The 57671-nt window shown below is 56.3% G+C and carries 52 protein-coding genes (2 of these 52 running past the window's edge); 35 read left to right on the top strand and 17 right to left on the bottom strand.

The annotated features are described in order from the left end of the window. The 4 genes from xylF to PYR66_00800 form a co-directional block, all read left to right on the top strand. Positions 1–468 carry the 3' portion of a D-xylose ABC transporter substrate-binding protein gene (xylF, locus tag PYR66_00815; protein ID WEF28313.1) on the top strand. 528 nt of this gene lie to the left of the window's left edge, so only the last 468 of its 996 coding nucleotides appear in the window; the start codon falls outside the window, past its left edge; it ends in the stop codon at positions 466–468. 64 nt (positions 469–532) lie between these two features. Beyond that, the gene (locus tag PYR66_00810; GenBank protein ID WEF28312.1) at positions 533–2074 is read left to right on the top strand and encodes a xylose ABC transporter ATP-binding protein; all 1542 of its coding nucleotides are present in this window, start codon (positions 533–535) and stop codon (positions 2072–2074) included. Further along, positions 2052–3233 (top strand): sugar ABC transporter permease, encoded by a 1182-nt coding sequence (gguB, locus tag PYR66_00805; protein WEF28311.1) that lies wholly within the window; start codon positions 2052–2054, stop codon positions 3231–3233. Before PYR66_00810 ends, gguB begins: the two co-directional genes overlap by 23 nt. A 123-nt stretch (positions 3234–3356) precedes the next feature. After that, complete coding sequence (locus PYR66_00800) at positions 3357–4535, top strand: XylR family transcriptional regulator (GenBank protein WEF28310.1); 1179 nt, start codon at positions 3357–3359, stop codon at positions 4533–4535. Positions 4536–4579: 44 nt separating this feature from the next. Here PYR66_00800 and PYR66_00795 read toward each other — a convergent pair whose 3' ends face one another. Further along, on the bottom strand, positions 4580–5407 hold the full coding sequence (locus PYR66_00795) for a protein bax (protein WEF28309.1): 828 nt from the start codon (positions 5405–5407) through the stop codon (positions 4580–4582). Positions 5408–5720: 313 nt separating this feature from the next. Here PYR66_00795 and PYR66_00790 point away from each other — a divergent pair, with 313 nt between their 5' ends. Together PYR66_00790 and avtA are read left to right on the top strand one after the other, a co-directional pair. Further along, positions 5721–7751 carry an alpha-amylase gene (locus tag PYR66_00790; GenBank protein WEF28308.1) on the top strand — a complete coding sequence of 677 codons (2031 nt, stop codon included), beginning with the start codon at positions 5721–5723 and terminating at the stop codon, positions 7749–7751. Positions 7752–7925: 174 nt separating this feature from the next. Continuing rightward, positions 7926–9182 carry a valine--pyruvate transaminase gene (gene avtA, locus PYR66_00785; protein WEF28307.1) on the top strand — a complete coding sequence of 419 codons (1257 nt, stop codon included), beginning with the start codon at positions 7926–7928 and terminating at the stop codon, positions 9180–9182. A gap of 101 nt (positions 9183–9283) precedes the next feature. On the opposite strand, the gene yiaJ is transcribed toward avtA, so the two are convergent. Then, a complete protein-coding gene (gene yiaJ / locus PYR66_00780) occupies positions 9284–10102 on the bottom strand; it encodes an IclR family transcriptional regulator YiaJ (protein ID WEF28306.1) in 819 nt (272 codons plus the stop codon). Between the two features lie 217 nt (positions 10103–10319). Between yiaJ and yiaK the strand changes: the two genes are divergently transcribed. From yiaK to araD, 8 genes are read left to right on the top strand one after another with little or no spacing between them, the layout of a single operon-like run. Then, a complete protein-coding gene (gene yiaK, locus PYR66_00775; protein ID WEF28305.1) occupies positions 10320–11318 on the top strand; it encodes a 3-dehydro-L-gulonate 2-dehydrogenase in 999 nt (332 codons plus the stop codon). An 11-nt stretch (positions 11319–11329) separates the two neighbouring features. Beyond that, positions 11330–11794 carry a YhcH/YjgK/YiaL family protein gene (locus PYR66_00770; GenBank protein ID WEF28304.1) on the top strand — a complete coding sequence of 155 codons (465 nt, stop codon included), beginning with the start codon at positions 11330–11332 and terminating at the stop codon, positions 11792–11794. Between the two features lie 34 nt (positions 11795–11828). After that, positions 11829–12758: a DUF4862 family protein gene (locus tag PYR66_00765; protein WEF28303.1), complete on the top strand. Its 930-nt coding sequence runs from the start codon at positions 11829–11831 to the stop codon at positions 12756–12758. Positions 12759–12802: 44 nt separating this feature from the next. Beyond that, positions 12803–14122 (top strand): MFS transporter, encoded by a 1320-nt coding sequence (locus PYR66_00760; protein WEF28302.1) that lies wholly within the window; start codon positions 12803–12805, stop codon positions 14120–14122. Between the two features lie 49 nt (positions 14123–14171). Continuing rightward, positions 14172–15674, top strand: a complete 1503-nt coding sequence (locus PYR66_00755) for a carbohydrate kinase (GenBank protein WEF28301.1) — start codon at positions 14172–14174, stop codon at positions 15672–15674. After that, complete coding sequence (gene ulaD / locus PYR66_00750) at positions 15674–16336, top strand: 3-keto-L-gulonate-6-phosphate decarboxylase UlaD (GenBank protein WEF28300.1); 663 nt, start codon at positions 15674–15676, stop codon at positions 16334–16336. Before PYR66_00755 ends, ulaD begins: the two co-directional genes overlap by 1 nt. Beyond that, the gene (locus PYR66_00745; protein ID WEF28299.1) at positions 16329–17189 is read left to right on the top strand and encodes an L-ribulose-5-phosphate 3-epimerase; all 861 of its coding nucleotides are present in this window, start codon (positions 16329–16331) and stop codon (positions 17187–17189) included. The genes ulaD and PYR66_00745 overlap by 8 nt, the downstream gene beginning before the upstream one ends. Next, positions 17183–17881, top strand: coding sequence for an L-ribulose-5-phosphate 4-epimerase (araD, locus tag PYR66_00740; protein WEF28298.1), 699 nt, complete (start codon positions 17183–17185; stop codon positions 17879–17881). The genes PYR66_00745 and araD overlap by 7 nt, the downstream gene beginning before the upstream one ends. A 119-nt stretch (positions 17882–18000) precedes the next feature. Here araD and PYR66_00735 read toward each other — a convergent pair whose 3' ends face one another. Next, positions 18001–18816 carry an AraC family transcriptional regulator gene (locus PYR66_00735; GenBank protein WEF28297.1) on the bottom strand — a complete coding sequence of 272 codons (816 nt, stop codon included), beginning with the start codon at positions 18814–18816 and terminating at the stop codon, positions 18001–18003. A 251-nt stretch (positions 18817–19067) separates the two neighbouring features. On the opposite strand from PYR66_00735, the gene PYR66_00730 reads away from it, so the two are divergent. Then, positions 19068–20468, top strand: a complete 1401-nt coding sequence (locus tag PYR66_00730; GenBank protein WEF28296.1) for an MFS transporter — start codon at positions 19068–19070, stop codon at positions 20466–20468. A gap of 10 nt (positions 20469–20478) precedes the next feature. Then, a complete protein-coding gene (locus PYR66_00725) occupies positions 20479–22437 on the top strand; it encodes a glycoside hydrolase family 127 protein (GenBank protein ID WEF28295.1) in 1959 nt (652 codons plus the stop codon). 44 nt (positions 22438–22481) lie between these two features. On the opposite strand, the gene yiaY is transcribed toward PYR66_00725, so the two are convergent. The 4 genes from yiaY to PYR66_00705 form a co-directional block, all read right to left on the bottom strand. Further along, the gene (gene yiaY / locus PYR66_00720; protein WEF28294.1) at positions 22482–23633 is read right to left on the bottom strand and encodes an L-threonine dehydrogenase; all 1152 of its coding nucleotides are present in this window, start codon (positions 23631–23633) and stop codon (positions 22482–22484) included. Positions 23634–23802: 169 nt separating this feature from the next. Beyond that, on the bottom strand, positions 23803–25662 hold the full coding sequence (gene selB / locus PYR66_00715; GenBank protein WEF28293.1) for a selenocysteine-specific translation elongation factor: 1860 nt from the start codon (positions 25660–25662) through the stop codon (positions 23803–23805). Next, complete coding sequence (gene selA / locus PYR66_00710; protein ID WEF28292.1) at positions 25659–27047, bottom strand: L-seryl-tRNA(Sec) selenium transferase; 1389 nt, start codon at positions 27045–27047, stop codon at positions 25659–25661. The genes selB and selA overlap by 4 nt, the downstream gene beginning before the upstream one ends. Positions 27048–27152: 105 nt before the next feature. After that, positions 27153–27761 (bottom strand): glutathione S-transferase, encoded by a 609-nt coding sequence (locus PYR66_00705; GenBank protein ID WEF28291.1) that lies wholly within the window; start codon positions 27759–27761, stop codon positions 27153–27155. A gap of 565 nt (positions 27762–28326) precedes the next feature. Here PYR66_00705 and mtlA point away from each other — a divergent pair. From mtlA to mtlR, 3 genes are all read left to right on the top strand, one after another. Further along, positions 28327–30237, top strand: a complete 1911-nt coding sequence (mtlA, locus tag PYR66_00700) for a PTS mannitol transporter subunit IICBA (GenBank protein ID WEF28290.1) — start codon at positions 28327–28329, stop codon at positions 30235–30237. Positions 30238–30370: 133 nt separating this feature from the next. Further along, entirely contained in the window at positions 30371–31519 is a 1149-nt protein-coding gene (mtlD, locus tag PYR66_00695) for a mannitol-1-phosphate 5-dehydrogenase (protein ID WEF28289.1), read from the top strand. Next, a complete protein-coding gene (mtlR, locus tag PYR66_00690; protein WEF30544.1) occupies positions 31519–32115 on the top strand; it encodes a mannitol operon repressor MtlR in 597 nt (198 codons plus the stop codon). The genes mtlD and mtlR overlap by 1 nt, the downstream gene beginning before the upstream one ends. On the opposite strand, the gene PYR66_00685 is transcribed toward mtlR, so the two are convergent. Further along, positions 32104–32328: a hypothetical protein gene (locus PYR66_00685; GenBank protein WEF28288.1), complete on the bottom strand. Its 225-nt coding sequence runs from the start codon at positions 32326–32328 to the stop codon at positions 32104–32106. The genes mtlR and PYR66_00685 overlap by 12 nt on opposite strands. 276 nt (positions 32329–32604) lie before the next feature. On the opposite strand from PYR66_00685, the gene PYR66_00680 reads away from it, so the two are divergent. The 5 genes from PYR66_00680 (at position 32605) to trmL (ending at position 37444) form a co-directional block, all read left to right on the top strand. After that, positions 32605–32967: a YibL family ribosome-associated protein gene (locus PYR66_00680; protein ID WEF28287.1), complete on the top strand. Its 363-nt coding sequence runs from the start codon at positions 32605–32607 to the stop codon at positions 32965–32967. Between the two features lie 301 nt (positions 32968–33268). After that, positions 33269–34924 (top strand): L-lactate permease, encoded by a 1656-nt coding sequence (gene lldP / locus PYR66_00675; protein ID WEF28286.1) that lies wholly within the window; start codon positions 33269–33271, stop codon positions 34922–34924. After that, positions 34921–35694, top strand: coding sequence for a transcriptional regulator LldR (gene lldR, locus PYR66_00670; protein WEF28285.1), 774 nt, complete (start codon positions 34921–34923; stop codon positions 35692–35694). Before lldP ends, lldR begins: the two co-directional genes overlap by 4 nt. Then, complete coding sequence (gene lldD / locus PYR66_00665; GenBank protein WEF30543.1) at positions 35694–36878, top strand: FMN-dependent L-lactate dehydrogenase LldD; 1185 nt, start codon at positions 35694–35696, stop codon at positions 36876–36878. The genes lldR and lldD overlap by 1 nt, the downstream gene beginning before the upstream one ends. A gap of 92 nt (positions 36879–36970) precedes the next feature. Then, a complete protein-coding gene (trmL, locus tag PYR66_00660) occupies positions 36971–37444 on the top strand; it encodes a tRNA (uridine(34)/cytosine(34)/5-carboxymethylaminomethyluridine(34)-2'-O)-methyltransferase TrmL (protein WEF28284.1) in 474 nt (157 codons plus the stop codon). A gap of 81 nt (positions 37445–37525) precedes the next feature. Here the strand turns inward: trmL and cysE are convergent, their stop codons facing one another. The 5 genes from cysE to PYR66_00635 all read right to left on the bottom strand — a co-directional run bounded on the left by cysE (position 37526) and on the right by PYR66_00635 (position 40763). Then, the gene (gene cysE / locus PYR66_00655; protein ID WEF28283.1) at positions 37526–38347 is read right to left on the bottom strand and encodes a serine O-acetyltransferase; all 822 of its coding nucleotides are present in this window, start codon (positions 38345–38347) and stop codon (positions 37526–37528) included. 80 nt (positions 38348–38427) lie between these two features. Then, positions 38428–39447, bottom strand: a complete 1020-nt coding sequence (gpsA, locus tag PYR66_00650; protein WEF28282.1) for an NAD(P)H-dependent glycerol-3-phosphate dehydrogenase — start codon at positions 39445–39447, stop codon at positions 38428–38430. After that, positions 39447–39914 carry a protein-export chaperone SecB gene (gene secB, locus PYR66_00645; protein WEF28281.1) on the bottom strand — a complete coding sequence of 156 codons (468 nt, stop codon included), beginning with the start codon at positions 39912–39914 and terminating at the stop codon, positions 39447–39449. The genes gpsA and secB overlap by 1 nt, the downstream gene beginning before the upstream one ends. Positions 39915–39974: 60 nt before the next feature. After that, complete coding sequence (grxC, locus tag PYR66_00640; GenBank protein ID WEF28280.1) at positions 39975–40226, bottom strand: glutaredoxin 3; 252 nt, start codon at positions 40224–40226, stop codon at positions 39975–39977. A gap of 105 nt (positions 40227–40331) precedes the next feature. Next, on the bottom strand, positions 40332–40763 hold the full coding sequence (locus PYR66_00635) for a rhodanese-like domain-containing protein (GenBank protein WEF28279.1): 432 nt from the start codon (positions 40761–40763) through the stop codon (positions 40332–40334). Between the two features lie 246 nt (positions 40764–41009). Here PYR66_00635 and gpmM point away from each other — a divergent pair, with 246 nt between their 5' ends. The 3 genes from gpmM to PYR66_00620 are packed head-to-tail and all read left to right on the top strand — an operon-like array spanning position 41010 to position 44792. Next, a complete protein-coding gene (gene gpmM, locus PYR66_00630) occupies positions 41010–42554 on the top strand; it encodes a 2,3-bisphosphoglycerate-independent phosphoglycerate mutase (GenBank protein ID WEF28278.1) in 1545 nt (514 codons plus the stop codon). Positions 42555–42563: 9 nt separating this feature from the next. Next, on the top strand, positions 42564–43835 hold the full coding sequence (envC, locus tag PYR66_00625) for a murein hydrolase activator EnvC (protein ID WEF28277.1): 1272 nt from the start codon (positions 42564–42566) through the stop codon (positions 43833–43835). Positions 43836–43838: 3 nt separating this feature from the next. Continuing rightward, complete coding sequence (locus PYR66_00620) at positions 43839–44792, top strand: divergent polysaccharide deacetylase family protein (GenBank protein WEF28276.1); 954 nt, start codon at positions 43839–43841, stop codon at positions 44790–44792. 6 nt (positions 44793–44798) lie between these two features. Here the strand turns inward: PYR66_00620 and PYR66_00615 are convergent, their stop codons facing one another. From PYR66_00615 to kbl, 3 genes are all read right to left on the bottom strand, one after another. Beyond that, positions 44799–45590, bottom strand: a complete 792-nt coding sequence (locus tag PYR66_00615) for a glycosyltransferase family 2 protein (GenBank protein WEF28275.1) — start codon at positions 45588–45590, stop codon at positions 44799–44801. Between the two features lie 168 nt (positions 45591–45758). After that, entirely contained in the window at positions 45759–46784 is a 1026-nt protein-coding gene (tdh, locus tag PYR66_00610) for an L-threonine 3-dehydrogenase (protein ID WEF28274.1), read from the bottom strand. A 12-nt stretch (positions 46785–46796) separates the two neighbouring features. Continuing rightward, the gene (gene kbl, locus PYR66_00605; protein ID WEF28273.1) at positions 46797–47990 is read right to left on the bottom strand and encodes a glycine C-acetyltransferase; all 1194 of its coding nucleotides are present in this window, start codon (positions 47988–47990) and stop codon (positions 46797–46799) included. 212 nt (positions 47991–48202) lie between these two features. Here kbl and rfaD point away from each other — a divergent pair, with 212 nt between their 5' ends. The 5 genes from rfaD to PYR66_00580 are packed head-to-tail and all read left to right on the top strand — an operon-like array spanning position 48203 to position 53248. Beyond that, the gene (gene rfaD, locus PYR66_00600) at positions 48203–49135 is read left to right on the top strand and encodes an ADP-glyceromanno-heptose 6-epimerase (protein WEF28272.1); all 933 of its coding nucleotides are present in this window, start codon (positions 48203–48205) and stop codon (positions 49133–49135) included. Between the two features lie 9 nt (positions 49136–49144). Then, the gene (gene rfaF, locus PYR66_00595; protein ID WEF28271.1) at positions 49145–50203 is read left to right on the top strand and encodes an ADP-heptose--LPS heptosyltransferase RfaF; all 1059 of its coding nucleotides are present in this window, start codon (positions 49145–49147) and stop codon (positions 50201–50203) included. A gap of 3 nt (positions 50204–50206) precedes the next feature. Continuing rightward, positions 50207–51178 (top strand): lipopolysaccharide heptosyltransferase RfaC, encoded by a 972-nt coding sequence (gene rfaC / locus PYR66_00590; protein ID WEF28270.1) that lies wholly within the window; start codon positions 50207–50209, stop codon positions 51176–51178. Further along, positions 51178–52086: a sugar glycosyltransferase gene (locus PYR66_00585; GenBank protein ID WEF28269.1), complete on the top strand. Its 909-nt coding sequence runs from the start codon at positions 51178–51180 to the stop codon at positions 52084–52086. The genes rfaC and PYR66_00585 overlap by 1 nt, the downstream gene beginning before the upstream one ends. Continuing rightward, positions 52064–53248 (top strand): O-antigen ligase family protein, encoded by a 1185-nt coding sequence (locus tag PYR66_00580; protein ID WEF28268.1) that lies wholly within the window; start codon positions 52064–52066, stop codon positions 53246–53248. Before PYR66_00585 ends, PYR66_00580 begins: the two co-directional genes overlap by 23 nt. 68 nt (positions 53249–53316) lie before the next feature. On the opposite strand, the gene PYR66_00575 is transcribed toward PYR66_00580, so the two are convergent. After that, the gene (locus PYR66_00575; protein WEF28267.1) at positions 53317–54276 is read right to left on the bottom strand and encodes a polysaccharide deacetylase family protein; all 960 of its coding nucleotides are present in this window, start codon (positions 54274–54276) and stop codon (positions 53317–53319) included. Positions 54277–54387: 111 nt separating this feature from the next. On the opposite strand from PYR66_00575, the gene rfaQ reads away from it, so the two are divergent. The 3 genes in view from rfaQ to PYR66_00560 are tightly spaced (at most 2 nt apart) and all read left to right on the top strand, a layout consistent with a single transcriptional unit that may run on beyond the window. Further along, entirely contained in the window at positions 54388–55464 is a 1077-nt protein-coding gene (gene rfaQ, locus PYR66_00570; GenBank protein ID WEF28266.1) for a putative lipopolysaccharide heptosyltransferase III, read from the top strand. Then, positions 55461–56588 carry a glycosyltransferase family 4 protein gene (locus PYR66_00565; protein ID WEF28265.1) on the top strand — a complete coding sequence of 376 codons (1128 nt, stop codon included), beginning with the start codon at positions 55461–55463 and terminating at the stop codon, positions 56586–56588. Before rfaQ ends, PYR66_00565 begins: the two co-directional genes overlap by 4 nt. A 2-nt stretch (positions 56589–56590) precedes the next feature. Continuing rightward, on the top strand, positions 56591–57671 hold the 5' portion of the coding sequence (locus tag PYR66_00560; protein WEF28264.1) for a glycosyltransferase. Its footprint extends 14 nt past the window's final position; only the first 1081 of its 1095 coding nucleotides appear in the window; the start codon lies at positions 56591–56593; its stop codon lies beyond the right edge, outside the window.

Genomic DNA, 57671 nt, shown 5'->3' with positions numbered 1-57671 from the left:
GTTGATGATGGTAAAATTAAGATCGTCGGCGATCAGTGGGTTGATGGCTGGCTGCCGGAAAACGCGCTAAAAATAATGGAAAACGCGCTGACGGCGAATAACAACAAAATCGATGCGGTGGTTGCCTCCAACGATGCGACCGCTGGCGGCGCAATCCAGGCCTTAAGCGCTCAGGGGCTGGCCGGCAAAGTGGCGATTTCCGGTCAGGATGCCGATCTGGCAGGAGTGAAGCGCATTATTTCCGGCACCCAGACCATGACCGTCTATAAGCCCATTACCACGCTTGCCACCAACGCCGCGGAAATCGCCGTTGAACTGGGCAACGACCAGCAACCGAAAGCCGACGCCACGCTCAATAACGGGCTAAAAGACGTTCCCTCGCGCCTGCTAACGCCCATTGAAGTCAATAAAGAGAATATCGACGCCACGGTCATTAAAGACGGTTTCCACAAGAAGAGTGAACTGTAATGGCTGACGCCCCGTATCGGGGCGTCGTTTTCATCCCGCCGGATATCGCTTTTGCGGAGCCTCTATGTCCTGGTTACTCGAAATGAAGAACATAACTAAAACCTTCGGTGCCGTTAAAGCCGTGGATAACGTCAGTCTGCGGCTTAATGCCGGAGAAGTCGTGTCATTGTGCGGCGAAAATGGTTCGGGGAAATCGACGCTAATGAAAGTGCTGTGCGGCATCTATTCGTACGGCAGCTATGACGGCGAGATTATTTTTGCGGGCGAATCACTGCAGGCCAGCCATATTCGCGATACTGAGCGTAAAGGCATCGCGATTATTCACCAGGAGCTGGCGCTGGTGAAACACCTGACAGTACTGGAAAATATCTTTCTCGGCGCGGAGATCTCACGCCACGGTCTGTTGGATTACGAAACCATGACCCTGCGCTGCCAGAAGCTACTGGCGCAGGTTAATTTATCGATCTCGCCCGATACCCGCGTCGGTGAGTTAGGCCTTGGTCAACAGCAGTTGGTTGAAATCGCTAAGGCGCTGAATAAACAGGTTCGGCTGCTTATTCTCGATGAACCTACCGCCTCATTAACCGAACAAGAGACAGCGACGCTGCTGGCGATTATTCGCGATCTGCAACATCACGGCATTGCCTGTATTTATATTTCGCACAAGCTGAATGAAGTCAAAGCAATATCCGACACCATCTGCGTCATTCGCGACGGCCAGCATATCGGCACCCGCGACGCCAGCGGCATGAACGAAGATGACATTATCACCATGATGGTCGGGCGCGAGCTTACCGCGCTTTATCCTAACGAGCCGCACAGTCACGGCGATGAGATCCTGCGGATCGAACATTTAACCGCCTGGCATCCGGTGAACCGCCATATCAAACGCGTCAACGATATCTCATTCTCCCTGCGCCGCGGAGAAATCCTCGGTATCGCCGGACTGGTCGGCGCCGGGCGCACCGAGGCGGTGCAGTGTCTGTTTGGCGTCTGGCCGGGGCGCTGGCAGGGAAGTATTTTCATCGATGGCCAGCCGGTAACGATTAACAACTGTCAGCAGGCTATCGCCCATGGCATTGCCATGGTGCCGGAAGACCGCAAAAAAGACGGCATCGTCCCGGTGATGGCGGTCGGCAAGAATATTACTCTCGCGGCGTTAAACCAGTTCACTGGCCCGGCGAGCAGCCTCGACGACGCCGCAGAGCAGCACTGCATCCAGCAGTCTATTCAACAGCTGAAAATCAAAACCTCCTCGCCAGACCTGGCGATAGGTCGCCTGAGCGGCGGTAATCAACAAAAGGCGATTCTGGCCCGCTGTCTGTTGCTCAATCCGCGTATTTTGATCCTTGATGAGCCGACTCGCGGCATCGACATCGGTGCGAAATACGAAATTTATAAGTTAATCAACCAACTGGTGCAGAAAGGTATCGCCGTCATTGTGATCTCATCTGAGTTGCCCGAAGTGCTCGGGCTCAGCGATCGGGTGCTGGTGATGCACGAAGGCAAGCTAAAAGCCGATTTAGTTAATCAAGGTCTGACCCAGGAACAGGTGATGGAAGCCGCACTGAGGAGCGAACGCCATGTCGAAAAACACGTCGTCTGAAATCAAACTTACCCCGCCCGCTCCCGCCGCTTTCCCGGCGCTTAAAGGGCTTAATCTCCAGGTCTTCGTGATGATTGCCGCCATTATCGCCATCATGCTGTTCTTTACCTGGGCCACCGATGGCGCTTATCTGAGCGCGCGTAATATCTCCAATCTACTGCGGCAGACGGCGATCACCGGGATCCTCGCTGTCGGTATGGTATTCGTGATTATTTCTGCGGAGATCGATCTTTCGGTCGGATCGATGATGGGGCTACTCGGCGGTGCGGCGGCAATTTTTGACGTCTGGTTCGGCTGGCCGCTGCCGCTCACGATCCTCGTCACACTGCTCCTGGGGTTGCTGCTCGGCGCCTGGAACGGATGGTGGGTCGCCTATCGTAAAGTCCCTTCTTTTATCGTCACCCTTGCCGGGATGCTGGCATTTCGCGGTATTCTGATCGGCATTACCAACGGGACCACCGTCTCGCCGACCACACCAGCGATGTCGCAAATCGGGCAAAGCTATCTGCCGGACGGTATTGGCTTTGGTATCGGCGTCATCGGTATGGCGGCATTTATCATCTGGCAATGGCGCGGGCGGATGCGCCGCCAGGCGCTAGGGCTGCCGACTGCCGGCCCCACTACCGCCGTTGGCCGCCAGACCATTGCTGCGGTGATTGTGCTGGGTGCTATCTGGCTACTCAATGACTATCGCGGTGTGCCAACGCCGGTGCTGATCCTCTCCGCCCTGCTGTTGGCGGGCATGTTTATGGCTACCCGCACCGCCTTCGGTCGCCGCATCTACGCCATCGGCGGCAACCTTGAGGCCGCCCGCCTGTCCGGGATTAACGTCGAGCGAACCAAACTTGCGGTATTCGCGATTAATGGCCTGATGGTCGCCATCGCCGGGTTAATCCTCAGCTCGCGTCTCGGCGCAGGTTCGCCTTCCGCAGGTAACATCGCCGAACTGGACGCCATCGCCGCCTGCGTCATTGGCGGTACCAGCCTGGCGGGCGGCGTCGGCAGCGTCGCGGGGGCGGTAATGGGGGCGTTTATTATGTCAGCGCTCGATAACGGCATGAGCATGATGGACGTCGCCACCTTCTGGCAATACATCGTCAAAGGGGCCATTTTGCTGCTGGCAGTATGGATGGATTCGGCCACCAAACGGCGAACATAACGGTATCAAAATTAAAAATGCCCGAATAATTTGCGCCACCGCCAAACTTCGCGACAAGAAGCTTGAAATCGTTCGGGCATTCGCCGGTATTGTATTGCTGGCATGAAAGCAGGAACACAGTCCATGTTTGAAAAGCGTCACCGCATTACACTGTTATTTAACGCGAACAAAGCTTACGACCGCCAGGTTGTCGAAGGTGTTGGCGAGTATCTACAAGCAGCGCAACTGGAATGGGATATTTTTATCGAAGAGGATTTTCGCGCACGCATCGAGAACATCAAGGAGTGGCTAGGCGATGGCGTTATCGCCGACTACGACGACCCCGAAATTGAAAAACTGCTGGCGGACGTTAACGTGCCCATTATCGGCGTCGGCGGTTCTTATCATCAGCCAGAGCGCTATCCGCCGGTCCACTACATCGCCACCGATAACGCCGCGCTGGTTGAAAGCGCCTTCCTGCATCTGAAAGAAAAAGGGGTGCACCGCTTCGCTTTTTACGGCCTGCCCACCTCAAGCGGCAAACGCTGGGCAGTGGAGCGCGAACATGCATTCTGCCAGTTGGTCGCCAAAGAGAAGTACCGTGGAGTGGTCTATCAAGGACTGGAGACCGCGCCGGAGAACTGGCAGCATGCGCAAAACCGGCTCGCCGACTGGTTGCAAACCCTCCCCCCGCAAACCGGCATCATCGCCGTCACCGACGCTCGCGCCCGCCATGTTCTGCAGGCCTGTGAGCGGCTGCATATTCCGGTGCCGGAAAAACTCTGCGTCATCGGCATCGATAACGAGGAGCTCACTCGCTATCTCTCCCGCGTCGCGCTCTCTTCCGTCGCGCAAGGTACCCGGCAGATGGGCCACCAGGCAGCGAAACTACTGCACCGTTTACTGGAAAACGAAGCGCTGCCGCTACAGCGCCAACTGGTGCCGCCAATGCGCGTCATCGCGCGGCGCTCCACCGATTACCGCTCGCTCACCGACCCTGCCGTGATTCAGGCGATGCACTATATCCGCAATAACGCCTGCAAAGGCATTAAGGTTGAGCAGGTACTTGATGCTGTCGGTATTTCCCGTTCCAACCTGGAGAAACGCTTTAAAGAAGAGGTTAACGAGACCATTCACACGGTGATCCATAGCGAGAAGTTGGAAAAAGCCCGCAGCCTATTGGTCTCCACGACCCTGTCGATTAATGAGATTTCACAGATGTGCGGCTACCCGTCGCTGCAGTATTTCTATTCGGTATTTAAAAAAGAGTATGACGTCACGCCGAAGGAGTACCGCGACCGGCACAGTGAAGTGATGATGTAGCACGCAAAGAAAAATGCCCGGGCTAGCGCGCCGGGCATTGAGCATTACATATGAGCGGCAATTAAGCGCTGATTGTCCTGATACATCGCGAAGAGGTAGTTGTTATAGCTCGACCCTCGGGTCGAATAGCCCTTCAGCTTATGAATCATGGTGCTGGCGGTCACTTCCTGGTCCGTCTTACGCAGCTGCGCACGGGACTTACGGAAGGACGAATAGGCCGGATGCGTGTTCAGGTTTCTAACATAGGCCTGAACAGACTGCTCCACAGATTCAAACTGAGAGTAGCCTTTCATCGCGCCGCGGCAGTTACCGCCGCCGCACTTCATACCAAACAGATTGTTGTTTTCACGCGCCAGCTTCGAAGTACCCCAACCGCTTTCCGCAGCAGCCATCGTCGCCACCATGCTGTTAGGAATAATGTCGACGCGCTCAAGCAGCGGGTTCCATGGTATATGGCGAGTATTGCCAGACCACTTCACCTTGTAGCGTGAGGCGATATCTTTCAGACGCGCCTGCTCGCTCGGCGACCAACGGCCGTCGTACTGTTTGGATACCAGCCAGTTGCGGTCGGCTGTAATCGCCTGATTTTGCTTTGTAATGTAAGGCATAACCGTCCGGAGAAACGCTTTTTTCCTTGGTGTTCCGGAAGGGTATTTTCGCAAATCAGGAAGTGAACTGCTCTTTACACTATTGCGAGAATACTCTTGTTTACTGCTAACCTTGATACTACTGGGCTTATGAACTTTCTTAACTACTGAGGCTTTATGACTCTTTGTTGCTGTGTGTGTTGTCGCCAGCACACTACCTGAAAAAATACAGGTAAGTAACATGAGTATCGCAGCCCCATATCGTCGCATGGGAATCGATATCATTAGGTCTCCTGGTCGGATTTAATCATTCCAACACCTTGTTTTTCGCAAAAAATCGATAGTTGAATCGCGAATAGTATCAAAAATACCCAGAGAGAGCATCAAGAGAAATAGTCCAATTCCTAATTGCTGTCATCTGAAATCGGTTTCTGCGCCGCCGCGAAGGCGCAGAAATGCTAGCTCCGTCTCATTTATAGCTCATTTTTTGAACTAAATCACTCACCCCTGTTTATCCTCCCCACAAAACGGCAGGCAGGATGAGTTCAACCATCTGGCGTGCGGGCACACTGTCATAAACCGCTTAAAGGAATTGGGTATGAAACTCGCTGCACTCGCCTCGTTACTGCTACCCGGGGTGGCCTTTGCCGCCTGGACAACCGCAGATTTCCCCGCTTTCACCGAACAGGGCTCAGGCCGCTTCGCGACGCAAAATGAGGTGACGAAGGGTATTCGCCCCTTGCAAATAAGTTTTGACCAACAGTGCTGGCAGCCCGCAGGGGCGATAAAACTCAATCAGATGCTGTCGCTGGAACCCTGTCGCGGCACGCCGCCGCAGTGGCGGGTTTTCCGCGACGGGCGCTATACGCTGGAAGTCGATACCCGATCCGGTACGCCAACGTTGATGCTGTCGCTGGCGGAACAGGAAGCCGCCAGCATACAGCCGCAGCTGCGCCAGTGCCCAAAATGGGATGGTAAACCGCTGACGCTCAACGTCGCTCAGACCTTCGCCGAAGGCAGCCAGGTCCGCGATTTTTATAGCGGCGACATTGCTACGGTCAGCAATGGGAAAATCTCCCTGCAACCCGCCGCCGACAGCAACGGGCTCCTCCTGCTTGAAGCGGTAGAAAGCGCCGCGAGCGCGCCATTTAACTGGCATAACGCTACGGTTTATTTTGTTCTGACCGATCGCTTCGTCAACGGCAATCCGGCTAACGACAACAGCTACGGCCGCCATAAAGATGGCATGCAGGAGATTGGCACCTTCCACGGCGGCGACCTGCAAGGGCTGACCAGCAAGCTGGACTATCTCCAGCAACTTGGCGTCAATGCGCTATGGATTAGCTCACCGCTGGAACAAATTCACGGCTGGGTCGGCGGCGGAACCAAAGGCGATTTCCCCCACTATGCCTATCACGGTTACTACACTCAGGACTGGACTCGTCTGGACGCCAATATGGGTGACGAGACCGACCTCCGACGCCTGGTCGACGAAGCTCACCAGCGCGGTATTCGCGTGCTATTCGATATCGTGATGAACCACACCGGTTACGCCACGCTTGCCGATATGCAGGAATTTCAGTTCGGCTCGCTGTACCTTCAAGGCGATGAGCTGAAAAAAACGCTCGGCGAACGCTGGACCAACTGGAAGCCCGCACCGGGGCAAAGTTGGCACAGCTTTAACGATTACATCAACTTCAGCGATAAAGCGGGTTGGGAAAAATGGTGGGGGAAAAAATGGATCCGCACCGATATCGGCGATTACGACAACCCCGGTTTCGACGATCTCACCATGTCGCTGGCTTTTCTACCGGATCTGAAAACCGAATCACTAACCCCTTCCGGGCTGCCTAACTTCTATCGCCACAAGCCAGATACCGCTGCCAAAGAGATAGCCGGTTACACTCCACGAGACTATCTCACCCACTGGCTCAGCCAATGGGTACGCGACTATGGTATTGACGGCTTCCGCGTCGATACCGCCAAACACGTCGAGCTGGACGCCTGGCAGCAGCTCAAAACGCAGGCGACAGCGGCGCTGGAAGCGTGGAAAAAGGCCAATCCGCAGAAAGCGCTGGATAATACGCCGTTCTGGATGACCGGCGAGGCCTGGGGTCACGGCGTGATGCAGAGCGACTACTATCGCCACGGCTTTGACGCGATGATTAACTTTGATTACCAGGATCAGGCGGCAAAAGCAGCGGACTGCCTGGCGAACATGGACGCGACCTGGCAGCAGATGGCGGAAAAACTGCAGGATTTCAACGTACTGAGCTATCTCTCCTCGCACGATACGCGCCTGTTCCGCGAAGGCGGCAGCCGTGCGGCGGAGCTGTTATTACTCGCGCCGGGGGCCGTGCAAATCTTCTATGGTGATGAGTCTTCGCGCCCATTCGGCCCCACTGGTTCCGATCCGCTGCAAGGCACCCGTTCGGATATGAACTGGCAGGATGTTGCCGACAACGCGTCCGCGAGCGTCGCGCACTGGCAAAAAATCGCCCGCTTCCGCGCCCGCCACCCGGCAATTGGCAGCGGTAAACAAAATACGCTGACGCTCGCGCAAGGCTACGGCTTCGTGCGCGAAAGCGGTAAGGATAAAGTGATGGTTATCTGGGCTGGCCAGCAATAGCAGACGCTTACCGGGCGCCTCGCCGCTGACGAGGTGCCTTTTTAGCATAAACCGCTAATAAATCCACCATCAGCAGAACAAAGCGACAATCACGTTCTCCCGCACCGATTTGCACCGCGCTGACGCTGGCGTTATGGTTATTCCCTTTCCAGAAAGACCAACAGAATATCCGCAATGACATTTTCACTTTTCGGCGACAAATTCACCCGTCATTCAGGCATCACCCGCTTGATGGAAGACCTTAATGACGGCCTGCGCACACCGGGCGCGATCATGCTGGGCGGCGGTAACCCCGCACAAATCCCAGAGATGAATGAGTACTTCAATAGCCTACTGGCCGATATGCTGGATAACGGCAAAGCCCTTGATGCGCTTTGCAATTATGATGGTCCGCAGGGGAAAAGCGAGCTTCTGACCCTGTTGGCGCAAATGCTGCGCGAAGAATTAGGTTGGGAGATCGAACCACAGAATATTGCACTGACAAATGGCAGTCAGAGCGCGTTTTTCTACTTGTTTAACCTGTTTGCCGGCCGCCGCGCCGATGGCACCACCCGCAAGGTGCTGTTCCCGCTGACCCCGGAATATATCGGTTACGCGGATGCCGGGCTGGAAGAGGATCTGTTCGTCGCCACCCGTCCCAATATTGAACTGCTGCCGGAAGGCCAGTTTAAGTACCATGTGGACTTCGAACACCTGCAGGTTACCGACGAGACGGGGATGATCTGCGTCTCCCGGCCAACCAACCCGACCGGCAACGTCATTACCGACGAAGAACTCATCAAGCTGGACGCCCTTGCCAACCAGCACGGCGTGCCGTTGGTGATCGATAACGCCTACGGTGTGCCTTTCCCGGGAATTATCTTTAGCGAAGCGCGTCCGCTGTGGAACCCCAACATCGTGCTGTGCATGAGCTTGTCCAAGCTCGGTCTGCCGGGCACCCGCTGCGGGATTATCATCGCCAACGAGAAAATCATCACCGCCATCAGCAATATGAACGGCATCATCAGCCTCGCCCCTGGCGGCATTGGGCCAGCGATGATGTGCGAAATGATTAAACGCAAAGACCTGCTGCGCCTGTCAGAGACAGTGATCAAACCGTTCTATTATCAGCGCGTTCACGAGACAATTGCCACCATTCGCCGCTATTTGCCGGAAGAACGCTGCCTGATTCACAAGCCGGAAGGCGCCATTTTCCTGTGGCTGTGGTTTAAAGATCTGCCGATTTCCACCGAACTGCTGTATCAGCGTCTGAAGAAACGCGGCGTGCTGATGGTGCCGGGCGACTACTTCTTCCCGGGATTAGACAAACCCTGGCCGCATACACATCAGTGCATGCGTATGAACTACGTGCCGGACCCGGAGAAAATCGAGGCGGGAGTCAAAATTCTTGCCGAAGAGATTGAACGCGCCTGGCAGGAACAAGACGCCTGATTGCGTTTCCCGGCCAAACCTGTCCGGGAATACGTTACATTGCCTGCGCCGCCCAGCGGCGGCGCTTCAGGCAAATATCCAGCAAAATTTCACCCGCTGCCTTAACTTTCACGAACCACAAAACCCAGTTCGCGGGAAATCGCCTCTGCCGTGTCGCGCAATGGCTTAAGGAGGTTTTTCTCGCCAACCTGTTTCAGGCGCGAAGTCGATAGTGAGATAGAGATGGCATAAGGCACGCGGCCGTGAATATCGAATACCGGCACTGCCAGGCAGGAGACGCCGAGTTCGTTCTCTTCACGGTCCATCGCCATATTACGCTCACGGATCTGCGCCAGTTCATCGTTCATCGCCGGGAGGCCCGTGATGGTATTACGGGTCAGCGGCTGAATAATATCCTGGTGACTCTCCCAATAGCTGGCCACGTAGTCAGGATGGCCGAATGCCATGTAAAGCTTCCCCATCGCGGAGCAATACAACGGCATATGCTGGCCAATATAAGCACGGGTACGCAACATGCCGGTGGTTGGTTCCAGCTTATAAATCAGAATCGCATGGTCGTCTTCACGACTGGAGAAGTTCACCGTTTCGCCGGTGGTAATGTTTAAAGCTTCAAGATGCGGCGCAGCGACATGAATAATATTCAGCGATGACAGCGCTTTTTGGCCAACGGCAATAAATTTGGTGGTCAGCCGGTAACTCCCGGCGGCAGGCGCTGGCGTCACGTACCCGCAGGATTGCAAACCCTGTAGCAACCGATGCACGGTGCTTTTATTCAACCCCGCCAATTCAGACAAATGCGCCAACGGACAGCCGTTTGGATAGTTGCTGAGGATCTCAATCAGCATTAACCCGCGGAACAGGCTCTGACTTCCGGCTGGCCTCTCTTTCTCTTGCGTCATTTCACTCTCTTTTGTGCCCATCGCTTCGGCTTCCTTTTTTATCGCGCTCTGATGGTAGCGCAAAGTGTGGTTCAGTTCACGATCTGAACCGAAAAAACACAACATGCTGATTTTAATGATTTTTAAAAATAGCACTTGCCGTTGATCTGTCAAAACTTGATCGTTATATTTGGAACCAGATTTCATAATGTGAAATGTAAAGATAAAAAATCGTTCATGACTTAAGGAGAGAACGGGGATGAAAGTAACTTTTGCGCAGCTGAAAGAGGCGTTCAATCGGGTATTAATCTCACGTGGCGTCGCGGCGGATACCGCCGATGCCTGTGCAGAAATGTTTGCCCGTACCACGGAATCCGGCGTCTATTCCCATGGCGTCAATCGGTTTCCTCGCTTTATTCAGCAGTTAGACAACGGCGATATCATTCCGCAGGCTAAACCCCAGCGCGTCACCAGCCTCGGCGCTATTGAGCAGTGGGATGCCCGGCGTTCAATAGGCAATCTGACGGCGAAAAAGATGATGGATCGCGCCATTGAATTAGCTTCCGATCACGGCATTGGCCTGGTGGCTTTACGCAATGCCAACCACTGGATGCGCGGCGGCAGCTACGGCTGGCAGGCGGCGGAAAAAGGCTACATCGGTATCTGCTGGACCAACTCCATCGCCGTGATGCCGCCATGGGGTTCCAAAGAATGTCGAATCGGCACCAACCCGCTGATCGTGGCGATCCCATCAACGCCCATCACCATGGTTGATATGTCGATGTCGATGTTCTCCTACGGCATGCTGGAAGTTAACCGTCTGGCAGGCCGCACGCTGCCGGTGGATGGCGGGTTTGACGATGAAGGTCATTTGACGAAAGAACCGGGCGTCATCGAGCAGAACCGCCGCATCCTGCCGATGGGCTACTGGAAGGGCTCCGGTTTGTCGATTGTGCTGGATATGATAGCCACCCTGCTGTCCAACGGATCCTCCGTTGCTGAAGTCACCCAGGACAACAGCGATGAGTATGGGGTATCGCAGATTTTTATCGCCATTGAGGTAGATAAGTTGATTGATGGCAAGACTCGCGATGCCAAGCTGCAGCGGATCATGGACTTTATCACCACTGCCGAACGCGCCGATGAAAACGTCGCAGTCCGCCTGCCGGGTCACGAATTCACGCGACTCCTGGACGAAAACCGCCGTAACGGGATCACCGTTGACGACAGCGTATGGGCCAAAATTCAGGCACTGTAGGGAGAACGACTATGATCCTCGGCCATATTTCACAACCTAACCCCTGCCGCCTACCGGCAGCGATTGAAAAGGCTCTCGACTTTCTACGCACCACCGATTTTCGCCACCAGCAGCCTGGCGTCGTCGAAATCGACGGGAAGCATATTTTTGCGCAGATTATCGATTTAACCACCCGCGAGGCGGCAGAAAACCGCCCGGAGGTCCATCGTCGTTATTTAGATATCCAGTTTCTCGCCTCCGGTGAAGAAAAAATAGGGATCGCCATTGACCATGGGAATAACCAGGTCAGCGAATCATTATTAGCTCAGCGCGACATTATTTTTTATCACGATAGTGAACATGAATCCTTTATTGAAATGATACCGGGCAGCTATGCCATATTCTTTCCACAAGATGTGCATCGCCCTGGATGTATTAAAACCACCGCCACCCCTATTAGAAAAATCGTCGTTAAGGTAGCCATCAGCGTTTTATAAAAAAGACAGTCTCATTCATTAGCAGGAGCACAAAATGAAAACCACTACCGGTTATATTATCGGTGCGTATCCCTGTGCACCCTCATTTCACCAAAAGAGTGAAGAGGAAGAGAAGGAATTCTGGCGACAACTCGCCGATACCCCAGATATCCGGGGAATAGAGCAGCCATGTCTTGAGCATATTCATCCTCTGGGCGATGAATGGCTGTTACGCCATACGCCGGATAGCTGGCAATTTGTGGTTACCGCCATTATGGAAACCATGCGCCGCCGCAGTGAAAACGCAGGATTCGGCCTGGCGTCCAGCGATGAACAGCAGCGGCTGGCCTGCGTTGATTACTACCGCCATCTTCATCGCAAAATTAACAAAATCAATGGTATTCACGCAGGAAAAGTGAGCGCGCTTGAGTTACACGCCGCGCCGCTGGCGGGCAACCCAGATATCGTCCAGGCAACGGACGCTTTTGCCCGTTCATTAAAAGAAATCGCCGGCTGGGACTGGCCCTGCGATCTGGTGCTTGAGCACTGTGACGCGATGAACGGCCCGGCGCCGCGCAAGGGGTTCTTACCGCTGAATAACGTGCTGGAGGTGATTGCCGATTATGAGGTGAGCGTCTGCGTTAACTGGGCGCGTTCGGCCATTGAAGGGCGCGATATCGCGTTGCCATTGGCGCATGCGCAGCAGGTTAAAAAGGCGGGGAAACTGGGGGCGCTGATGTTTTCCGGCACCACTCTGGAAGGTGAGTACGGCGAATGGCAAGATTTACATGCGCCATTCGCCCCCTTCTGTCCGCAAAGCCTGATGACCGTGCAGCATGCCAAAGATATTTTCGCCTGTGCCGCCGGAAAACCGCTGCAATTTGCCGGTATTAAATTACTGGAAATAAATGCTGATGCCGATGTTAACCATCGCGTAGCCATATTGCGTGACGGTATCTCTGCATTACATGATGCAAAACAATAATAACACTTTCATTGTCATAATATTTACTCCATGAGAATATTAATATGAACATGACCTCTCGCCCTACAGCAAATGATATCCCGCGTCAGCGCTGGCTGAGAATTATCCCGCCGATTCTCATTGCCTGTATTATTTCTTATATGGACCGCGTTAATATCGCGTTCGCGATGCCGGGCGGTATGGATGCCGAATTAGGTATTTCCGCCACCATGGCCGGACTCGCTGGCGGTATTTTCTTTATTGGCTATTTATTTTTACAAGTTCCCGGCGGAAAAATTGCCGTTCACGGCAGCGGCAAGAAATTTATCGGCTGGTCACTGGTCGCCTGGGCCATTATTTCCGTACTGACCGGCTTAATCACCAATCAGTATCAACTGTTGGTGCTGCGCTTCTTATTGGGGGTCGCGGAAGGTGGCATGCTGCCGGTGGTGCTAACGATGATCAGCAACTGGTTCCCGGATGCGGAACGCGGTCGCGCCAACGCGATTGTCATTATGTTTGTGCCGATTGCCGGGATCATCACCGCCCCGCTATCAGGATGGATTATTACCGTACTCGACTGGCGCTGGCTGTTCATTATTGAAGGTCTGCTATCGGTGGTGGTGCTGGCGCTGTGGGCGTATACCGTCTACGACCGCCCGCAGGAAGCGCGCTGGATATCGGAAGCGGAAAAAACCTATCTGGTTGAGACGCTGGCGGCGGAGCAACAGGCCATTGCCGGCACCGAGGTCAAAAACGCCTCGCTCGGCGCGGTACTCTCAGACAAAACAATGTGGCAGCTCATCGCCCTTAACTTCTTCTATCAAACCGGGATTTACGGCTACACCCTGTGGCTGCCCACCATTCTTAAAGAGCTGACCCACAGCAGCATGGGGCAAGTCGGCATGCTCGCCATATTGCCCTACGTCGGCGCAATCGCCGGAATGTTCCTTTTCTCCTCGCTATCCGACCGTACCGGCAAGCGCAAACTATTCGTCTGCCTGCCGCTGATCGGTTTCGCGCTATGCATGTTCCTCTCCGTGGCGCTTAAAGGCCAGATCTGGCTGGCCTATGCCGCGCTGGTCGGCTGCGGATTCTTCCTGCAATCCGCCGCTGGCGTGTTTTGGACCATCCCGGCGCGCCTGTTTAGCGCCGAAATGGCTGGCGGCGCCCGTGGGGTCATCAACGCCCTTGGTAATCTCGGCGGTTTCTGCGGCCCTTACGCCGTCGGCGTGCTGATCACCCTCTACAGCAAAGATGCCGGCGTCTATTGCCTGGCTATTTCACTGGCGTTGGCAGCCCTGATGGCGGTGCTGCTGCCAGCGAAATGCGATGCTGGCGCGGCGCCCGCAAAGACCATGAATCCACGTAAACACGCAGCCTAAAAACCGTGCCGGATGGCGTCGCGTCATCCGGCAAAACTGGAATACAAAGATGAGTGAAAAAGAGACCTTCTGGTTGGGTATCGATTGTGGCGGTACTTATCTAAAAGCCGGTTTATATAACCACCAGGGCGAAGAGCGCCGCGTCGAACGCTGTCCTTTACGCACCCTTAGCACGCAACCGGGGTACGCCGAACGGGACATGGATCGGCTCTGGCAGTGCTGCCATGAAACGATTGCCACATTACTCAAAGCCGCTGGCGTCAACGGTAAGCAAATCAAAGGCATCGCCATCTCTGCTCAGGGGAAGGGGCTGTTTCTGCTCGATAAACAGGACCATCCCTTGGGTCACGCCATGCTCTCTTCTGACCGCCGGGCGTTAGACATCGTCCAGCGCTGGCAACAGGATGGGATCCCCGAACGGCTTTATCCTCTCACCCGCCAGACGCTGTGGACCGGGCACCCCGCTTCCCTGCTGTGTTGGCTGAAAGAGAATGAACCGCAACGCTATGCGCAAATCGGCTGCGTGATGATGGCCCACGATTATCTACGCTGGCGTTTAACCGGCGTAAAAGGCTGCGAAGAGAGCAACATTTCCGAGTCCAATCTCTACAACATGACCAGCGGGCAATTTGACCCGCGTCTGACGCAGTGGCTGGGCATTAGCGAAATTGACGAGGCGTTGCCGCCGATCGTCGGTTCAGCAGAAATATGCGGGGAAATCACCGCTCAGGCGGCCGCCATCACCGGTCTGGTAGCGGGAACACCCGTCGTCGGCGGCCTGTTTGATGTGGTTTCCACCGCGCTCTGCGCGGGCCTCAACGATGAATCCGTGCTCAATGCGGTGATGGGAACCTGGGCGGTGACCAGCGGGATCACTCACGGATTACGCCAGCATGAAGCCCACCCTTACGTCTATGGCCGCTTCGTCAATGACGGCGAATACATCGTTCACGAAGCCAGCCCCACCTCTTCCGGCAATCTCGAATGGTTTACCGCCCAGTGGGGCGAGACCTCGTTTACGGAGATTAATCAGGCCGTCGCCAGCCTGCCAAAAGCCGGTAGCGAACTCTTCTTTTTACCGTTTCTCTACGGCAGCAACGCGGGGCTGGAGATGACCTGCGGTTTTTACGGCATGCAGGCAATGCACACCCGCGCGCATCTGCTACAGGCGGTGTATGAAGGCGTGATCTTCAGCCACATGACACACCTCAACCGCATGCGCGAGCGTTTCACCGCGGTGCAAACTCTGCGCGTCACCGGCGGCCCGGCGCACTCCGATGTGTGGATGCAAATGCTGGCGGACGTCAGCGGCCTGCGCGTCGAACTGCCGCAGATTGAGGAGACCGGCTGTTTTGGCGCCGCGCTTGCCGCCCGCGTCGGCACCGGCGTCTATCGCAACTTCAGTGAAGCCTTACGCACCTTGCAGCACCCCGTGCGAACCCTGCTGCCCGATATGGCCGCACACCGCCTTTATCAGCGCAAATACCGCCAATACCAGGAATTAATTACCGCATTACAGGGCTACCACGCCCGTATTAAGGAGTACGCATAATGAGCCGACCACTACTGCAACTGGCGCTCGACCATACCGGCCTTGAAGCCGCCCAGCGCGATGTCGCCCTGTTGCGCCATCACGTTGATATCGTGGAGGCAGGCACCATTCTGTGCCTTACCGAAGGCCTGAGCGTAGTGAAAGCCCTACGCGCCCAGTGTCCGGATAAAATTATCGTCGCCGACTGGAAAGTCGCCGATGCTGGAGAAACCCTCGCTCAGCAAGCCTTTGCCGCAGGCGCAAACTGGATGACTATCATCTGCGCCGCGCCGCTGGCCACCGTTGAAAAAGGCCATGCCGTTGCGCAATCCTGCGGCGGCGATATTCAGATCGAGCTCTTCGGTAACTGGACGCTGAATGACGCGCGCGACTGGTACCGTATCGGCGTTCGTCAGGCGATTTATCATCGCGGCCGCGATGCGCAGGCCAGCGGCCAACAGTGGGGCGCTGCGGATCTGGCGCGAATGAAAGCGCTGTCGGACATCGGTCTGCAGCTATCGATTACCGGCGGCATCACGCCGGCCGATTTAGCGCTGTTTAGCGATATTCACGTCAAAGCATTCATCGCCGGACGCGCGCTGGCAGGCGCAGCGCAGCCTGCGCAGGTTGCTGCCGATTTTCACGCCCAAATAGACGCCATCTGGGGAGAACAGCATGCGTAAGCACCCATTAGGTATCTATGAGAAAGCGCTGGCAAAGAACCTCAGTTGGCCGGAACGCCTGGTGCTGGCGAAAAGCTGCGGCTTTGATTTCGTCGAAATGTCGGTAGATGAAACCGACGAACGCCTGTCGCGCCTGGACTGGAGCGCAACCCAGCGCGCCTCGCTGGTCGCGGCCATGCTGGAAACCGGCGTGGCCATTCCATCAATGTGCTTGTCTGCCCACCGTCGTTTCCCTTTTGGCAGTCGCGATGAGCCAACCCGCCAGCGGGCGCGCGACATTATGACCAAAGCCATTCAGCTGGCCCGCGATTTGGGGATCCGCACCATTCAGTTAGCAGGGTATGACGTTTATTACGAAGAACACGACGACGGCACGCAGCAGCGCTTTGCCGAGGGGCTGGCATGGGCGGTCGAACAGGCCGCGGCGGCGCAGGTCATGCTGGCGGTAGAAATCATGGATACCGCATTTATGAACTCCATCAGCAAATGGAAAAAGTGGGACGACATGCTCGCTTCGCCCTGGTTCAGCGTCTACCCGGATGTCGGCAATCTCAGCGCCTGGGGCAACGACGTCGCCGCCGAGCTGAAACTGGGCATCGACCGCATTGCCGCGATCCATCTGAAAGACACGCTGCCCGTGACCCCACAATCACCAGGCCAGTTCCGCGATGTCCCTTTCGGTGAAGGTTGTGTCGATTTCGTCGGCATCTTCAAAACGCTGCATGAGCTGAACTATCGCGGTTCGTTCTTAATTGAAATGTGGACAGAAAAAGCCAAAGAACCGGTTATGGACATTATTCAGGCACGCCACTGGATAGAAGCGCGGATGCAGGAAGGAGGTTTCACATGTTAGAACAATTGAAGTCCGAAGTATTAGCCGCCAACCTCGCGCTGCCAGCGCACCAGTTGGTGACGTTCACCTGGGGCAACGTGAGCGCCGTTGATGAAACGCGAAAGCTGATGGTCATCAAGCCATCCGGGATCGAGTACGACGTGATGCGCGCCGAAGACATGGTGGTTGTCGATATCGCCAGCGGTCATATCGTTGAAGGCGATAAAAAGCCCTCTTCCGATACGCCAACGCATCTTGCGCTGTACCGCCGCTACCCGCAAATCGGTGGTATTGTCCACACCCATTCGCGCCATGCGACGATCTGGTCGCAGGCGGGGTTGGATCTGCCAGCCTGGGGCACGACGCATGCTGATTATTTTTATGGCGCGATCCCCTGCACCCGCCTGATGACCGTTGATGAGATTAACGGTGAATATGAGTATCAAACCGGCGAGGTCATCATTAAAACCTTCGAAACTCGCGATCTCGATCCCATGCAGATCCCAGCGGTGTTAGTGCATTCACACGGCCCATTCGCATGGGGCAAAAATGCCGCCGATGCTGTACACAATGCCGTCGTCCTCGAAGAATGCGCCTATATGGGGCTATTCTCGCGCCAGCTTGCGCCGCAACTGCCGGATATGCAACCTGAACTGCTCGATAAACACTATCTGCGTAAACACGGCGCTCATGCCTATTACGGGCAACGCTAATGCCCACCGGGCTCCCCGGATTGCGGCTAACGCCTTATCCGGGCTACCAAACTGACTCAGTAGCCCGGCTAAGCGCCGCGCGAGCCGGGAAATTATATGTACCGGAGCCTCATTCGCCCCTATGCCGAATTAATATGCTCCTTGCAATAACGCCGTTTCCAGGCTGCGGGCGTCAGGCTGGTATGTTTACGGAAGATTTTACGAAAATAGCCAACATCATTAAAACCACACTGCAGCGCCACTTCGGTAAGCGACAATGAATCGCTGATCAGCAGTTTTTCCGCCGCCCGCACCCGCTGGCGATGCAGAGCATCAGTTAGCGTCAAATGAAACGCATGACGATAAACCCGCCCAAGGTAGTCCGCGTTGCAGTGCAGTTCTTTCGCAAGAATCGCCGCGGAAAGCGGTAAATGATACTGCGTATGGATAATCTGCTGCGCTTTCCACGCCAGCGCATTACCGGGGCTATCGGCTGGCTGCTCTCCTGCGGCGGCGGATATTTGCTGCAAAATCAGCAGCAAAATTAATTCCAGCGCCACGCTGCGATGAATATTTTCCTGTTCATGCAGAAATTGGCGGAATAGCGAAATAATATATTGCGGTTCAGCCACTCGGGTATGCTGCGGCAGCACAATTTTTTGTGGGAATGATGAAATCAACGCTTCGGGCGCCATTTCGAAATGCAGCCAGTAGAATTTAAGATCCGCCGGAAATTGTTCCACGCCAACATGTAAACGTTCCGGCCAAAGTAATAAACTTTCTCCGGCACGCACGCAAAACATCGCCTCATCCTCACGAATCGTTAACGTCCCCTTTTCAACAAAAATAATTTCCCAGGACTGTAACCTCCGCGCCGGATGACTGCCGACGCCGCGAGAGATAAACAGCCCTCCATTTTGGACTTTAATTGGCAATGACATGGACAATTTAAGCATATATATTCAATATTCTATTATTACAGCAATAATTAAGTCGACAACACTCTGACTATTTATCATAAAATAGCGTCCTGCCGGATCGAAATCACATTTTTGTCATGAAGTCGGAATCGTCATCTTTTTATACTTTTTCCTTCCCTTGTTGCCGTTAATATTCCGTGCAGAATAATTAACGTACCTTGCTAATGACAAAACCAAAGCCCGCCATACAGCGGAATATTTTCCGAACATCCTTCCGGGAGTTATTTATGACTTCGGCTCCGATTACCACAAGTGAATTAGCGCAACGCGCGCAGGACGACAGGCTATCCCTCCGTGAAAAGATAGGTTACGGGCTGGGAGATGCCGGTGGCACCGTCATTACCTGCCTGATCATGAACTTTCTGACCTTTTTTTATACCGATGTTTTCGGACTCACCCCGGCGCTGGTAGGCACCATGTTCCTTGCCCTGCGCGTTTTCGATGCCATTTCCGATCCAGTCATGGGCGTGCTGGCCGATCGCACGCAGAGCCGCTGGGGGCGTTTCCGTCCGTGGCAACTGTGGATCGCGGTCCCCATCGGTATTATCGGCGTACTGACCTTCACGGTACCGGATGCCAGCATGGGGGTGAAAATTGCCTGGGCCTTCGGCACCTATCTACTGCTCTCCGTCAGCTACACCGCCATCAACGTTCCCTACTGCGCGTTAATCAACACTATGACCACTCGCCATAGTGAAGTGATCTCCTGCCAGGCATGGCGATTCGTGCTCTGCGGCGTCGCCGGTTTTTTGGTCTCCGTCGGCTTGCCATGGCTGGTGAAAGCGCTCGGTCAGGGTAATACCGCCCAGGGTTATCAGTACGGCGTTGGCGTGCTGTGCGCCATCGCCGTAGTCATGTTCCTGTGCTGCTTTTTCTGGGTACGCGAACGCGTGTCGCTGGATGTGATGGGCAAATTTACCCTGCGCGAACATATCGCCGGGCTGCGTAAAAACGATCAGTTGCTACTGATGCTGGTGATGTCTTTCCTGCTGATTAACGTGTTTAACATCCGCGGCGGCGGCTACATGTATTTCATCACCTATGTACTGGGTGGTTCGACCGGTTATACCTCGCTCTTTTTCACCATGGTGACCTTCGCGTCGATTTTCGGCTCAGTCATTATCAACCTGCTGTCGCGCCGCTTCGACACGGTCAAACTTTATTACTACACCAACCTGTTGCTTGCCGCCCTGGCGGCGGTGATGTGGTTCCTGCCGACCGGCCCCGCCTGGCAAACTCTGTGGCTGGCGGTGATCCTCGGCAACGGCATTATTCTCGGCTTTACCCTACCGCTGCACTTCTCGCTGATGGCCTTTTCCGATGACTACGGCGAATGGAAAACCGGCGTGCGTTCCTCAGGAATGAATTTCGCCTTCAATCTGTTCTTTATCAAGCTCGCCTGGGCTTCCAGCGCCGGTATTATCAGCCTGGTCTTTATTTTCGTCGCCTATCAGCCAGGCGCCGGTAACCAAACGCCTGCTTCACTGGCCGGGATCACCGCGATGGAAACCCTGCTGCCTGCGCTCTTTCACCTGCTGCTGGCCTTCGCCATCCGCGCCTGCAAGCTTAATAACCCAATGATGTCGCGTATCGCCACCGACCTGCGCGTGCGTCACGTTCAGCCTTAAGGAGTCCGTCATGTCTGTAATGGAAGTCGATCTGCACAAGCTCAAAATTAATGACCCGTTCCTCGGCCAGTACCAGCAGCTGGTGCGCGACGTTGTTATCCCCTACCAGTGGGACGCACTCAATGACCGGATCGCCGAAGCCGACCCGAGTCACGCAATAGAAAACTTCCGCATTGCCGCCGGGCAACAGGAAGGGGAATTTTATGGCATGGTTTTCCAGGACAGCGATGTGGCGAAATGGCTGGAGGCCGTCGCCTGGTCACTGTGCCAACAGCCGGATGCCGAGCTGGAAAAGACCGCCGATGAAGTCATTGAGTTGGTGGCCGCAGCACAATGCCCCGACGGCTATCTCAATACCTATTTTACGGTAAAAGAACCCAACGCTCGCTGGACGAACCTTGCCGAATGCCACGAGCTGTACTGCGCCGGGCATATGATTGAAGCTGGCGTCGCTTTCTTCCAGGCAACCGGCAAACGCCGTCTGCTGGAGGTGGTTTGCCGACTGGCGGACCATATTGATCGCGTTTTCGGCCCCGCCGACCACCAGCTGCACGGCTATCCCGGACACCCGGAGATTGAACTGGCGCTGATGCGTCTGTATGACGTCACCCAGCAGCCGCGCTATCTGGCGCTGGTCAATTACTTCGTCGAACAGCGCGGAACGCAGCCGCACTTCTACGATATCGAATACGAGAAACGCGGTAAAACGTCCTACTGGAACACCTACGGCCCGGCATGGATGGTGATGGACAAACCCTACAGCCAGGCGCATCTGCCGATTGCCGAGCAACCCACCGCTATCGGTCACGCGGTACGCTTTGTCTACCTGATGACCGGCGTCGCGCATCTGGCGCGCCTGAGCCAGGATGAAGGCAAGCGCCAGGATTGCCTGCGGTTATGGAACAACATGGTCCAGCGCCAGTTGTATATTACCGGCGGCATCGGCTCGCAGAGCAGCGGCGAGGCGTTCAGCAGCGATTATGACCTGCCGAACGACACGGTATACGCGGAGAGCTGCGCTTCCATTGGCCTGATGATGTTTGCCCGCCGCATGCTGGAGCTAGAGGTAGATAGCCAGTATGCCGACGTCATGGAGCGCGCGCTGTACAACACCGTGCTGGGCGGTATGGCGCTCGACGGCAAGCACTTCTTTTACGTTAACCCGCTGGAAGTGCAGCCAAAAGCGCTGAAATTCAACCATATCTACGATCACGTGAAGCCGGTTCGCCAACGCTGGTTCGGCTGCGCCTGCTGCCCGCCGAATATCGCCCGCGTGCTGACTTCGCTCGGCCACTATATCTACACGCCGCGCGATGACGCGCTGTACATCAATCTGTATGTCGGCAATCAGGTCGAGGTTGCGGTTGGCAAGGAGACACTACGTCTGCGCATCAGCGGTAACTATCCGTGGCAGGAACAGGTCAACATCACGATCGATTCACCCACCGCGATCGATCACACCCTGGCGCTGCGCCTGCCGGACTGGTGCGACAATCCGCAGGTGACGCTAAACGGCCAGCCAGTCGTCCAGGATATCCGCAAAGGCTATTTGCACATCAACCGCCGCTGGCAGGAGGGTGACACCCTCGTACTGACGCTGCCGATGCCGGTACGCCGCCTGTACGGTAATCCGCTGGTTCGCCATCAGGCGGGACAGGTCGCCCTACAACGCGGTCCGCTGGTCTACTGCCTGGAACAGGCGGATAACGGCGAGGCATTGCATAATCTGCAGCTGCCGCGCGATGCGCAATTTACCGCCTTTGAGGGAAAAGGGATTTTCGCCCATAAAGTGCTGATTCAGGCGCCGGGCTACAAACAAACAGCGGTACAAGCGGAACAGCAGGCGCTCTGGAACTATGACAGCCCCGCGGCCACCCGCCAGGCTCAGACGCTGACGTTCATTCCGTGGTTTAGCTGGGCTAACCGCGGCGAAGGTGAAATGCGGGTGTGGGTGCAGGAAACCGTGTAAAAGGCAGGAAAAGTGCCCGGCAGCAGGGCCGGGCGCTTTATGTATTACAGGGCGGCGCGGAAAATCGCCATAATCTCTTCGTGAGTCGCCTGAATCGGGTTAGTCAAACCACAGGCATCTTTCAGCGCATTGCTGGCCAACAGCGGAATATCCTCTTCTTTGACGTTCAATTCGCGCAGCCCAGCCGGAATACCAACGGTACGCGCCAGCTTGCGGATGGCCGTGATGCAGGCTTCCGCTCCCTGCTTGTCATTCAACTCCGCAACGTTCACGCCCATCGCCTGCGCGCAGTCACGCAGACGCGCGGCCGCGACGCTGCAGTTATACTCCTGCACGAACGGCAACAGCACCGCATTACAGACGCCGTGCGGCAGGTCATAGAACCCGCCCAGTTGGTGCGCCATTGCATGTACGTAACCCAGCGAGGCGTTGTTGAAAGCCATACCGGCAAGGAACTGCGCATAGGCCATCGCCTCACGCGCCTGCTCATTACCGCCATCTTCTACCGCATGAGTTAAATTCTGCGCAATCATAGTCATGGCTTTCAGGGCGCAGGCATCGGTAATCGGCGTCGCGGCGGTGGAAACATAGGCTTCGATGGCGTGGGTCAGCGCATCCATCCCGGTCGCGGCGGTCAACGATTTCGGCATACCCATCATCAGTGAGGAGTCATTAACCGACAGAACCGGCGTCACATGCTTATCGACAATCGCCATTTTGATGTGGCGATCGACATCGGTAATGATGCAGAAGCGGGTCATTTCGGAAGCCGTACCGGCAGTGGTATTAATGGCGATCATCGGCAACTGCGGCTTCGATGAACGATCCACGCCTTCATAATCGCGGATGTTGCCGCCGTTTACCGCCACCAGGGCGATGCCTTTCGCGCAGTCGTGCGGCGAACCGCCGCCCAGCGAAATCACGCAGTCGCAGTGATTTTCTTTCAGCAACGCCAGGCCGCTCTCAACGTTCAGGGTGGTCGGGTTCGGATGCACGCCATCATACACGACGCTGAAAATATCCCGTTCCTGTAATGCCTTTTGCACCTCTCCCGCCATGCCTAATTTATTCAGCATCGCATCAGTGACGATTAATGCCCGACGATATCCGTATTCGTGGATAGCATTCATCGCTTCAGTAACAGAACCAGTACCAATGACATTCACTGGCGGGATATAAAAAGTCGATGCAGCCATGATGATTCCTTCATTTAGGTGAATATCATGAAAGAGTACGGACATGACAGAATAAAAAACATGACCTCAATGCCATTTTCGGCAGAAAATAAAATTTAAAAACAGCACGTTAGCGTATGATTTTTAACATACTGTTAAATATTGCCGGTTTATTTTTTCATTTACGCCATTATCCCTCGTTTTTATTTTCAGGGAATAACAGCGCATCGCGGAGTAAATGATCGTTACCCCGGCGGCGGGTGAAACCAATGCGGTCGAAATATTCGAGGATTTGAATCGCCAGTTTACGGCCAATATTCAACGTATCACGGAAATCCGCCGCGCAGGTGGATCCACGCTGCAGATCTAATCGGCGGATCAATTGCGCGAATTCAACAATCCGATCGTTGCGATAATAACGATCTTTGACGATCGCCGTAATCATCCCCTGCTGCGCCGCCTGACGTAGCACGGCGCGCATCAGCGACTCTTCAACGTTCAGATCGCGCGCCAGGTCGCGTACCCACCATGGCTCATCGCCAAATAACGAGGCGGCCCGCAGCCAGATAGCTTGCTGTTCATCGGTAAACCCGGCTTTGTGTTCCGGCAGGTGCAACCAGCCGTGGTGGCTTTGAATGACGCCGCTGCCACGCATCTGCTCAATCAGCAGCAGCACCAGTGCTTCATCTTCCATCGGCAACGCGATGCGCCGCAGGCGTTCGCGCCCCGGCCCCGGCTCGTCGCGGTGCTGATCGTGATAGCGGGTTAGCGCGTCGAGCAGTTTATTTTGCCAGCGAGCGGCCAACGGCGTGCTGAGCAAGCTGTTACCAGCCTGCAGGTAGTCCGGACGGTTAATCAATGCCGCCAGGCCATCGGCGCTCAGCTGTCGCGCCCAGGCAAATGCATCGAGACGCACCGCATCGCGCTGCAAATAAATATCCAGCGCCTGAGCGTCGTCGCTTTGCGCTGCCGCCAGCGCATAAAGCCACTGCAGATATTCCGCTTTACGCTTACCGCGGCGCGGCGGATTAAGCGCCACCACCCGCGCGCCGGCCAGCGTCAACCGCGCGGAGATATCGCGCAGCACCAGACGATCGTTATCCGCCAGCCACAGCGGCGTATCCAGGACCAGCTCGGCCAGGTTGCCTTCCAGCAGAGAAACGCGGCCGGTGATATGGCTGGCGGCATGGTGAATATGCAGCGATTGCCACTGGCTTAGCGGCGCGTGGCAAGTGAGCTCGACGATCGCCCGTTCGCAAGGCTCAGCAGGCCGCGCCGAGAGCAGCCAGTCGCCACGGCTGAGATCTTCTTTTTGCGCATCGCCGACGATATTCAGCGCGATGCGCTGCCCGGCTCGCGCCTGTTCAACCGGCTGATTTTGTGCATGCAGACCGCGAACGCGCATCGGCGTATTCGCGCCGGTCAGCCACAGGGTATCGCCGATATGAACCTCGCCGGATAATGCCGTTCCGGTCACCACCAGCCCCGCGCCTTTGACAGTAAAGGCGCGATCCAGTGCCAGGCGAAAACGCTGATGCTGCGGGTGCGCGCGTTCGGCCAGTTGCAGCAAATGACGGCGCAGTTCGGCAATACCCAGGTTTTCCGTCGCCGCGGTGGCAAAGCAATCGACGGCGTCGAATCCTAACTCGCGCAACGTAGATTCAACCTGTGCCTGCACCTCCGCGACTCTTGACGCTTCCACCCGGTCCGTTTTGGTCAACGCGACCGTTAACGTCGGCTTTCCCGTCAGTTGCAAAATGGCCAGATGTTCGCGAGTTTGCGCCATGACGCCGTCATCGCAGGCCACCACTAGCAGTGCGTGATCGATACCGCCCACCCCAGCCAACATGTTGGACAAAAACTTTTCATGCCCGGGAACATCGATAAAACCCAACACCCGGCCATCAGGCTGCGGCCAGTAGGCGTAGCCGAGATCGATAGTCATGCCGCGTGTTTTCTCTTCCGGCAGACGGTCGGCGTTGACGCCGGTAATCGCCTGCAGCAGCGTGGTTTTGCCGTGGTCTACATGTCCGGCGGTGGCAATAATCATCTCAATAACATCTCCATAAACTGGGGTTCATCTGCAAGACAGCGCAGATCCAGCCACAGGCGGCCGTCGTAAATTCTGCCGATTGTCGGAGTCGGCAGCGCGCGCCAGCGGGCGGCCAGCGCTTCCAGCGGGCTACCGCGGCCATCACGCGGGGTAAAGGTTAACGCCGCGCTGGGCAAGCGGTCGACCGGCAGCGAGCCGCTGCCAATCTGCGACAGACACGGCTCAACGCGAACGTCAAAATCGCGATAGTGCGCCGCCAGCGCGGGCTGAATACGTTCGCCCTGCTGGCGAATATCATCCGCGCTGCGGGTCAGCAGGCGTAACGTCGGCAGCTCATTGACCAGCGTTTCAGGATGCAGATACAGGCGCAGCGTGGCCTCCAGGGCCGCCAGCGTCATTTTATCCGCTCGCAGCGCGCGCTTAAGCGGATGACTCTGTAATTTGGCGATCAGCGCCTTGTCGCCGACGATAATACCCGCCTGCGGCCCGCCGAGCAGCTTATCGCCGGAGAAACTGACCAGATTCACGCCCGCAGCAATCAAATCCTGCGGCATCGGCTCTTTCGGCAGCCCGTACTGGCTCAGATCCGCCAGCGAGCCGCTGCCCAGATCGGCCACCACCGGGATTCCCCGTTCGCGGCCAATTTCCGCCAGCGCCGCTTCATCAACCGCTTTGGTAAACCCTTCAATGCTATAGTTGCTGGTATGCACTTTCATCAGCAGAGCCGTCTGCTCGCCAATCGCCTGGCGATAATCGTTGGCGTGGGTGCGGTTGGTGGTGCCCACTTCATGCAGCAGGCATCCGGCCTGACGCATGACATCAGGGATACGAAACGCGCCGCCGATCTCTACCAGCTCGCCGCGCGAGACTACGACTTCTTTGCCGCTGGCCGTCGCCGCCAGCATTAGCAGCACCGCCGCCGCGTTGTTATTCACGATACACGCGTCTTCCGCGCCGGTAATGCGGCGCAATAGATTCGCCAGCGCCCGGTCGCGATGCCCGCGTCCGGCATCGTCGAGGTCGTATTCCAGGGTGACCGGCGCGCGCATCGCCTGCGCGACGGCCTGCACCGCGGCTTCCGCCTGGATCGCGCGCCCCAGATTCGTGTGCAGCACGGTACCCGTCAGGTTGAACACCGGACGCATCGCGCTTTGCTGGCTACGGCTTAGCCGGCTGGCAGTCTCCTGCGGCCAGTCGCTACACCATTCAGGCAATGCCTGCGACTGACGGATAAATTCCCGCGCCTCATCCAGCATCTGACGCAGCAGCGTCACGATTTGCGAATGACCATGCAGGTCGAGCAGCGAAGCGAAAGCAGGATCGCGAAGTAAACGGTCGATGGCCGGAAGCCGGGTATAAAGCGCGCGAGTATCAATAGACATGAGTAAACCTGACGGTAAGTTATTTTCCCCCCTCCGCCCGGGAGAGGGAGTCAACAAGCAGTGGCGATTGTAACGCCTGTGCGAGGGAACTGTTACCTGTCTGGGTCAACTCCTTGGCGGTTCGGTGCGCGCAAAGCTGGCGCGCTGGAACAGCGTTTCCACCAGTTTGACCAGTTTTGGCCGCGTCGCACACCAGCCGGGCGCCACGCGGCGGAAATTTAAGTAGGCAATAGCGCAGGCCGCGGTAATGGTCGCCAGATTCAGTTCACCATTGCGTAACGTACCGTCAGCGACATAGCCTTCCAGCGCATCAAGACCGCGGGTGATTTTTTCCCGCTGCCGCAGCAGTTCGCTTTCCAATTGCTGCGCCGCCGGGCGCGCCTTTTCTCGTACCAGCGCGATCGCCGCCTCCATGATGCCGTCAGACAATGCTTCCAGCTGACGCACCTTCAGTGCCGCTTGCGGATCTGCCGGTAGCATCGGCGGGTCGATACTGAGTCGCTCCAGATATTGCGCAATAATCGGCGAATCAAACCAGCATTCGCCTTCATCAGTCAACAGCGCCGGGACTTTACCCAGCGGGTTGTACTGCGCCACGCCGTTGACGTCGTTATAGGGGAATTCGTTCACAAACTCGAAGGGGATCGCCTTTTCCAGCAAGATGACGGAAATTTTGCGCACAAAGGGACTGGTGTAGCTGCCGATCAGTTTCATTGCCTGCTCCTTTCGCCAACAAAAAGATCAGTATGGTTCAGGCGCAGGCAAAAGGCAGGCGCGACATTGTCTCAACCTGTCGCCGATCGCATTAATGATCGAGATAGAAGTAGTGCATCCAGCGGGTCATGAACGGCAAAAAATGTTCTCTGTGCAAACGAGTTGCAAAATTACATCGCTGGCCGTCAAGTGATGCAGAACCTGCCGTAGATCACAGTGAACGGAATTGAACGCAAAATAATTTGTGATTCAAGTCACAAACAAGCAACAAAACCGCAAAGATAAAATGTGACAAATGTCACATAAAATCACGATCTCATGCCCTTAAATTCAGGTTGTTGTTTTTTTACACACTGATTTTGTGACAAAGATCACTACATATAAGCATAAGACACCTATATTCATGTGATCCAAATCACATAAAAAGCCGTTAACTGGACAGCTTAACGATTCAGTGCCAGATTTCGCACTATCAATCAGGGTCCGGCTACCTCTGCCGCCACATCAACAACAAACCTCGGGCGTCCAGCCTGCGCGATAAGCAAAACAGAAGAAGGGGTGTTTTATGTCATCCGATATCAAGATCAAGGTGCAAAGCTTTGGTCGTTTCCTCAGCAATATGGTGATGCCGAATATCGGCGCGTTTATCGCGTGGGGGATTATCACCGCGTTATTTATTCCAACAGGGTGGTTGCCAAACGAGACACTGGCGAAGCTGGTTGGCCCGATGATCACCTACCTGCTGCCGCTGCTGATCGGTTATACCGGCGGTAAGTTGGTCGGCGGTGAACGAGGCGGCGTCGTTGGCGCCATCACCACCATGGGCGTTATCGTTGGCGCGGATATGCCGATGTTCCTCGGCTCCATGATCGCTGGCCCGCTGGGCGGCTACTGCATCAAAAAATTCGACGCCTGGGTAGACGGTAAGATCAAATCCGGTTTTGAAATGCTGGTGAATAACTTCTCCGCTGGCATCATCGGGATGATCCTTGCCATTCTGGCGTTCCTCGGTATCGGCCCGGCGGTTGAAGTCCTGTCAAAAATTCTGGCGGCTGGCGTTAACTTCATGGTGGCGCACGACATGCTGCCGCTGGCGTCTATCTTTGTTGAACCGGCGAAAATCCTGTTCCTCAACAACGCCATTAACCACGGTATCTTCTCGCCGCTGGGTATTCAGCAGTCCCACGAGCTGGGCAAATCCATCTTCTTCCTGATTGAAGCTAACCCGGGTCCGGGGATGGGCGTCCTGCTGGCGTACATGTTCTTTGGCCGCGGCAGCGCAAAACAGTCTGCGGGCGGTGCGGCAATCATCCACTTCCTGGGCGGTATCCACGAAATTTACTTCCCGTATGTGCTGATGAATCCACGTCTGATTCTGGCCGTTATCCTCGGCGGTATGACTGGCGTGTTCACGCTGACCATCCTCAACGGCGGTCTGGTTTCCCCGGCTTCACCAGGTTCCATTCTGGCAGTGCTGGCGATGACGCCAAAAGGTACCTACTTCGCTAACATCGCCGCCATTATTGCCGCGATGGCGGTCTCCTTCGTCGTCTCTGCCATCCTGCTGAAAACCAGCAAGGTGAAAGAAGAAGACGATATCGAAGCGGCAACTCGTCGTATGCACGATATGAAAGCCGAGTCCAAAGGTGCCGCGACGCCGCTGGCGGCGGGCGATGCTGCCAACGACCTGAGTCACGTCCGTAAAATCATCGTCGCGTGTGACGCCGGTATGGGTTCCAGCGCCATGGGCGCCGGGGTACTGCGTAAGAAAGTACAGGATGCCGGGCTGAGCAACATCTCCGTCACCAACAGCGCGATTAACAACCTGCCGCCGGATGTCGATCTGGTCATTACCCACCGCGACCTGACTGAACGCGCAATGCGCCAGGTTCCGCAGGCACAGCATATTTCGCTGACCAACTTCCTCGACAGCGGTCTGTATACCAGCCTGACCGAGCGTCTGGTGGCGGCACAGCGCCACACTGACAACAAAGAGAAAGTTAACGATAGCCTGAAAGACAGCTTTGATGCAGGTAATTCCAACCTGTTCCAACTGGGTGCTGACAACATCTTCCTCGGTCGCAAAGCGGCCACCAAAGAAGAAGCGATTCGCTTCGCTGGTGAACAGCTGGTGAAAGGCGGATACGTTGAACCGGAATACGTGCAGGCGATGCTTGACCGCGAGAAACTGACGTCAACCTATCTCGGCGAGTCCATCGCAGTCCCGCACGGCACCATTGAAGCGAAAGATCGCGTCCTGAAAACCGGCGTTGTATTTTGCCAGTATCCGGAAGGCGTACGTTTCGGCGAAGAAGAAGATGAAGTCGCGCGTTTGGTTATCGGTATCGCCGCTCGCAACAACGAGCACATCCACGTTATCACCAGCCTGACCAACGCGCTGGATGACGAAACCGTGATTGAACGCCTGGCGAAAACCACCAGCGTTGAAGAAGTGCTGACGCTGCTGAAAGCGTAATCTGTAACCTGGACAAGGCGTTAACGCCGCCATCCGCTCCCCCTCTCTCCATCATGGTGGAGAGAGGGCTCGGTTGAGGGTAGTCCCTCACCCCAGCCCTCTCAGGTAAAAACATTAATTGAAGGTTAATACTATGAAAGCATTACATTTTGGCGCAGGTAATATCGGACGTGGCTTTATTGGCAAACTGCTGGCTGACGCCGGGATCGCCCTCACGTTCGCCGATGTCAATCAGGTCGTCCTTGATGCCCTGAATGCCCGTCATAGCTACCAGGTTCACGTCGTTGGCGAAAATGAGCAGGTCGATACCGTTTCCGGGGTGAATGCCGTGAGCAGCATTGGCGATGACGTAGTGGATCTGATCGCCAGCGTTGACCTGGTGACCACCGCCGTCGGTCCGGTAGTGCTGGAGCGCATCGCGCCGGCGATCGCCAAAGGTCTGGCGAAACGTAAAGCCCAGGGCATCGAACGCCCGCTGAACATCATCGCCTGCGAAAATATGGTACGCGGCACCACGCAACTGAAAGGCCATGTGTTTAACGCGCTGGCGGAAGACGACAAGGCTTGGGTTGAAGCACACGTCGGCTTTGTCGATTCCGCCGTTGACCGTATCGTGCCGCCATCCGCTTCCGCCACCAACGACCCGCTGGAAGTCACCGTGGAGACCTTCAGCGAATGGATCGTCGATAAAACCCAGTTCAAGGGCGAGCTGCCGAACATCCCAGGAATGGAATTAACCGATAACCTGATGGCATTTGTCGAACGTAAGCTATTCACCTTAAACACAGGGCATGCTATAACCGCCTACCTCGGAAAACTGGCTGGCCACCAAACGATTCGCGATGCCATCCTCGATGAGCATATTCGCGCAGTCGTCAAAGGGGCCATGGAAGAGAGCGGTGCGGTGCTGATCAAACGCTACAGCTTTGATGCGCAGAAGCATGCGGCTTATATCCAGAAAATTCTCGGTCGTTTCGAGAACCCGTATCTGAAAGATGATGTGGAACGCGTCGGCCGCCAGCCGCTGCGTAAACTGAGCGCAGGCGATCGCTTGATCAAGCCGCTGCTCGGCACGCTGGAATACGGCCTGCCGCATGTCAACCTGGTGAAAGGGATCGCCGCGGCTATGCATTTCCGCAGCGAAGAAGACCCGCAGGCACTGGAGTTAGCGGCGCTTATCGCCGAGAAAGGCCCGCAGGCCGCGCTGGCGCAGATTTCCGGTCTGGATGCGGCAAGCGCTGTTGTGGTGGAGGCCGTTAACGACTACAACGCGGTAAAATGATGCACAACCTGGCGCGGCCAACGCCGCGCCCACAACACCCCCTGTCCGATATGCAGGCAATAATGGAAGAAACACAGGCATTTGAAAACCGCGTTCTTGAGCGTTTAAATGCTGGTAAGACCGTAAGAAGTTTCCTGATAGCCGCCGTAGAGCTCCTGACGGAGGCGGTCAACATTCTGGTACTTCAGGTATTCCGCAAAGACGATTACGCGGTGAAATACGCAGTGGAGCCATTGCTGGACGGCAGTGGACCGCTGGGCGACCTTTCCGTACGCCTGAAGCTGATCTACGGCCTTGGGGTGATAAGCCGCGCCGAATACGAAGATGCCGAGCTGCTGATGGCCCTACGCGAAGAGCTGAATCACGATGGCAACGAGTACGCCTTTACCGATGATGAAATCCTCGGGCCGCTAGGCGAGCTACACTGCGTCGCCGCGCTGCCACCGACGCCGCTGTTCGACGAAAGCGATGCGGAACTGCTGGCAATGCAGAAACTGCGCTACCAGCAGGTTGTACGTTCTACGATGGTGTTGTCCCTGACTGAGCTGATTTCCCGAATCAGCTTAAAAAAAGCCTTCCAGAAATCAACGCTCTGATTCCGCTTCTGCCTGGTCGCATGTCGGCCGGTACAACTGCCGATAATAGTCCAGACGACTTAGAAACAGCTCCTCTTTATCCGTTGGAATATCACCCGGTATCCGCTGTAAGCGCGGGCACTTTTTCAGATACTCCATAAATGCCTGGCTCGAGGCCATAAAATCTATCGTTTTATCGATAATACGTGGTACGCCGTCGCCGATTTTCGCCATCACGCTCTCCTCTGCTCGGGGGGGATCTTATTAAGGATTGGCTAAAAAGAGGGGGGAAGTTAAGGAAAACGTGCTTAATCGCTGACAGGCTTCACAGAAATGAAAAACAGACCGCTTTAAACAATAATTACATTATTATTCAAGTTGTTAATATGAATAAGGTCTCATGCTTGCGGCAGCCAGGCCGCGAGTTTTTCGATAAATAACTATCAACAACGGCACGCCCGGCACATACTATGTCACGTCGAAGCCCTTTTATTCACAGATAAAATTACCATGAAAGAAGTCGAAAAGAATGAAATCAAGCGTTTGAGCGACCGTCTCGACGCTATCCGCCACCAGCAGGCCGACCTGTCTCTGGTCGAAGCCGCTGAGAAATACGCGGAGCTGGAAAAAGAAAAAGCAACCCTGGAAACGGAAATCGAACGCCTGCGTTCCGTCCAGAGCCAGAAGCTGAGCAAAGAAGCGCAGAAGCTGATGAGCATGCCGCACCGCCGCGCCATCACCAGGAAAGAGCAGGCCGATATGGGCAAGCTGAAGAAAAGCGTGCGCGGGCTGGTTATCGTTCACCCGATGACCGCGCTGGGCCGCGAAATGGGCCTCAAAGAGATGACTGGCTTCGCAAAGAGCGAGTTTTAATCTTTTCGTTGTGAGTTCGTAGCCGTCTGTTCCCCGGCGGCGCTACGCTGACCGGGCTACGGGCTCACAGCCGTACCCTTTCCCCAAATTGGTCCAACCAATTATTTCTTAAACCGTCAATCGGTTCACATATCCATCAATTCACATTACAAACACGTTGCCACGCCATAACATTTGATTAACCATCAGTTGTCGTTAATCCTACAATCGCAATTTGGCTGGGCCAATTTTACAAACAATGTGATCGGCAATGGGCGTAGACCCAACCTGATACATTCGATGTGGCCCAATGGAGACCTGCATGAACCTCTGGCAACAAAACTACGACCCGGCTGGAAACATTTGGCTTTCCAGCCTGATCGCCTCACTTCCGATTCTGTTTTTCTTTTTCGCCCTGATTAAGCTCAAACTTAAAGGGTACATTGCTGCCACCTGGACCGTCGCTATCGCGCTGCTGGTCGCCCTGCTGTTCTACAAAATGCCGGTCGACCACGCCCTGGCCTCCGTGGTGTACGGCTTTTTCTACGGCCTGTGGCCTATCGCGTGGATTATTATTGCCGCGGTCTTTGTCTATAAAATTTCGGTGAAAACCGGGCAGTTCGACATTATCCGCTCGTCGATTCTGTCGATTACCCCTGACCAGCGTTTGCAAATGCTGATCGTCGGCTTTTCCTTCGGCGCGTTCCTCGAAGGAGCCGCCGGTTTTGGCGCACCGGTGGCGATTACCGCCGCGCTGCTGGTTGGTCTCGGCTTTAACCCGCTGTACGCCGCCGGGTTATGCCTGATCGTCAACACCGCGCCAGTGGCCTTTGGCGCCATGGGGATCCCGATTCTGGTCGCCGGACAAGTTACCGGCATCGACAGTTTCACCATCGGCCAGATGGTCGGCCGTCAGTTGCCGTTCATGACCATTATCGTGCTGTTCTGGATCATGGCGATTATGGACGGCTGGCGCGGCGTGAAAGAGACCTGGCCCGCGGTGATCGTCGCTGGCGGTTCGTTCGCCATCGCGCAGTATCTCAGCTCTAACTTCCTCGGCCCGGAACTGCCGGATATTATCTCTTCGCTGGCATCGCTGGTGTGTCTGACCCTGTTCCTCAAACGCTGGCAGCCGGTACGCATCTTCCGCTTTGGCGATATGGGCGCCTCACAGGTCGATCAAACGCTAGCCCGTACCCATTACACCGCCGGTCAGGTGGTGCGCGCCTGGTCGCCGTTCCTGTTCCTCACCGCCACCGTCACCCTGTGGAGCGTGCCGCCGTTTAAAGCCCTCTTCGCGCCAGGCGGGGCGATGTATGATTTCGTGATCAACATTTCGGTACCGTTCCTCGACAAAATGGTCGCCCGCATGCCGCCCGTGGTCAGCGAAGCAACGCCATATGCCGCGGTATATAAATTCGACTGGCTGTCGGCAACCGGCACCGCCATTCTGTTCGCCGCTATACTGTCTATCGTCTGGCTGCGTATGAAGCCGAAAGATGCGATCGCCACCTTTGCCGGGACGCTGAAAGATCTGGCGCTGCCGATCTACTCCATCGGCATGGTGCTGGCGTTCGCCTTTATTTCAAACTACTCCGGGCTGTCGTCGACGCTGGCCCTCGCACTGGCGCACACCGGCCACGCGTTTACCTTCTTCTCGCCGTTCCTCGGCTGGCTGGGGGTATTCCTCACCGGATCGGATACCTCGTCTAACGCGTTGTTCGCCGCATTGCAGGCGACGGCAGCGCAACAAATCGGCGTTTCCGATATTCTGCTGGTCGCCGCCAATACCTCCGGCGGGGTAACCGGCAAGATGATTTCGCCGCAGTCGATCGCCATTGCCTGCGCCGCGGTGGGCCTGGTGGGTAAAGAGTCGGATCTGTTCCGCTTTACCGTGAAGCACAGCCTGATATTCACCTGCATGGTGGGCCTGATTACCACGCTGCAGGCATATGTCTTAACCTGGATGATTCCGTGATAGTGATGCCGAAACGCCTGGCCGATGATGTCGCAAACCGCGTCCGGGCGCTGATTGAAGAACAACAACTGGAGGCGGGCATGCGTTTGCCCGCCGAACGCCAGCTAGCCGCCCAGCTCGGCGTCTCGCGCAATTCGCTGCGCGAGGCGCTGGCGATGCTGGTGAACGAAGGGGTGCTGCTTAGCCGTCGCGGCGGCGGCACCTTCGTGCGTTGGCAGCACGACCCCTGGTCGGAGCAAAACATCGTACAGCCGCTGAAAACGCTGCTTGCCGACGACCCCGACTACAGTTTCGATATTCTCGAAGCCCGCCATGCCATCGAAGCCAGCACTGCCTGGCACGCGGCGATGCGGGCGACCGATGCCGAAAAAGAAAAAATTCGCCTCTGCTTTGAGGCCACCCTCAGCGATGACCCGGACCTCGCTTCACAGGCGGATGTCCGCTTCCACCTGGCGATCGCCGAAGCATCGCACAATGTGGTGCTGCTGCAAACCATGCGCGGTTTCTTCGAACTCCTGCAATCCTCGGTGAAACAGAGCCGCCAGCGGATGTATCTGGTACCGCCAGTCTTTGCACGCCTGACCGAACAACATCAGGCGGTCATGGAAGCGATATTCGCCGGCGACGCCGAAGGCGCTCGTCAGGCGATGATGGCCCACCTCGGTTTCGTTCACGCCACCATTAAACACTTTGATGAAGACCAGGCCCGCCAGGCGCGTATCACCCGCCTGCCCGGCGACCACAATGAAAATTCCAGGGAGAACTCGTGATGATTATTTCCGCCGCCAGCGACTATCGCGCCGCCGCACAGCGAATCCTGCCACCGTTTCTGTTCCACTACATCGACGGCGGCGCCTATGCCGAACATACCTTGCGCCGTAACGTTGAGGACCTCTCCGACGTGGCGCTCCGTCAGCGTATCCTGCGCAATATGTCGGACCTGAGCCTGGAAACGACCTTATTCAATGAGAAGCTGGCAATGCCGACGGCACTGGCGCCGGTTGGACTGTGCGGTATGTACGCACGCCGCGGTGAAGTGCAGGCGGCGGGCGCGGCGGACGACAAAGGCATCCCATTTACCCTGTCTACCGTTTCCGTCTGCCCGATTGAAGAGGTCGCCCCGACCATCAAGCGCCCGATGTGGTTCCAACTGTATGTCCTGCGCGACCGCGGCTTTATGCGCAATGCGCTGGAGCGCGCCAAAGCAGCGGGCTGCTCAACGCTGGTCTTCACCGTGGATATGCCGACGCCCGGCGCTCGCTACCGCGACGCCCATTCCGGGATGAGCGGTCCGAACGCCGCGATGCGCCGCTACTGGCAGGCGGCCACCCATCCGCAGTGGGCGTGGGACGTCGGCCTTAACGGTCGCCCGCACGATCTGGGTAATATCTCCGCTTACCTCGGTAAACCGACCGGTCTTGAGGATTACATCGGCTGGCTGGCGAATAACTTCGATCCGTCGATTTCCTGGAAAGACCTGGAGTGGATCCGCGATTTTTGGGACGGCCCGATGGTGATCAAAGGGATCCTCGATCCAGAAGATGCCCGCGATGCAGTACGCTTTGGCGCTGACGGCATTGTGGTCTCCAACCACGGCGGCCGCCAGCTTGATGGCGTGCTCTCTTCCGCGCGCGCCCTGCCGGCGATTGCCGATGCGGTCAAAGGCGATATTACCATCCTCGCCGACAGCGGTATTCGTAACGGTCTCGACGTCGTGCGGATGATCGCCCTTGGCGCCGATAGCGTGCTGTTGGGCCGCGCCTATCTGTATGCGTTGGCAACCCACGGCAAACAGGGGGTGGCGAATCTGCTGAACCTGATTGAGAAAGAGATGAAGGTGGCAATGACCCTGACCGGGGCAAAAACCATTAGCGAAATCAGCCGTGATTCGCTGGTGCAGAACGCCGAAGCGCTGCAGACGTTTCATGCGCTAAAGCAGGATAGCGCCGCTTAATTTCCTCGCCCGGCGCTTTCCCGCAGGGTGAGAGCCGGGCAAATATCTGCTATTCTGCCCGCGCAATGAAGAGCCTCATGAGACAGGGCAGTATGCTGAACATCGTATTATTCGAACCAGAAATCCCGCCGAACACCGGCAATATTATCCGCCTGTGCGCCAACACCGGCTTCAATCTGCATATCATTGAACCGATGGGCTTCGCCTGGGACGATAAGCGCCTGAGACGCGCCGGGCTGGACTATCACGAGTTCACCGCCGTACAGCGCCATGCAGATTACGCGGCGTTTGTCGCCAGCGCGAATCCACAGCGTCTGTTCGCTCTGACCACCAAAGGCACGCCCGCCCACAGCGCGGTAAGCTATCAGGATGGCGATTTTTTGATGTTTGGTCCGGAAACTCGCGGCCTGCCGGCCAGCATTCTCGATGCCCTACCGGCGGAGCAAAAAATCCGTATTCCGATGATGCCGGACAGCCGCAGCATGAATCTGTCAAACGCGGTGTCGGTCGTGGTATACGAGGCCTGGCGCCAGCTGGGATACCAGGGCGCCGTGTTGCGCAGCTAACCTGAGCGGTTCCCGGATTGCGGCGCGTTGCGCCTTATCCGGGCTACATCTCTGAGCTTAACGGCGGCAAATGGCAATAATTCAAATCCCGTCGCCGTACTCGAAGGTATGGTGTATCCCATTAAAATGCTGATCCATATCCATCGCGGGCTTATCGCTCTCCGGCTTGCCGACGATACGCGCCGGTACGCCTGCGGCGGTGGTATGCGGCGGAACCGGCTGCAGCACCACAGAACCCGCGCCAATCTTCGCGCCGCGCCCCACTTCGATATTGCCGAGGATCTTCGCCCCAGCGCCAATCATCACGCCTTCGCGAATTTTCGGGTGACGGTCGCCGCTGGTTTTACCGGTACCGCCGAGGGTGACGGATTGCAGAATCGATACGTCGTCTTCGATAACCGCCGTTTCGCCGACCACGATGCCAGTGGCGTGGTCCAGCATGATCCCACGGCCAATCTTCGCCGCCGGGTGAATATCAACCTGGAAAGAGACCGAAACCTGATTCTGCAGGAAAATCGCCAGCGCGCGGCGCCCCTGGTTCCACAGCCAATGACCAATGCGATAGGCCTGCAACGCGTGGAAGCCCTTCAGGTACAGCAGCGGCGTGGAATATTTATCGACCGCCGGGTCGCGGGTGCGCACGGCCTGAATATCGCAGGCGGCGGAGGCGATCATCTCCGGGTCGGCAGCGTAGGCCTCTTCCACCACTTCGCGAATGGCGATAGCCGGCATAATCGGCGAGGCCAGCTTGTTGGCCAGCATATAGCTCAGGGCGCTGCCCAGGTTTTCGTGCTTGAGTAACGTTGCGTGGTAAAAACTGGCGAGCATCGGCTCACAGTCCGCCAGGGCCCGGGCTTCGGCTTTAATATTGTTCCAGACGATATCCAGTTCTTCACACGGCATTGCATACTCCAGACGATAAGAATTATGACCGGCCAGTTCTTCGCTGACCGGGTCATTCAGGTGACAGACTTTCCCTGCGGCTAGTTGGCGCTGCGTTCGTCCTTGCGTGCGCGACCTAATAAGGTCAATGCTGCCTCGCGCGCAATTTTTCCGCAATACAATACCTGATAAATTTCCTCGGTTATTGGCATTTCGACACCTAAACGCTGCGCGAGAACGCGAACCTCTTTGGTATTGCGATAACCTTCAACCACCTGGCCAATCTGGTCCTGAGCGCTTTGCACGTCCATGCCCTGTCCGAGCATCAAGCCGAAGCGGCGATTTCGCGATTGGTTATCAGTGCAGGTCAGCACCAGGTCGCCCAGCCCCGCCATCCCCATGAAGGTTTCCGGATCGGCGCCCAGCGCCGCCCCGAGGCGGGACATTTCCACCAGCCCGCGGGTGATCAGCGCCGTACGCGCATTCGCGCCGAAGCCGATACCGTCAGACATCCCGGCGCCAATGGCGATCACGTTTTTCACCGCGCCGCCGAGCTGCACGCCGATAAAGTCCGGGTTGATGTAAACGCGAAAGCTTTTGCCGCAGTGCAGCAAGCGCTGTAGATCGTCAGCAAATTGCGGATCCGTCGCCGCCAGGGAAATCGCCGTCGGCAAGCCGGCGGCCAGCTCTTTGGCGAAAGTCGGGCCGGAGATCACCGCCAGCGGGATAGCATCGCCCAGCGCTTCACGCGCGACGTCCTGCAGCAGGCGGCCAGTTTCGGCCTCAAGGCCTTTCGTCGCCCACACCAGACGCGCGTCAGGGCGCATCAGCGGTTTAATTTGCCCCAGCACCTGACCGAAGACGTGGCTCGGCACCACCACGAGAATATCGCGACTGGCGGCCAGCGCCGTCGCTAAATCGCTCTCAAGGCGCAGCGTATCCGGGAAAGGGACATCAGGGAGGAAAGCGGCGTTGCAGCGATCGTGTTGCAGCGTCGCGATATGTTTCGGGTCATGGCCCCAGAGGACAACCTCGTGGCCATTTCTTGCCAGGGTGATGGCAAGAGCGGTGCCGTAAGAACCGGCACCGATCACAGTCATTGCAGCATTAAGCGCGTTCATCAGGCATCCTGATGTTGTTCAGCACCTTCGCCAGCCTGCTGTTGCAGATAGTTCATAAACAGCGCGTCAAAGTTCACCGGCGCAAGGTTCAGTTGCGGGAAGGTACCGCGGGAAACCAGGCTGGTGACGCATTCGCGAGCATACGGGAACAGGATGTTCGGGCAGTATGCGCCGAGGCAATGGGCCATCTGGTTGCCATCGATGCCCTCGATGGAGAAGATGCCGCCCTGCTGTACTTCGCACAGGAATGCGGTTTCTTCGCCCAGCGAAGCGGTTACGGTGACACGCAGCACCACTTCATAAACACCTTCAGCCAGCTGGCTGGAAGCGGTATCCAGATCAAGTTTAACTTCAGGCTGCCAATCTTTCTGGAAAACTTGCGGCGCATTCGGCGCTTCGAAGGAAACGTCCTTGGTGTAGATGCGCTGAATCTGGAAAGTCATTTCGGTGCTGTTTTGTTCTGACATAGTAAAACCCTTTCGTGTTGTCCTTAAATACGCCGCCCCGGGACGGGGAAAACGCAAAAATTAGCGCAAGAGGGGATCAAGTCCACCACGTGAATCAAGCGCATACAAGTCGTCACAGCCGCCAATGTGCTGCGCATCAATAAAAATCTGCGGAACCGTCGTCCGGCCGCTGCGCTGGATCATCTCTTCACGCTTCGCAGCATCGCCATCGATAGGCAGTTCGTTGAATGTCACGCCTTTGCTGTTCAACAGCGCTTTCGCGCGCACGCAGAACGGGCAGGTCGCTTTGGTATAGATCTCAATATTGGCCATGACTCACTCCTGTTTTTACCCCGAGGGATTTTACGCCGCAGACGCTCCCCCGCCGCCTGAGAGGTTATCGGGGGAACCGCTGCGCCATAACGACGCGGGGGTAAATTATTTGCCGCGAACCAGAGGCAGGTTTTCGCCGCTCCAGCCTGCGATGCCTTCTTTCAGTACAAAGACTTTTTCGAATCCGGCTTTATTCAGCGCGCTGGCAGGTTCTTGCGCCTGCATACCGGACCCATCAACAACTATAATGGGTTGTGCTTTGTGCTTTTCCAACTCGCCGACGTTATTTGCTTTGATATCAGCGGGCAGCAGGTTGATGGCGCCTGCAATATGGCCTTTACGGAAGTCGTCACGCTGACGCAGGTCGACAACAACGGCTTCTTCTTTGTTGATAAGACGCGTCGCTTCACCACGGGTAATGACTCTAACTTTCGACATCAACCCTTTAAAGGTGGTGAACAGTACCGCACCCAGCAGCGCGATCCACGCGATGCTCAGGACCGGGTGACGGCCGATGAATTGCATAATTTCTTGCATGGGGGGTTACAACTCCCGACTAAGTGATAAAAAAACCAGGGAAGGAGTATACCTGTGCATTGCGGCAAATACAGCCAGTGAGCGCGATGTAATGTATTTTCTGCGGCCCGTCACGAAAAAAAAGCCGTCTTCACCGTCGGCTCTGGCGTCGCCCCTTCTCTTTCTTTGATCTTTTACGGTGATTTGATCGATTCAGCTGTAGTAAAATTACGCAAATTTTCTGTCTTTGAGCATGAGGTTGTCGCAATGTCGGTTTCTAAAAAACCTATGGTACTGGTGATTCTGGATGGCTACGGCTACCGAGAAGACCAGCAGGATAACGCCATTTTCAGCGCTAAAACGCCGGTAATGGACGCACTGTGGGCTAAACGTCCGCACACCCTGATTGACGCATCCGGTCTGGAAGTCGGTCTGCCTGACCGCCAGATGGGCAACTCCGAAGTGGGTCACGTTAACCTCGGCGCGGGCCGTATCGTGTACCAGGACCTAACCCGTCTGGATGTTGAAATCAAAGAACGCACCTTCTTTGCCAACCCGGTACTGACTGGCGCGGTCGACAACGCCGCTGCCGCAGGCAAAGCGGTACATATCATGGGCCTGATGTCCCCTGGCGGCGTTCACAGCCACGAAGATCACATCATGGCGATGGTCGAGCTGGCCGCTGAGCGCGGCGCGGAGAAAATCTACCTGCACGCTTTCCTGGATGGCCGCGACACCCCGCCGCGTAGCGCTGAAGCGACGCTGGCGAAATTCGAAGCCAAATTCACCGCGCTGGGCAAAGGCCGCATCGCGTCTATCATCGGCCGCTACTACGCGATGGACCGCGACAACCGTTGGGATCGCGTGGAACAAGCCTATGATCTGATGACGCTGGCAAAAGGCGAATTCCAGGCCGATACCGCGGTTGCCGGTCTGCAGGCGGCCTACGCCCGTGATGAAAACGACGAATTCGTTAAAGCGACCGTTATCCGCGCCGCAGGCCAGGCCGATGCGGCGATGGAAGACGGCGACGCGCTGATCTTCATGAACTTCCGCGCCGACCGCGCGCGCGAAATCACCCGCGCCTTCGTTAACGCCGACTTCGACGGCTTCGCCCGCAAGAAAGTGGTTAACCTCGACTTCGTGATGCTGACCGAATACGCCGCAGACATCAAAGTGGCCTGCGCTTACCCGCCGACATCTCTGGTTAACACCCTGGGTGAGTGGATGGCGAAGCACGACAAAACTCAGCTGCGCATCTCTGAAACCGAGAAATACGCGCATGTTACCTTCTTCTTTAACGGCGGCGTAGAAGACCCGTTCAAAGGCGAAGACCGCATCCTGATTAACTCGCCGAAAGTGGCGACCTACGATCTGCAGCCGGAAATGAGCTCTGCCGAGCTGACCGAAAAACTGGTGGCGGCGATCAAAGGCGGCCAGTATGACACCATCATCTGCAACTACCCGAACGGCGATATGGTGGGACACACCGGCGTGATGGAAGCGGCGGTGAAAGCGGTTGAAGCGCTGGATCACTGTATCGAACAGGTAGCTCATGCCGTTGAATCCGTCGGCGGCCAGTTGCTGATCACCGCAGACCACGGCAACGCAGAGCAAATGCGCGATCCAGCGACCGGTCAGGCGCACACCGCGCACACTAACCTACCGGTTCCGCTGATCTACGTTGGCGACAAAAACGTGAAAGTAGCCGAAGGCGGCAAGCTTTCCGACATCGCGCCAACCATGTTGTCGCTGATGGGAATGGAAATCCCGCAAGAGATGACTGGCAAGCCGCTGTTCATCGTGGAATAATCCTTCCCCATGAGGGGAAAGGCGACTTATTCAATTACATGGATCGCAACGGCTGTTCGATCCGTTCTTTACGCCAGCGCGCTTAGCGCTGGCGTATTGCTGTGCGCCACATCCGCTCACGCCGATGATCGCGACCAGTTGAAATCCATTCAGGCCGATATCGCCGCCAAACAGCGCGCGATTCAGCAGCAACAACAGCAACGCTCTTCCCTGCTCGCGCAGCTGAAAGCGCAGGAAGAGGCGATCTCCGCTGCCGCACGTAAGCTTCGTGAAACCCAGGACACGCTGAACCAGCTCAATAAGCAGATCGACGACATGAATGCGTCTATCGCCAAACTGGAGCGCCAGCGCGCCTCGCAGGAGCGTAATCTGGCCGCCCAGTTGGATGCCGCCTTCCGCCAGGGGCCGCACACCGGCATGCAGATGATCCTCAGCGGCGAAGAAGGGCAGCGTAACCAGCGCCTGCAGGCCTATTTCGGTTACTTCAACCAGGCCCGCCAGGAGACTATCGCCCAGCTTAAGCAGACGCGCGAAGAAGTCGCGGTGCAAAAATCAATGCTGGAAGAAAAGCAAAGCCAGCAACAGACGCTGGTTTACGAGCAAAAAGCGCAGCAAGCCAAGCTTGAACAGGCGCGTAACGAGCGTAAAAAGACGCTCTCCAGCCTTGAATCCTCCATCCAGAAAGGCCAACAGCAGCTCAGCGAAATGCGGGCCAACGAATCGCGCCTGCGCGGCCGCATCGCCCAGGCAGAAGCGGCAGCCAAAGCCCGCGCCGATCGTGAAGCTCGCGATGCCCAGGCAGTGCACGACCGTCAGCAGGAAGCCTCCCGTAAAGGCACAACCTATAAACCAACCGAAAGCGAACGTTCGCTGATGTCGCGAACCGGCGGCCTCGGCGCGCCGCGCGGGCAGGCCTTCTGGCCGGTACGCGGAACAATTCTTCATCGTTATGGCGAACAGCTGCAAGGTGAACTACGTTGGAAAGGAATGGTTATCGCGGCGTCTGAAGGCACCGAGGTCAAAGCCATTGCCGATGGTCGGGTGATCCTCGCCGACTGGCTGCAGGGTTACGGCCTGGTCGTAGTCGTTGAACACGGCAAAGGCGACATGAGTCTTTACGGCTATAACCAAAGCGCGCTGGTCAGCGTCGGTACTCAGGTCCGCGCGGGCCAGGCTATCGCGCTCGTAGGCAGCAGCGGCGGTCAGGGTCGTCCGTCACTCTATTTCGAAATTCGCCGCCAGGGTCAGGCGGTCAATCCACAGCCGTGGTTGGGAAGATAAGTTTTGCTTCAATTTCGCATGATTGCACTTGCTGTAGCCGGTTCGCTGGCTACGGCGGCGCCGGTTTTCGCCGGCAAACTCTCTATCGTCATCGATGATTTCGGCTATCGTCCGCAAACGGAAAACCAGGTACTGGCGCTGCCGCCCACGATTTCCGTCGCCGTGTTGCCAAACGCGCCCCACGCCCGGGAAATGGCGACCAAAGCACATAACCTGGGTCATGAAGTGCTGATCCACTTGCCGATGGCGCCAATCAGTAAACAGCCGTTGGAAAAAGACACCCTACGCCCGGATATGAGCAGCGCCGAGATCGAGCGCATCATCCGCGAAGCCTACGGCAAAGTGCCGTACGCCGTAGGGCTGAACAACCATATGGGCAGCGCCATGACTTCTAACCTGTTCGGCATGCAGAAGGTGATGCAGGCGCTGGAGCGCTACAACCTCTATTTCCTCGATAGCGTCACCATCGGCAATACCCAAGCTATGCGAGCCGCGCAGGGCACCGGTGTGAAGGTCATCAAGCGTAAGGTGTTCCTTGACGATACACAGAATGAGGCGGATATCCGCAACCAGTTCAACCGCGCCATCGCGCTGGCGCGCCGCAACGGCTCAGCCATTGCCATTGGCCATCCGCATCCTTCGACGGTGCGGGTGTTGCAGCAGATGGTGTACAGCCTGCCGCCGGATATTACGCTGGTGCGCCCGAGCAGCCTGTTGAACGAGCCGCAGGTCGATAACTCAACGCCGGGCAACGCCCTGCCGCCTGCGCAGAATGTGCCGCAGCAGCAGAAACCGCGTAACCCGTTCCACGGCGTGAAGTACTGCAAGCCTAAGCGCCCGCTGGATCCGGTGAATGCCAGTCGCTTCTTTAACATTCTCAGCGAAAGTATCAGCCAGAGCGCGCTGGTACAGTATTATCAGTTAAAATGGCAAGGCTGGGATAGCCCCACCAACTAGTTCTGCTCAGGGATCCGTGCGCTTCTCCGTCACGGTTCCCTGCTGCCTGCTATCATGGGCATACCAGGCTTTGAAATACTTCATAAAGCTATACAAGGTGGCGTATAACCCGGTTACCGCCCCGACCTTGCCGTTACGCCACGCCCCGCTGAACAGATACCACTTAAAAAACGCGCCGATCGCGCTAATAATCCCGCGACTAATTGACGGCCTGACCTTCTGCGTCTTCACCAGGCGGGTGGTATAGCTATTGAGCTTGTTAAACACCTCATGCAGAGAATAAAAGGTATCGTGGCGGACAGCTCCCGGCAGCCTGGTGGACGTCAGGTGGCCAACGACCTGGTCGTCCACCGGGCGCAGGTTAAACGCGGCCTGACGGCGGTTGAAGAGGCGTACCGGATAATCGGGTGATGAGACGGGATAAATCGTTCGCACCTGTTCGCCAAGCACGAACCAGTAACGCGACAGGCGCCACGCGCAGCTGGGATCCGGCTCATCTCCCGCTTTAAGCGCCTGAATCGCCGCGACAACTTCTTGATCAAGAATTTCATCGCTATCCATGCACAGCACCCAGTCATGAGTCGCCAGCGACGTCGCATAGTTCATCTGCGCGCCATGAGCGGCGTACGGGTGATGGTGGACCGTTAAACCAAACTGCTGGCATATTCGCAACGTCTCATCCGTGCTTCCGGAATCAACGACAATAAACTCATCCGCCACCCGCAACAGAGGTGGCAATACTTCCCGTAATAAGCGGGCTGAATTACAGGTAAGCAAGCATACTGAGAGCTTAAACATAGTGTTTATAAGGGTAAACGGAGATTAAACAAACTGTATAAACGAATAAGCAAAAAATCGATGTATAAATAGTGCGATGGCGATGAGAGATCGTAAAAATGTTATCTAAATCTAAATAAAAAGCGCCCGCAGGCGCTTTAAGTATTGATGAAAAGGCCAGCGTGAAGCTTAATCCCAGCTCAGCACCACTTTGCCAGACTGGCCGGAGCGCATCGCATCGAAACCTTTCTGGAAGTCGTCAATGCCGAAACGGTGGGTGATGATCGGTGAAAGATCCAGACCAGACTGGATCAGCGCCGCCATCTTGTACCAGGTTTCGAACATTTCACGTCCGTAAATTCCTTTGATGAACAGCCCCTTAAAGATAACCTTGGTCCAGTCGATAGACATATCCGACGGCGGGATCCCCAGCATCGCAATACGACCGCCGTGGTTCATGGTATCGAGCATGGTGCGGAACGCCGGCGGCGCGCCGGACATCTCCAGACCGACGTCAAAGCCTTCGGTCATCCCCAACTCCGCCATCACATCGTTGAGATTTTCTTTGGCCACGTTGACCGCGCGGGTAACGCCCATTTTGCGCGCCAGTTCCAGACGGTATTCGTTAACATCGGTAATCACGACATTGCGCGCGCCGACATGTTTCGCCACCGCTGCCGCCATCACGCCGATCGGGCCGGCGCCGGAAACCAGCACATCTTCGCCGACCAGGTCGAAGGAGAGCGCGGTATGCACGGCGTTGCCGAACGGGTCGAAGATGGACGCCAGGTCGTCAGAGATATTGTCCGGGATTTTAAAAGCGTTAAAGGCCGGGATCACCAGATATTCCGCGAAACAACCCGGGCGGTTGACGCCCACGCCGATGGTATTACGGCACAGATGCGTGCGCCCGCCGCGGCAGTTACGGCAGTGTCCACAGGTAATATGCCCTTCGCCGGAAACACGATCGCCAAGCTTAAATCCGCGCACCTCCTGGCCGATACCCACCACTTCCCCCACGTACTCATGCCCTACCACCATCGGTACCGGGATAGTTTTCTGCGACCATTCATCCCAGTTGTAGATGTGCACGTCGGTACCGCAAATCGCGGTTTTACGGATTTTAATCAGCAGATCGTTATGGCCGACTTCCGGTTCCGGTACGTCGGTCATCCAGATGCCTTCTTCCGCTTTCAGTTTGGATAACGCTTTCATCTTGCACCCTTATTAGGCGATGACGCCCAGTTGTTTGCCGATGCGGGTAAAGGCTTCCACCGCATGTTCAATTTGTTCAGGGGTATGCGCCGCCGACATCTGGGTGCGAATACGCGCCTGGCCTTTTGGTACCACCGGATAGAAGAAGCCGGTGACGTAAATACCTTCTTTCTGCAGTTCGCGCGCGAACGCCTGCGCGATAGTCGCTTCGCCGAGCATCACCGGGATAATCGCGTGATCGGCGCCCGCGAGGGTAAAGCCCGCGGCGGTCATTTTTTCACGGAACAGACGCGCATTAGCCCACAGGCGATCGCGCAGTTCGCTACCCGATTCAACCATCTCCAGCACTTTGATGGAGGCTGCGACGATCGCCGGTGCCAGGGAGTTGGAGAACAGATACGGGCGGGAGCGCTGACGTAGCCATTCGACCACCTCTTTACGCGCGGCGGTGTAGCCGCCGGACGCGCCGCCCAGCGCCTTACCCAGCGTACCGGTGATAATGTCGACGCGGCCCATTACATCGCAATATTCATGGGAACCGCGGCCATTCTCGCCCACAAAGCCGACAGCGTGGGAGTCATCGACCATCACCAGCGCATCGTATTTATCCGCCAGATCGCAGACGCCTTTCAGGTTGGCGATAACGCCATCCATTGAGAAGACGCCGTCGGTGGCGATCAGCACGTGACGCGCACCACCTTCGCGCGCTTCTTTCAGACGCGCTTCCAGCTCCTGCATGTCGTTGTTGGCGTAGCGGAAACGCTTAGCTTTACACAGACGTACGCCATCGATAATCGACGCATGGTTCAGCGCATCGGAGATAATTGCATCTTCCGGCCCCAGCAGCGTTTCAAACAGGCCGCCGTTGGCATCGAAGCAAGAGGAATACAGAATCGCGTCTTCCATACCGAGGAAATCAGCCAGCTTCTTCTCAAGCTGCTTATGGGTGTCCTGGGTGCCGCAGATGAAGCGCACGGAGGCCATCCCGAAGCCGTGGCTGTCCATGCCGGATTTCGCCGCCGCAATCAGTTCCGGGTGGTTAGCCAGACCCAGATAGTTATTGGCACAGAAGTTAATGACGTGGCTGTCGCCGACGGTGATGTCCGCCTGCTGGGCCGAAGTAATGATACGTTCTTCTTTAAACAACCCTTCCGCGCGCGCGGTATCCAGGTCATTGGTTAACTGTTTGTAGAAATCACCACGCATTGCAACTCTCCAGATTCGGCAAAATTTGGCACATATTACCCAAAGCTATACGTTGATACGAGATGATGCATGCCTGAATGAATTTTTTGCAGCATAAATCACGCGCGGCCAGCACCTTTTAGGCGAATGGCTGAAGCCTTTCTGATGTAGTGATATGATATGAGTATTCGTGTCCGGATTATCTCTGGACGCTCTACTTCAAAGGTACAGTTATGATCATCGTAACCGGCGGCGCAGGCTTTATCGGCAGCAACATCGTTAAAGCGCTGAACGACAAAGGCATCACCGATATTCTGGTTGTAGACAATCTGAAAGACGGCACCAAATTCGTAAACCTGGTGGACCTGAACATCGCTGACTACATGGATAAAGAAGACTTTCTGATCCAGATTATGGCGGGCGAAGAGTTCGGCGAAATCGAAGCGGTATTCCACGAGGGCGCCTGCTCTTCCACCACAGAGTGGGACGGCAAGTACATGATGGACAACAACTATCAGTACTCCAAAGAGCTGCTGCATTACTGTCTGGAGCGTGAAATTCCGTTCCTGTACGCCTCCTCCGCCGCCACCTACGGCGGGCGCACCAGCGACTTTATCGAGTCGCGCGAATATGAACAGCCGCTGAACGTTTACGGCTACTCTAAATTCCTGTTCGACGAATACGTCCGCCAGATCCTGCCGGAAGCGGATTCGCAAATCGTCGGTTTCCGCTATTTCAACGTCTATGGGCCGCGCGAAGGTCACAAAGGCAGCATGGCGAGCGTGGCTTTCCACCTCAACACCCAGTTGAATAATGGCGAAAGTCCGAAACTGTTCGAAGGCAGCGACGGCTTCAAACGCGACTTCGTCTATGTTGGCGACGTCGCCGCCGTGAACCTGTGGTTCTGGGAAAACGGCGTTTCCGGTATCTTCAACCTCGGCACCGGCCGCGCGGAGTCCTTCCAGGCCGTCGCCGACGCGACGCTGGCGTACCACAAAAAAGGCAGCATCGAGTACATCCCGTTCCCGGACAAACTGAAAGGCCGCTACCAGGCATTCACTCAGGCTGATCTGACTAACCTGCGTAAAGCAGGCTATGACAAACCGTTCAAAACCGTCGCCGAAGGCGTAACGGAATACATGGCCTGGCTCAATCGCGACGCGTAAGAAACAAGCATGAAAATTTTGGTGATAGGCCCGTCTTGGGTGGGCGACATGATGATGTCGCAAAGTCTTTATCGTACGCTCAGGGCGCGCTATCCCCAGGCGATTATCGACGTGATGGCACCGGCCTGGTGCCGTCCGTTGTTATCGCGCATGCCGGAAGTCAACGAAGCGATCGCCATGCCGCTGGGCCACGGCGCTCTGGCGATTGGCGAACGTCGCAAACTCGGCCACAGCCTGCGCGAGCGTCGTTACGATCGCGCTTATGTGCTGCCGAACTCGTTTAAATCCGCGCTCGTTCCTTTCTTCGCCAACATCCCGCTGCGCACCGGTTGGCGCGGCGAGATGCGCTACGGCCTGCTCAACGATGCCCGCGTGCTGGACAAAGACGCCTGGCCGTTAATGGTGGAACGTTACGTGGCGCTGGCCTACGACAACGGCGTGATGCGTTGCGCGAAAGATCTGCCGCAACCGCTGCTGTGGCCGCATCTGCAGGTCAACGAAGGCGAAAAATCGCAGGCCTGCAACGCCTTTAATCTCTCCGCCGATCGCCCGATGATCGGTTTCTGCCCCGGCGCTGAGTTCGGTCCGGCAAAACGCTGGCCGCACTACCACTATGCCGCGCTGGCGAAACAGCTTATCGATGATGGCTATCAGGTCGTACTCTTTGGCTCGGCAAAAGATAACGATGCGGGCAAAGAGATCATCGCCACGCTCAGCACCGAACAACAGGCCTGGTGTCGCAATCTGGCCGGTGAAACCCAACTGGAGCAAGCCGTGATCCTGATTGCCGCCTGTAAGGCCGTGGTCAGTAACGATTCAGGGCTGATGCACGTCGCCGCTGCGCTGGACCGCCCGCTGGTCGCGCTGTACGGCCCCAGCAGCCCGGACTTTACCCCGCCGCTGTCGCATAAAGCGCGCGTTATCCGCCTGATTAGCGGCTATCACAAAGTGCGTAAAGGCGATGCCGCCGAAGGTTACCACCAGAGTCTGATCGATATTACCCCGGAGCGCGTGCTGCAAGAGCTGAACGAACTGTTGACGGAAAAAACAGAGCACGAGGAAGCGTAACGGATGCGGGTATTGATCGTAAAAACCTCCTCCATGGGCGACGTGTTGCACACGCTGCCCGCGCTGACCGACGCCGCACAGGCAATCCCCGGCATCCGTTTCGATTGGGTGGTTGAAGAGGGCTTCGCGCAGATCCCTTCGTGGCATGAAACCGTCGACCGGGTTATTCCGGTGGCGATTCGTCGCTGGCGCAAAGCCTGGTTTTCCGCGCCCATCAAAGCCGAAAGAAAAGCCTTTCGCGAGGCCGTACAGGCGGTAAAGTACGATGCGGTCATCGACGCCCAGGGGCTGGTGAAAAGCGCCGCCCTGATCACCCGTCTGGCGCGCGGCATCAAGCATGGTATGGACTGGCAATCCGCCCGCGAGCCGCTGGCAAGCCTGTTCTATAACCGTCGCCACGCTATTGCCGTCCAGCAGCACGCGGTGGAGCGCACACGCGAGCTGTTCGCCAAAAGCCTGGGCTATGCCAGGCCGCAAACGCAGGGTGATTACGCCATCGCTCGCCACTTTATTCGCCCGGATGATTCCGCAGCACAGCCGTATCTGGTGTTCCTGCACGCCACCACCCGCGATGATAAGCACTGGCCGGAAGACCGTTGGCAAGCGCTGCTCGACCTGCTGGCCGGGAGCGGCGTGCGGATTAAGCTGCCGTGGGGCGCGCCGCACGAAGAAGCCCGGGCGAAACGGCTGGCGGAAGGGCGCGATAATGTCGACGTGCTGCCACGCATGAGCCTTGAGCAAGTCGCGCAGATCCTGGCTGGCGCGCGCGGCGTGGTGTCCGTCGACACTGGCCTGAGCCATCTGACTGCAGCGCTCGATAAACCTAATTTCACGCTCTACGGCCCAACCGATCCGGGACTGATTGGCGGGTACGGTCAAAATCAGCATATTGTTCGCCCGCCACATGGTAACCGCACCGGCGACATTACCGCCGAGCACATTCAGCAACTGCTGCAAGCGCAGGGACTCGTGTAATGGGATCACTGTTCAAGCAAATCTATCGCTATACCCGCCCCCGGACCTACCGCCACAATGAAAACTTGTGGCCATGGGTAAAAATTCGTCGGGCGGAAAGCGGCGAAATTTGCGCCTTACGCTACAAAGGCAAATCCGTTCCCTTAGTGGATTTAACCTCGCTACGCAATAGCATGCAGGGTGAAGTGCTGCTAACGGCGACAGGCCCCTCAACGCGCGATATTGACTTCTCACGACTGCCGGAACACATACCGGTGATGGGGGTTAATGGCGCGTGGCATCTGTCCAATAGCTTAACGTTTTCACTCTATACCATTGTTGATATGGAGTTTTTCGATAAGAAGCCGGAGATCATTCGCGATATCGTCCGTCAACGCGGCATTTTGTTGTTCACCACCATGCACGGCATCGCCAAAATTCTCGATCGCTATGCTGATGACCTGCAATGCCGTTTAGCGCTTATCGAGGACGGTTGCTATAAGATTTATCAGCCCAGGGTCGCCAATAGCGCGATACAGCAAGCCTATCAACATATTGATACCTTGCGCTTCGCTCCCCAGCGGCCCGATGTGTGCTTTAGCACCGATATTCGTCAGGGGATTTTTGATGCCGGTACGGTGGTCTATTGGGCCTTGCAAATACTGGCCTGGCTTGGTTTCAAAACGATTCTGATAAGCGGTCTGGACATGACCAATTTCAGCCAGCCGCGTTTCTACGAAACACAGCAGGAAAAACTGCCTTCATACCTGGCGGCGAAAGTCGATAACCTCGTTATGCCCTCCTTTGCCCATGCGGCCAACGTGCTGCAACAACACCAGATTCGAGTGATTAACTTCTCTCCGGAGAGCGCAGTACCAGAAACAATTTTCCAGAAGGTTTCATTTAATGAGTACTTTGAAAATAAATAACTATGCCAGACAGGGTTACACTGTCGTTTTCCCTTTATTTTTATTTTTCAGCGCCATTTTCTGCATGTCGACCCGGGCGAATAACCTTCTGCATTTATCCATCTTACTGCTTTTGTTATCGCTGTTTCGCCAGGAGAATCGACAGGCCCTGGCTGAGATTTTTCGTGAACAGTGGCAAACATGGGCGCTATTGGTCGTGTTCTTTGTCTACTTTGCCCTCAGCAATATCTGGGGAAAAACTCCGCAGAATATTGATTCGCCGCTCACCCATGGCATCTATTTGATATTCTATCTGCTGCTCATGTTAACCCTGTTAGAGCAGCCGCACACCCGACGTTTAGCCCTGCTTTCCGTCGTCGGCGGCATCACCGTCCTTTCTCTCTGGACGCTGATTGTCGACCATACCCTGGTGTTAACCGTCCGTCAGGTCTCCGCCGAAAACCCTGGGCCGACCAACGTTATCGACCTGGCAGGCTACTGTGGTGTTGGCATTTTAATTAGCGCGATGCTGTTAAAAGAAAAGGGGAGCCACCTGCTGTATATCCCTATCGCCATCATGCTGGTGATGTTGCTGCTGACCCAAAGCCGGGGGCCGCTGATTGCGCTGGTATTAGCCCTCTGTTGTACTCTTCATCTGCAGGTATTCACCCGCCGCAATCTGCTTGCCGCAATCGCGCTGGTGATTGTGGTGGCGTTGGTCTTCATGCTGACGCCGGTGGGCGATATGCTGCTGGAGCGGTTTGAAGAACTGGGTACCCAAAGCGGCCTGCGCCTCAGTATCTGGCACCATACGCTAATGGAAGTCGCTGGTCAGCCCTGGCTAGGCCGCGGAATAGGCTATGAGCTGAACTTTATCAATTACAGCACTGAACATATCACCACCACCCATAGCGTATACTTTGGCGCGCTGCTGAAGGGGGGCATCATTGGTCTGCTACTGCTGCTCGCCGTCATTGCCTGTGGATTATGGCGGGCATGGCGCAAACGCCGCGATGATAGCCGTTACGGGCTGGCCATGTTGATTTTTGCGCTGGTGTTTATGGCATCGCAGGGCATGTTTATTATCAGCAACCCACGGGAAACCTGGATTCTCTTCTGGCTGCCGATGGCCATTGCGCTCAGCAAAAGCCTGCAGGCAAAACGCGAAAACCAGGTCGGATAACGCGAGCGGAATGTTGCGGAAGACAATGTTGTTTTCCGCAACAGACGTTCAAGGTACGCCTGGTTTTATTACAGCGCCCGCTTCTGTTGGTAATACTCAGCCAACGTCATTCCTCTCACCTGCGGCGCCAGCCAGCTAAAGAACGCCTCCAGATCGGCATATAAACGCTCGATATCCTGCTCATTCTTAAAGGTCGGGCTCCCACCCGGCATATACTCGGAAGAGTGCAGCATATATTCGACGTAATCATTACCCTGCGCCAGCGTCTGCTGAACCACCTTTTTCATGGTTTCCACATTGCCGCCCATCGGACGCAGCCAGTGTACGGATGGCGAACGCACTTTCCCGCGCAGGCGATCGTAGCCCTGCTTCACGCTATTCATCCATGCCGAGTGCTTGTACTGAATGCTCATCGGCACTTCCAGCAGCGGGGAATGCCCTTCGCGACTGATATCCTGTTCATCAAGGAAATAGGCATGCTGCGGGAAGCGGCGATAATCGGTACCGCCATCGCCCTGCGGCGCACCCATGGCGGTTTTCCAGTTTACCCGAGGCGTGACCGAGCAATCCACCAGATAACCATACTCCACCAGCAGGCGCGCATAGCGCTCATCAAACGCCCAACGCCCGGCGCGATGGCTGACCATCTTCGTCTGGAAGGTGTCTTCCAGTAAACGGGTCATGTAGTCGACTTTCTCGCGCATCGCGGCATCGCTGTATTCAATGAGATAAGGCTTATGACGCCAGTCATCGGCGGTCAGCGGCTCGGTCGGCGGACTGTTCCAGGCGTGCAGGTGCATGCCGATTTCCGCAGTGCCGCGGGCAATCACATCTTTAGCAAATTCGATATAAAAAGGGTCGATGGCCATTTCATAATTGGTCAAATAGACCGGTTTGAAGCCATACTTTTCGCAAAGCTGCTGAAAACGCGGGAGATAGCGCGCATTCTCCGTAGTGATGCTGTCATGTTTCTGCCAGAGGTTATCACCCTCTGTATCAATCGTGATGAGAAATGCGGGATTGTGCACGAAAACGTCCTCAGGCCATACGTATCGGCTCATGGTAGAGCAATACAACGCTTCTCTCAATCTACGTGATCCCCTAGAATCGGAACCCTTATCCTGGATGAAGAACAGAGTATGACGCCTGAAACCCTCTCCCCCAGCCAACAGAACCCGGCGCGGATCCTGGTCATTAAGCTGCGCCACCATGGCGACATGTTGTTGATCACGCCGCTTATTCACGCTCTCAAACAGCAGTATCCCGCCGCTTGCGTCGATGTACTGCTCTATGCTGAGACCCGGGACATGCTGGCGGCAAACCCGGAGATTAACCAGATTTACGCGATCGATCGTAGCTGGAAAAAGCAGGGTAAAGGGCATCAGCTCAAGATGGAATGGCAGCTCATCCGCACTCTGCGCCAGCAGCGCTACGATATGGTGCTCAACCTTGCCGACCAGTGGCCCAGCGCGATCATCAGCAAATTAACCGGTGCGGCGACACGTATCGGCTTTGATTTCCCTAAGCGCCGCCACCCGTTCTGGCGCTATTGCCACACCGCGCTGGCCTCAACGTCGCAGCACAACCAGCTGCATACCGTGCAGCAGAACCTCTCTATCCTGGCGCCGCTGGGAGTCGAGATTGACGACGCGCCGGCGCGGATGGGCTACAGCGAATCGGACTGGGTCGGCAGCCGCGCGCTGCTGCCGGACGGCTTTCAGGAAAACTACATCGTTATTCAACCGACCTCGCGCTGGTTCTTTAAATGTTGGCGCGAAGAGCGCATGAGCGCGCTGATTAACGCGCTCTCGGAGGATGGTTACGCCGTCGTGCTTACCTCTGGCCCCGATGCGAAAGAAAAAAAGATGGTGGAGAACATCATCGCTGGCTGCCCGCAGGCGCGGCTGTACTCGTTAGCCGGTCAGCTGACGCTCCGACAGCTGGCGGCGGTGATCGCTCACGCCCGCCTGTTTATCGGCGTCGACTCCGTACCCATGCATATGGCGGCGGCGCTGGGCACGCCGCTCGTGGCCCTGTTCGGCCCATCAAAGCTAACCTTCTGGCGGCCATGGCAGGCGAAGGGCGAGGTAATTTGGGCTGGCGACTTCGGCCCACTGCCCGACCCTGACGCGATCAACACCAACACCGAAGAACGTTATCTCGATTTAATCCCTACCGACGCGGTGATCGCGGCGGCGAAAAAGGTACTGGCATGAGTAAATTCAGGCTGGCTCTGGTGCGGCAAAAATATCGCCCGGACGGCGGCGCGGAGCGGTTTGTCTCCCGCGCGCTGGAAGCCCTCGACAGCAGTAATCTGGAACTGAACGTTATCACCCGCGAATGGCAGGGGCCGGTTAAGCCTGACTGGAATATTCACATCTGCAACCCACGTAAGTGGGGACGTATCAGCCGCGAGCGTGGCTTTGCCAACGCCGCGCGCGAACTCTGGCAACGTGAATCATTCGATCTGGTGCAGAGCCATGAACGTATTCCCGGCTGCGATCTGTACCGCGCCGGCGACGGTGTCCATCGTCGCTGGCTGCAACAGCGTTCACGCATTTTGCCCGCCTGGAAAAGCCGCCTGCTGTTCGCCGACCGCTACCACCGCTACGTGATGCAGGCGGAGCGCGAGATGTATCAGGATGCGCACCTGCGCGGGGTGATTTGCAATGCGGAGATGATCAAACAGGAAATCATCGAAGACTTCGGCCTCCCGGCGGACAAAATCCACGTCATCTATAACGCCATTGATAACCAGCGTTTCCTGCCGCCGGGCGAAGAAACCTTTACCGCATTACGCGCCAAATGGCAGCTGCCGTTGCAGGCAACCTGCCTGATTTATGTCGGTTCCGGCTTTGAACGTAAAGGGCTGGATGCGGCAATCCGCGCCATCGCGCCTACCGATCGTTATCTGTTGGTGGTCGGCAAAGACAAAGAACAGAGTCGCTATCAGCAGTTGGCAAAATCGCTGAACTGCGAAGATCGCGTGCGCTTCTTCGGTATGCAGTCCGAAACGCTGCCGTTTTATCAGATGGCCGACGGTCTCCTGCTGCCAACGCTGTACGACCCGTTCCCCAACGTGATCCTTGAAGCGATGGCCTGCGGCCTGCCGGTGATCACTACGACCGGCTGCGGCGGCGCGGAGTTCATCATCGAGGGCAGTAACGGCTACGTCTGCGATGCGCTGGATATCGCCGCGTTACAGCAGGCGGTCATGGCGCTGCCCGCGCGCGCGCTGGGTTCCTCTGAAGGCGCCCGCGCCCGCGAACGCATTATGACCTGCACCAGCGAGCGACTCTCAACGCAGCTGCTTTCCCTTTATCAGGATCTGGTGAAATAACGATGCGCATACTGTTTGTTATCGATGGTCTGCCGGGCGGCGGCGCGGAAAAGGTGGTGCTCACGCTGGCGGAACATTTTCTCAGCCAGGGTGAGCAGGTGTCGCTGTTTTCGCTGCGTGACGTGTGCGATTACCCGCTGCCTGAAGGACTGGATTATCAGGTCATTGCCGATCGCTGCCGCAAACCGTGGCGTAAGCTGACCGAACTCTCCCGCCGTGCGCGCCAGCTTGATCGCGCGGTTGAAACCGCGGAACAACAAGGGCGCTTCGATCTGGTGCTGTCGAATCTGCACAAAACCGATCGTATCGTCGCGCGCAGTCGGACGCTGGACGGGCGTAACGTCTGGTTCTGTCTGCACGGCGTCTTCTCCACTTCCTACCTGGGTCATCGCACCGGTTTTGACCGCTGGATGAAACAGCAGAAAATCAAGCGGGTATACCAGGGACGCAACGTCGTGACCGTCTCTGACGCCGTCGGCAAGGATCTGGTCGAGCAATTCGCACTTCGCCCTGCACAGCTCCAAACCATTTATAACCCGTTCGATATCGCCGCCATTCGCGCGGCAGCGGATGCCCCGGCCGACATTCCGCAAGGGGATTACCTCATCCATGTCGGCCGCTTCCATCCGGGCAAACGCCACGACCGATTGATTGAAGCTTACGCCCAAAGCGGTATCGCCGCGCCGCTGGTGCTGTTGGGTCAGGGCAAAGCGGAACAAGAGCAGCGGCTTCGCCAGCTGGCGCAACAGTTGCATGTCGGCGATCGCGTACTGTTTAAAGGTTTCCAGAAAAACCCGCTGCCGTGGATTAAACACGCGCGCATGCTGACGCTCAGCTCCGATAGCGAAGGGTTTGGCAACGTTATTGTTGAAGCGCTGTTGCTCAATACGCCAGTCGCCAGCACCCGCTGTCCTGGGGGGGTTGTCGAAATCCTCACCGGCGAATTGTCCCGTGGCCTGGCGGACCTCAACAGTTCTGCGCTAGCCCAGACGATGCAAAGCATTTACCATAGCCCGCCGGTTATCGATTCCGCCGCGCTGGAAAAATTCAGCGTTGAGTCGATTTGCCAACAGTACCGTCAGC

It is taken from the genome of Klebsiella aerogenes (assembly GCA_029027985.1).
GTDB classification, from domain to species: domain Bacteria; phylum Pseudomonadota; class Gammaproteobacteria; order Enterobacterales; family Enterobacteriaceae; genus Klebsiella; species Klebsiella aerogenes_A.
The sequence above is the reverse complement of the archived record's forward strand: the minus strand, read 5'-3'. Positions and strand labels throughout refer to the sequence as shown.

Coding starts and splice junctions, on each gene's coding strand:
- PYR66_00810 (WEF28312.1), top strand. CDS start 533: ATGTCCTGGTTACTCGAAATGAAGAACATAACTAAAACCTTCGGTGCC.
- gguB (WEF28311.1), top strand. CDS start 2,052: ATGTCGAAAAACACGTCGTCTGAAATCAAACTTACCCCGCCCGCTCCC.
- PYR66_00800 (WEF28310.1), top strand. CDS start 3,357: ATGTTTGAAAAGCGTCACCGCATTACACTGTTATTTAACGCGAACAAA.
- PYR66_00795 (WEF28309.1), bottom strand. CDS start 5,407: ATGATATCGATTCCCATGCGACGATATGGGGCTGCGATACTCATGTTA.
- PYR66_00790 (WEF28308.1), top strand. CDS start 5,721: ATGAAACTCGCTGCACTCGCCTCGTTACTGCTACCCGGGGTGGCCTTT.
- avtA (WEF28307.1), top strand. CDS start 7,926: ATGACATTTTCACTTTTCGGCGACAAATTCACCCGTCATTCAGGCATC.
- yiaJ (WEF28306.1), bottom strand. CDS start 10,102: ATGGGCACAAAAGAGAGTGAAATGACGCAAGAGAAAGAGAGGCCAGCC.
- yiaK (WEF28305.1), top strand. CDS start 10,320: ATGAAAGTAACTTTTGCGCAGCTGAAAGAGGCGTTCAATCGGGTATTA.
- PYR66_00770 (WEF28304.1), top strand. CDS start 11,330: ATGATCCTCGGCCATATTTCACAACCTAACCCCTGCCGCCTACCGGCA.
- PYR66_00765 (WEF28303.1), top strand. CDS start 11,829: ATGAAAACCACTACCGGTTATATTATCGGTGCGTATCCCTGTGCACCC.
- PYR66_00760 (WEF28302.1), top strand. CDS start 12,803: ATGAACATGACCTCTCGCCCTACAGCAAATGATATCCCGCGTCAGCGC.
- PYR66_00755 (WEF28301.1), top strand. CDS start 14,172: ATGAGTGAAAAAGAGACCTTCTGGTTGGGTATCGATTGTGGCGGTACT.
- ulaD (WEF28300.1), top strand. CDS start 15,674: ATGAGCCGACCACTACTGCAACTGGCGCTCGACCATACCGGCCTTGAA.
- PYR66_00745 (WEF28299.1), top strand. CDS start 16,329: ATGCGTAAGCACCCATTAGGTATCTATGAGAAAGCGCTGGCAAAGAAC.
- araD (WEF28298.1), top strand. CDS start 17,183: ATGTTAGAACAATTGAAGTCCGAAGTATTAGCCGCCAACCTCGCGCTG.
- PYR66_00735 (WEF28297.1), bottom strand. CDS start 18,816: ATGCTTAAATTGTCCATGTCATTGCCAATTAAAGTCCAAAATGGAGGG.
- PYR66_00730 (WEF28296.1), top strand. CDS start 19,068: ATGACTTCGGCTCCGATTACCACAAGTGAATTAGCGCAACGCGCGCAG.
- PYR66_00725 (WEF28295.1), top strand. CDS start 20,479: ATGTCTGTAATGGAAGTCGATCTGCACAAGCTCAAAATTAATGACCCG.
- yiaY (WEF28294.1), bottom strand. CDS start 23,633: ATGGCTGCATCGACTTTTTATATCCCGCCAGTGAATGTCATTGGTACT.
- selB (WEF28293.1), bottom strand. CDS start 25,662: ATGATTATTGCCACCGCCGGACATGTAGACCACGGCAAAACCACGCTG.
- selA (WEF28292.1), bottom strand. CDS start 27,047: ATGTCTATTGATACTCGCGCGCTTTATACCCGGCTTCCGGCCATCGAC.
- PYR66_00705 (WEF28291.1), bottom strand. CDS start 27,761: ATGAAACTGATCGGCAGCTACACCAGTCCCTTTGTGCGCAAAATTTCC.
- mtlA (WEF28290.1), top strand. CDS start 28,327: ATGTCATCCGATATCAAGATCAAGGTGCAAAGCTTTGGTCGTTTCCTC.
- mtlD (WEF28289.1), top strand. CDS start 30,371: ATGAAAGCATTACATTTTGGCGCAGGTAATATCGGACGTGGCTTTATT.
- mtlR (WEF30544.1), top strand. CDS start 31,519: ATGCACAACCTGGCGCGGCCAACGCCGCGCCCACAACACCCCCTGTCC.
- PYR66_00685 (WEF28288.1), bottom strand. CDS start 32,328: ATGGCGAAAATCGGCGACGGCGTACCACGTATTATCGATAAAACGATA.
- PYR66_00680 (WEF28287.1), top strand. CDS start 32,605: ATGAAAGAAGTCGAAAAGAATGAAATCAAGCGTTTGAGCGACCGTCTC.
- lldP (WEF28286.1), top strand. CDS start 33,269: ATGAACCTCTGGCAACAAAACTACGACCCGGCTGGAAACATTTGGCTT.
- lldD (WEF30543.1), top strand. CDS start 35,694: ATGATTATTTCCGCCGCCAGCGACTATCGCGCCGCCGCACAGCGAATC.
- trmL (WEF28284.1), top strand. CDS start 36,971: ATGCTGAACATCGTATTATTCGAACCAGAAATCCCGCCGAACACCGGC.
- cysE (WEF28283.1), bottom strand. CDS start 38,347: ATGCCGTGTGAAGAACTGGATATCGTCTGGAACAATATTAAAGCCGAA.
- gpsA (WEF28282.1), bottom strand. CDS start 39,447: ATGAACGCGCTTAATGCTGCAATGACTGTGATCGGTGCCGGTTCTTAC.
- secB (WEF28281.1), bottom strand. CDS start 39,914: ATGTCAGAACAAAACAGCACCGAAATGACTTTCCAGATTCAGCGCATC.
- grxC (WEF28280.1), bottom strand. CDS start 40,226: ATGGCCAATATTGAGATCTATACCAAAGCGACCTGCCCGTTCTGCGTG.
- PYR66_00635 (WEF28279.1), bottom strand. CDS start 40,763: ATGCAAGAAATTATGCAATTCATCGGCCGTCACCCGGTCCTGAGCATC.
- gpmM (WEF28278.1), top strand. CDS start 41,010: ATGTCGGTTTCTAAAAAACCTATGGTACTGGTGATTCTGGATGGCTAC.
- envC (WEF28277.1), top strand. CDS start 42,564: ATGAGGGGAAAGGCGACTTATTCAATTACATGGATCGCAACGGCTGTT.
- PYR66_00615 (WEF28275.1), bottom strand. CDS start 45,590: ATGTTTAAGCTCTCAGTATGCTTGCTTACCTGTAATTCAGCCCGCTTA.
- tdh (WEF28274.1), bottom strand. CDS start 46,784: ATGAAAGCGTTATCCAAACTGAAAGCGGAAGAAGGCATCTGGATGACC.
- kbl (WEF28273.1), bottom strand. CDS start 47,990: ATGCGTGGTGATTTCTACAAACAGTTAACCAATGACCTGGATACCGCG.
- rfaD (WEF28272.1), top strand. CDS start 48,203: ATGATCATCGTAACCGGCGGCGCAGGCTTTATCGGCAGCAACATCGTT.
- rfaF (WEF28271.1), top strand. CDS start 49,145: ATGAAAATTTTGGTGATAGGCCCGTCTTGGGTGGGCGACATGATGATG.
- rfaC (WEF28270.1), top strand. CDS start 50,207: ATGCGGGTATTGATCGTAAAAACCTCCTCCATGGGCGACGTGTTGCAC.
- PYR66_00585 (WEF28269.1), top strand. CDS start 51,178: ATGGGATCACTGTTCAAGCAAATCTATCGCTATACCCGCCCCCGGACC.
- PYR66_00580 (WEF28268.1), top strand. CDS start 52,064: ATGAGTACTTTGAAAATAAATAACTATGCCAGACAGGGTTACACTGTC.
- rfaQ (WEF28266.1), top strand. CDS start 54,388: ATGACGCCTGAAACCCTCTCCCCCAGCCAACAGAACCCGGCGCGGATC.
- PYR66_00565 (WEF28265.1), top strand. CDS start 55,461: ATGAGTAAATTCAGGCTGGCTCTGGTGCGGCAAAAATATCGCCCGGAC.